The organism is Bacteroides sp. D20 (genome assembly GCF_003436255.1).
GTDB classification, from domain to species: domain Bacteria; phylum Bacteroidota; class Bacteroidia; order Bacteroidales; family Bacteroidaceae; genus Bacteroides; species Bacteroides uniformis.
In genome coordinates this window covers 1-42831 of sequence record NZ_QSOO01000026.1, presented here as the reverse complement: position 1 = coordinate 42831, position 42831 = coordinate 1, and the positions used below count along the sequence as shown (strand labels likewise).

The following is a 42831-nucleotide window of genomic DNA, read 5'->3' as shown; positions in this document are numbered from 1 at the left end:
TAAGGGGGGAGAAACGATGCGTGTCAAAGTTCGGTCGGTCTGAAAATATCTGATTGCTTTGGTTTTCAAAGCGTTAGAACGGGGTAGGAGTGAGCTGGGTGGAAAAACGAAGCGTTTACATCGCTTTACATCGAGCTTACATTTGAACCTTGTTTGAACGCCGTTCAAATGAATCTCTTTACATTAGGAGTGGAGTAGGGGAGAATTCAGGCAGTATGGTATTATTTCACTCCGATGCTTTGCCCAGGCCATACTTCCATATACAAAGATAACCAAATGGTGTAATTTATGCAAGTGGAGTAGGGGAGCGCTTCGCTTCTCTCCTATTTTTATTTATTAAAATTATTCCATATAGCTGATATTTGGTATATTTGCAGTGAAATAAATACTATATATCATGAGTAAAGTTATCCATGTACATTTGATTTTTGAGAAAAAGAACATCTACTTTGGTAGTATATCGGCCATTTTTGAAACTCTGACGGAGAAACAGGTCGGAATCACTAAGAGTAGTCTTTTACATGCTGGACTGGTTGATGACATTGCCAAATACACGAAACGTGCAATGATTATTCAGTCTCGCTTGATAACATGTACCAGAAAGGGATAAAATGCCTTAGAACGCAATTAAAAGCCGCAAAAGCGGCTTTTTTTGCCCTTATAAGTGTCAAACTATGATGGAAGGCTGTATTTATCCGTTTGAACGCTTTGAACGTCTTAAAAAGTGGAAAGGTTATTCACTTGCTTATTCATTTGGTTATTCATTTAAGCTATTACAAAAACGAAATGTTTTGATTGCTTATTCATTTGGTTATTCATTTTTGTGCCTATTTTGTTCTAATAAAACGGGGAAATATCTTTTTTTTATTTGGTATTCATCGGTTTTTATAATATTGTAGGGGGTAAATTGTATATAGATAATATTTATTTACTCCCCTGTATTTTTATATATTCTGCTGTAAAATAGTGATTTAACTGTTTTTACCTCCCTTTCCCCATAAAACACGTTTTAGATGGCATTGGCAACCGTAGAATCGCTTGCATCCGAAACACGCCCCGACTTGTCCTGTTTAAGTTGTGTAATTGTCTGTTTGAGCATCCCTATTTCCTCTGCCATTTCTCGAATGGTGGAGTCTTTTTCCCTTAAAACATCCAGAAGCTCCCTAAAATTATTGTTAGCTGTTTCTGGAGGAGCTGTTTCCGTTACTACTGGTGTAATTTTTTCGGCTTCTATATCTTTTAAAAGAAAGTCGTCGATTGATATTCTAAAAAACTTAGATATTTCACATAACAAACTCAATTTAGGTTCTGTATTACCCAGTTCATAGTTTGACATTGTACCTTTTTTGATGCCCAGAAACTCAAATTCATCTAATTTAAGTCCCCTACTCTCCCTTAGATATCTAAGATTCTTAGAAAAAACGCTCATAAATCTAAATTATTTGGATTAACACTTTGTTGTCTAAGAAACTTAGACTATATTTGCCACGTGATTAAAGTTTAAACACGCCCCAAAGCTACAAAAAAGGCTTGAGGTAACAATGAGAATTTAAAAAGAAGCAAAATGGAAGTAAAATTTAAAAAGGGACAAAGTGTGAGAATCACCAAGAGAAATGGTGAGATCATTGATGGTATAGTTCGTGACTGGGATTATAACATTTGTACGTTCGTGCGGGAATATAATATCGATTATATGAAAAATGGTCAGGTTTGGACTGTAATATGTGTTCCGGAGGATGCGATAAAGGAGCTTTAATAATTTTCTCGGGCAGTTAGTTCAGCTGGTAGAACAAACTAAACTCCTATAATGGAGAGGTTATGGTCCGCGGTTCGAATCCGCGACTGCCCACTACGATAATTTAAATATTAGATAGTATGAAAGAACGAATAGTTGTAGAATACGGTGAGGTGAATAAAATTGCCGAACTGATGGGCTGTACAAACGTGATGGTGAGTCATGCGCTTGCCTTCCGTAAGAACAGCAAACTGGCCCGTTCCATTCGTAAGCTCGCCATTGAGCGCGGTGGATCCAAAGTAGGTGGTAATCCTCAAAATACAAGTAGCCATGAAAAATGATTTGATGACATTGTTCAGCGACCAGCTGCACTGGTTTGCTCGTCTGAAACGAAAACAGCGCTTTTGCGTGCTTTACTTCTGTATGAGTTTCGGGATCCTGCTCTCTATTTTTTTTATTAATCCGCTGCTGGAACTTCTCGTAGTGTTGAATTTCGGGATCTCCGTGCGGCTGCTGAAGAAGCATGTCCCTTTGAATGATTTAGAGGATTGATAATCAAGCTGGGAGATGGAATACTTTGATAATATATTGTGTGTAACTTACAAAGAGTTGCTGGATATAATGCCCAAAGGCACTTTGAATAGCCAGCTGTCCCGAGAAAAACTGGATGTCGTTTCCCGTGGCGGTGGTGAAAATAATCCGGCTCTGTATGCCTATTCCTCCCTTCCCGAGAAATACAAGAAACGTTGGGTTGAGCGTCATGGCGAACCCGAGAAACAAATGAGACAGGAAATGATCCGTAACATAGTGAAGAAAGACGAGAAGGCCGAGAACTTTTTCGAGGATTACCGTTACGACAAGAACGGTGAGATGGTCGCTCTTCCCGAGGATGTGAAGAAGGAATACACCTGGAACGCTTCGGTGCTGAACGCGTTGATGGAAGAGTTCAAACGCTTGAGTTCATCCAATAACAAGCTGACCGGTTTCCGCCGTAACCTTTGGGAACTTCTGCTTGTCACGAGTGAGGAATGGCGTCCGGTGTACGGGCACAGTCTTCCGGGCAGTGTGGGGCGTTTGAAAGCCCTGATAAACAAGTTCCGTCCCGACAACTACGGTGTGCTTGTGAGCGGTAAATACGGCAACAGCAACACGCTGAAGATCGAGGAGGACGGCGGGCGTTACCTTGTAGCATTGAAACGCAGCCGCGTTCCGGTTTATACTGACATGGAGATCTTCGAGGAGTACAACCGTGTCGCTCCGGAACGTGGCTGGAAGCCCCTGAAGAGTCCCCGCAGCCTCCGCGAATGGTTCAACAGCCCGCGTGTCGAACCTCTGTGGTACGATGCCGTTTATGGGGAAATGAAGGCACACCAGCGTTATGACCGCAAGCACCGGACCATCCTTCCGGGCCGTCGTGACAGCCTCTGGTATGGCGACGGCACGAAGCTGAACCTCTACTATCGTGACGAGAACGGAAACAAGTGCACTACAAGCGTGTACGAGGTGGTGGATGCCTATAGTGAAGTCCTGCTCGGTTATTACATCAGCGACAACGAGGACTATATCGCCCAGTACCATGCTTTCCGCATGGCTATCCAGACGAGCCGGCACAAACCCTACGAGATCGTGTGCGACAACCAGGGCGGTCATAAGAAGAACGCGGCGCTGGGCCTTTTCTCGAAGATCAGCCGTATCCACCGCCCGACAGCTCCGTATAATGGCGAATCTAAGACGATTGAGAACATTTTCTACCGCTTCCAGAGCCAGGTATTGAAGAAACGTTTCGGTTTCACCGGGCAGAATATTACGGCAAAGAGAGATACAAGCCGTCCGAATTTGGAATTCATCAACGCGAACATCGACTCCCTCCCCACATTGGAGGAACTGAAGGAACAGTATGCCGCCGCCCGTGAGCAGTGGAATTCAATGAAACACCCTGCCACCGGCATCTCCCGGATTGAGATGTACAATACCAGCGTGAACGAGGCTACCGATGCGGTAAGTGTGTCGGATATGGTGGAGATGTTCTGGTACACGACCGAGAAACCGTCGCTGTTCACCGCCAACGGTATCGAGATCACGGTACAGGGAAAGAAATACCCTTACGAGGTTTTCTCCGCCCCCGGTGAGCCTGATCTGGAATGGCGCCGACGTAACACCTACAAGAAGTTCTATGTCCAGTACGATCCTTATGACATGAGCAGCGTACGTCTGCTGTACAAGGATAAGGGCGGAGCGATGCGCTTTGAGTGTGTGGCTTCGTTCCCGCTGATGATCCACCGTGCCCAGCAGGAGCAGACGGAAGCCGAGAAACGTTTCATCCGCGCCCAGCAGGAGGCCGTCATCAACGAGCGTATAAACCGCCAGGTCGTTGCCAAGGACATCGAGTACGAACATGGTGTCGCACCGGAACAGAACGGTCTGCGTACCCCTGACCTGAAAGGTCTCGGAAAGGAGGCGCAACGCCAGATTGACCGTCGCACAAGAAAATACAGCCAGCCGGCCCGTCCTTCCATCGGCCGAGACATGAAAGTCATCAGCAACGTGACATGGGACAGCTTTGAGAAGAAGGAAGTGAGCATCCGCAAGGTGGTCGGGAAATTATAAGGAACAGATTTATAACAAGATAAAAAATATTGATTATGGAAATTACAATGAAAGAAAAGGACGCCATCAGTGAAAGCCTCCGGGCTTACGTGGCGAAATACCCGAGCCAGACGAAGGCTGCTGGCAGCCTGAAGGGGGTTAGTGTAGGTACTGTTAGCAATATCCTGAATGGCCGTTATGAGAATATCAGCGACGAGATGTTCCGTAATGTCGCCTCGCAGGTCGGTGGTGTAAGCGCTACCGGCTGGCAGATCGTGGAGACCGGTGCTTACCAGGAGATCACGGCTGTACTCTCCGATGCGCAGCGCTGGCGCAATGTTACCTGGGTGACCGGCGAGGCCGGTTGTGGCAAGAGTACCACCGCCCGTGTTTACCTCCAGGAGCATAAGGAGGTTTTCTATATCCTCTGCTCTGAGGACATGAAGAAAGGTGACTTTGTCCGCGAGATCGCCCGTACGGTCGGAATCCGGACCGAAGGGTATAATATCCGTGAGGTGTGGGGGCTTATATTGGATGACATCATCCAGATGGACGCGCCCCTGCTGGTGTTCGACGAGGCGGACAAGCTGACCGAACCGGTGTTCCACTATTTCATCAGCCTGTACAACAAGCTGGAGGAGAAATGCGGTGTCGTGTTCTTGAGTACCGATTATATTGCCAAGCGCATCAGCAACGGCTTGCGGTACCAGAAGCCCGGCTACAAGGAGTTCTACAGCCGTATCGGACGGAAATTTTATGAGTTGGAGCCTACGGACGTGAACGACGTGTTTGCGATCTGTTCCGCCAACGGTGTGACTGACAGGAAAGACATCGATAAGGTGATAAAGGAGGCTTCGACATGTGACTTTGATTTGCGGCGTGTGAGGAAGTCCATTCACAAGGTGAAACGCATGACGGGGGAATGACCCCCGTTCAAATACCGTTCAAACGTAATTTTAAGGATATGGAAAACAAATTTGAATACTTAAAGATCGACGGTCGCGAGCAGCTTCCCGCTCCCTGGAGCGATTACCCAGTCTTGAGGGAATACGAGACGGTGACCGTTTACCGGAATGGTCGCGACTACCTGGACGCCCTTGTGGGACAGCAGGACGGCTGGTGGGTTGCCGGCGTTCACATGGAGGTGGGCGGTTCCGGCGGTGGTTTCAACCCGGGACGTAAATGGGGACAGTTTGCCACCCGTGAGAATGCCCTTTTGTGGGCACTCGGCAGGATGCTCTGCCACGAGAAACTGCGGGGTGCCGCACGGCAGGCCGTACTTGACCGAATTGACAATATCCGACAACTAACACTGTTCTGACCATGGAAGAAGAGAAAAAGGATAATAAAAAAGCGGGCATGAGACGTGCCTTGAATGTCAGGGACATCCTGAACAAGAAGTATGACGTATTCCCTTTCGAAGGGAAATGGAAGGATGCCTTCGACACTCCGGAAGTCCGGGGCTGCTGGTTCGTGTGGGGCAACAGCGGTAACGGTAAGACCTCTTTCGTGATGCAGCTCTGCAAGGAACTTTGCAAGTATGACCGTGTGGCGTTCAACTCCCTGGAGGAAGGAACTTCTCTGACAGTCCAGAATAACCTGCGGCGCTTTGGTATGGCCGAGGTAAGCCGCCATTTGGCGTTCATCAAGGAGGACATCCCCACCTTGAAGATCAGGCTCCGGCGTCATAAGAGTTTCAACATCGTGATCATTGACAGCTTCCAATACACACAGATGACGTATCGTGACTATATCCAGCTGAAGGAGGAGTTTCCGGACAAGCTGTTTGTTTTCATCAGCCATGCCCGTGGCAAGAATCCTAAAGGTGATGCGGCCACGAGCGTGATGTATGATGCCGACCTGAAGATATGGGTAGAGGGCTACGTCGCCTTCAGTAAGGGACGTTATCAGGGGGCCACTGGTGAATACACAATCTGGGAGAAGGGCGCCTATGACTATTGGAATGTGGCGGGACCGAAACAGAAAGGAGGCCAGGCATGAGCAGGATAAAGAAACAGCTGGAGATTTGTCCTCCCGCCTATATGTGTAAGGGGCCTAACCGTGAGAACTTCGTCAGTACCGGCCACAAGTGTGGTTACTGCAAGGGCAACGGCTGGTTCTGGGGAACGGAAGAGGGCAGCCGCGAGGACGTGCATGTATCCTGCCCGGTGTGTGGCGGCAGCGGTGAGCTGGATGCGATTATAACAGTGGACTGGAAACCTTCAAGCAAGTGAGCCATGAGAAAGGAGTATTACAACTACGTTGTGAAGCTGCCCGTTCTGCTTCATGAACTGTTCCGCGGGAAGGTTGCCGACTATCATTTTTCCGACATGACGGTAGTGATGAACCACCTGGTGAAGTCCTACATCCGCATGACGGATGGTGGCAGGGTCTCCACGGCCACCCGGCGCATCCTCCTCTGCATGGATCGTATTCCGGACATGTCGTTCTTCTTCCGCCGTCAGGAGAAGTCGGTGCTGTTCTTCGAGATGGATCCGGCCGTTGCCGGCAGCCTGCAGCGTGCCATCATCGCTGGCGGCTGGGGCAACCGCCAGCGTCTTGTCGTCCGCCTGGTGTGCGCCTTCTGCTGCGGTGCCGGTGTGACATTGAACAACCTTTCGATGGAGCTTGCCTCCGAAGAGGTGTTCCGCCGTCCTGAAGGCTACCTCATACATACCTACGTGAGCAATTACCAGTACGTGTTCCTGAAGGAGACGGCCGCTGCCCAGCGCATGAGCGTGGAGGGTATGCTGACGGCTGCTGCTGAACTGCTGGTGGGAACGGATGACGAAGGTTCCGGATACCATATTCCGGAGAGTCTCGGCCGTATCGCTGACCGCGTGTTCGAGGTGAGGGGCAGCACGCTGAAGGACTTCCGCCGGCAGTGTCTGGTGAGCATCCGCACGAACACTATCGGTCCGGACCGTATCGCCTCCTTCATGGAAAAGCACGGCATCGCCTCCGCCCGTGAGTTCCTGCGCCGCGTGGTCCTCTTCTTTCTGGAGGCACGGTATCTGATTTACCGTAAGGAGGTAGAACTTGATGAGGATGACCTTCCGGAGGAGGAAGAGACGGATTGGGAGGAAACTATGTACAGCCAGTATCAAAAAAGAGATTTCGCGATTTCAACATATAATTATTAACCATTAAAATTTAACAGAAATGATTACAGAAAAACAGAAAGAGGCAGTAAAGGAACTCTGCCAATACGTGGATAACTTTTGTAAGGAAAACGATCTTAGTGCCTTTATGAGCGTTGCGGCCAGTGAGGACCATCCAGACGGGCTTGAGCAGATAGCCGGCTCAATCATTACCGGCAAGACTGAACATATTGTCGGCTCTATTTCCGGGGTTGTCAAAGCGAATAAGAATGTCTATATGCTGCTTTCCGTGGGACTTATGCAGGCCTACACGAGAAAGGTTGACATTAATACTATTCCGTTCGGTGAAAATTTGAATATGAACTGATGAATGCAGCATAAACAGCTATGAGTGAAAATAACAACAAGCAGAAACGTAAACGTGTCTGTCCGCATTGCGGCCGAAAGTTGTGGATGCGTGAGTTCTATCCGTTGAAGAATGGGGGACGGAGTTCCTGGTGTCATGAATGTGTGCTGGTGTACAAGCGTGAACAGTACCGCAAGCACCGGAAGGTTGCTGACGGTACTTTCATGCACCGGACACTGGGACGGCTCGTCGAGCATAAGGGATATTCCACCCGTATCTTTTGGAACGGTAATATGCTTTCCATCATGCGTCGCCACTATCACAATACCCTCAACCGGGAGCTGGCTGAAATGCTCGGTGTTTCCGAACGCAGCGTCACCCGGAAGGCCCGAGAGATGGGACTGGAAAAGGACAAAGGTTTTGTAGCCTCCCTTAGCCGGGAACATTTGTTGCTGGCAAACGCGAGAAGCAAGGAACTGGGATATCCGGGCGGCTTCACCAAGGGGATGAAGTTTCGGGGAAACCAGTACACCGGGAGGATAAGAGTTGAATAACATACAGCACGGTCAATATTATGAGTAAAAAAATGGTAATTGTGGTCACCGCAGTTGGTGTCCGTAAAGTAGTGGAAAAATGGCTCTGTGAGAATATGACTTGCGAGCTGGTTGTGTCACGTAACGCACGCCATGAGTGTTGTGTGGAAGTCATCTATGATAGCGGAAACCCTTCGGTTTTGCGTACTCTTCTACGCTCTGCCGTGGGTGAAATCATAGAGTTGTGCTGATGTGGTATGAATAGTTTGAGTTAATGAAAATCTGAATAGAATGGGCATACTTGAATTTTTCGACCAGTATAAGTGTACAAAAAATGAAAAAGAGCATCTTCTTGATTATTTGTGTACTATCAGAGTAAAGAGAGTGATTAAGGAAATCAATGACCTTAAAATAAACAAAAAAACAGTATAGCCATGCAGATAGACATCAACAGCCGCAAGCAGTTAAATAAACCCGAGAATTATGCGGCGTTTTACAGCCTTTTGAACCGCCTTCCGACATCGGATCGTGACGCACTGAAGGAAAGCATCGTTTCCCAGTACACGGAGGGACGTACCACGAGTCTGCGTGACATGACACTGAAGGAATACAGTGCCGCCGTGTCCGCCATGCAGAAGCTGGTACCGCCCACTTATCAGGAACAGCTCCGGAAGATTCTCCGTCAGAAGCGTTCCGCGGTACTGCACCAGATGCAGCTGCTGGGTATCGATACGGCCGACTGGGACTGGGTGAACGCCTTCTGCCGGGACAGCCGTATCGCCGGCAAGGAGTTCCGTGAACTTGACTGTGAGGCGTTGGACACGTTGCAGGTGAAGCTGCGTGCCATCCGCCGTAAACGTGAGAATAAACAACAATAGCAACCATTTAATTTTTTAGCTATGGATTTGAAAGAACAATTAAAAAGCCTGTCCGCCCAGGACAGGAAGGAGCTTTTGAAACAGCTCCAGCAGGAAGAGAAGGAAAGCAAGCGTAACCGGCGCGATGCCTATGAGGGCCTCCGTGCGCAGTTCATGCTTGAAGTGAAGAACCGGCTGCTCCCGGTTGTGGATGACGTGAAGGCGTTCCGCGACTGGGTGGAGAAAGAGGCCGCCGCCTTCCGTGCGGTGATGCGTGAATACGGCCAGCTGCGTAAGGACGAGCAGGCGAGCTTCACCATCGTGGACGGTGACATGAAGCTGGAGGTGAGGAGCAACAAGGTGAAGAGTTTCGACGAGCGTGCCGACCTTGCCGCCGAACGCCTGGTGGATTACCTGAAGCGCTACGCCATGGGGCGCGAGCTGGGTACCGACGACCCGATGTACCAGCTCGGCATGACCATGATCGAGCGCAACCGCCAGGGCGATCTGGACTACAAGTCCGTGAGTAAGCTGTACGAGCTCGAGGACCGTTTCGACAGCGAGTACACGGAGATCATGGACCTCTTCCGTGAGAGCAACGTGGTGTACAAGACCGCGGTGAACTACTATTTCCACAAACGTGACGAAAACGGTGTCTGGCACCGTATCGAACCCTCATTCTGCCGGTTGTAGTCATGGAGAAGACGAAGAACATCGCGCCGCACGTCATGGCCTGCAAGCGTTGTGAAGGCAAGGGACGTATCTTTTACCTGGACCAGGGAGGAGCTCCTTTATCCGCAAAATGTCCGGTCTGTAATGGCAGCGGGCGGGTGAAGGTACAGAGCAAGGTGATCACCCGCATCGAGCCGTTTGTTCCGGGTGAGGATGACACCGAACTGATGACCATGTGATTTTGTTCACACTCTAAACAGAAAAACGCCGCATTCATACACGATGCGGCGTTTTTTTATTAACATCCCCGGTTAAATGCCTAATTTTGCAGCATATACCTGAACTTATGGCTAAAGGACGAGACAAAAAACTGATAGAACTCCGTGATGAAGCCCTGTGCCGCCGTTACTATTACTGGACGGAGGTGCAGCGCCTGCGTTTTGATGATGCCCTGAAAGTGTTGTCCCGCCAGGAGTTTTTCATTTCCGAGGAGCGGATCATGTCCATTATCCGGTGCAAGTGCCGGGAGCTGAAGGACTTGGAGGTGAAGCCCGTCCCAAAGGTTAAGAAACCCCGCCTGACAGCCGTCCAGCTTTCCCTGTTCACGGGGGAATGAACCTTCCCCTTACTGCATGGCCGACTCGTCATGCAGCGTGAAAGAATAAACCGTCTCGTACACCTTAATGTTTCCCGGCAGCGAATAGTCCCGGCTCTTTACCCTGACCAGCGGGCTGGTCTCTTCCGTGCACTGGAACTCCTGCAAGGCTTTGTACAGCTCTTTGGCCTTCAGCTGCCGTTCCCTTACCTTGTCATAGGTTCCGGAGGTGTAGTGGGTGTCATCGTAGCAGTCAATGGCCAGTCGTATGGTGATGAGTGACTCGCTTTTCTGTACCCCGTAACCGAGGTCATTCCAGTCCGATTCGGCGTTCCCGACAAGCACGCAGGGGAAGGTTACCGGATAGTGGTCCTCCTCCGCCCCGGCTTCAAGCTGTCCGTAGTCCTCGTCAATGTATGACAGTTCAGGCATCTTTTCGGCGATGCGTTCCATGATCGCGATAAAAATTTCTTCCATGTTGTTATAAGTTTAAAATATTTCTGATTTCATTCTCCATTTTACGGTCTATCTTTTCGGACAGTTCCCGGCTTTCCCCGATAAACTGGCGTTGCGGTATTTTTATCCGGAGCTTTTTCTTTTTGGTCAGCGCCAGCCTTTTCCATTTCAGCGCTTCCTGATTTTCCTGCGGTTCATTGTTTGCGGCAGAACCCTTCTTTTTGCCTTTTCTTTTGCCCGTGGCGGCTTTTTTAGCCTTGCCTGAAGCCTGGTAATACTTCGCCCATGCAAAACGCCGCATTTGGGGCGTAACAGTCGGATGAACTTCTCCTCCCCAGTTATTGACCGGCGCATAGACGAGTTCGTTTGCCACCCTCACTCGGTATTCTCCCGGCATGTATTTGACGGAGCTGAAGAGATGGTTCCTTCCGGAGAGCAGCGTCCCGTAGCTCCCTGCCGCATCGGTCCGTCCCGAGGACAGCCTTTTCGCTTTCGGCCACGGGTGTAATCCTCCGTTTACGAAACCTTCCCGGCGGAAGTTGTCCTGGAAATGGTCTTTTGCCATTCGTCCAGCGATAACCGGCATTTTCCGTTTCATTAGCCCATCCAGTTCTTTCCGTTTGGCTTTTATCAGTTTTGAATATTCTTTTATGTCCATGAATGACTGAATTAAAAAATAATTTTATACTTTTGCAGCAAGGCGTTTTTTATGTGCCTTTTTGCGTTATGGAAATACCTAAACAAGTGTCGGAATTAGCAAACAGTAGCGGTTACAACTCCGTTGTCTTATCAGCCAGTTCCCCTGAAGGAAGCATCTATTCCGTGGGCTGTGTTGACGGGGATGGTTTTGAGTTGCCTGTCGGTCTTCCCGCCTTTATTCTGTTCGACGGCCAGTCCTGCCGTCTGGTGGACGGTGAGGAGGGGCTGGCACTTTCTTCCCGTTTATTTGGTGATGAATAGTCCCATGATTTTGGGATTTACCAGTTTGTTGTCTATTCTTATCACTCCCACACGGCCCGCTTTCATGCTCTGTATGTAATTGCTTGCATCATCCTTTCCGGTTTGCGGGTCGAAGAACCTTGTCTTTCCTTCAGTCACCTCTGCGCAGAACACGTGTGCGGAGCCGCCTTTCCAGGCACAATATATCTCGTATATTCCATCCTCTCTGAATTTTTCCCTGAAGTATTCCTTCAGCCGGTTTGCATTCATTACTTGATATCCCTTTCTGACCTGCCATTTATAGGTATAGTCATAATCCGGCTTTGTTCCGTCCCGGTTCAGGAAACGTTCTTCCCATGTGATACCTTGTTTTGCCATTTCATTGTATGCGCTTTGTCTGATGTTGGGTTTTGCCTCGATGTCAAACCCCAACCTTCTGAGCATGTGTGTCACGGTGCAGGTCTGGCAATTCACGCGGTATCCTTCCTCTTTTCCGAATTTCGGGTTCTCCTTTCCCTTGTTCGCCTGTTCGTATGTCATCGGCTTGCCTTTGGTAACGCCGAGTGCCTTTTCTATCTTGAGATTGTTGCGGGCGATGTCGGTTTTTTCCTCCAGCGTCAGGTTGTCCGGCATTTCGGCTATCATTTCGTTGATGCGCCTGGTCAGTGCGTCCACGGCTTTTTTTGCTCCCGGATGCGCTTCAGTAATGTAGGGGTGTTTGTCTGAAAACAGTTTGCCGTCTTTTCCCGGATTGTTTTCCAGACCGTCATGTGCCTTGTTCTGCCCGTTTTCGTCCGGTACCGCTGTCGGCGCTTCATCCGTTGATGAGAGCGTGCACTTGCAGTTCCATCTGTCTCCGGGCCTGTGCTCGTTCCAGAACGGATCATCTATCGGACGTATGGTCCCCCAGAAAATCTGGTGGTCGGCTCCCGGCGTCACACTTGTGGACGGCATCCATTTGAGGTTCGGCAATACATCCTTTTCCCTTTCGAACTGTCTCCAGTCCGCGGCCTGGTGTGCCCGTATGACGGCCGTGTCGTATTCTGTACGCAGCCAATGGATCATCTGGTGGTCGGCTATGGGCATGGCTTCCTTCACCCACTGTTCAAACGGCTTTAAACTTCCGTTTTTGTCCAGCAGCAGCGCTGCCATGTCGTTCTGTGCCCTGTGTACCTTGAAAGCTGCGAACACGGCGTTGTTCATTCGGATTTCACGGTAGAAGTCATAATCCGGATCATCGGTTTTCCGTGTCCCAAACCCCTTGTCGGTGGCTTTGTTCATCGTTTTCCACGTGGCCTCGAACAGGTTCTCCTCGATGTCGGTCATGGGATGGAAATCTTTGCTGTATATGTTCTTCAGGGCTTTCTTCAGTACCTCTTCATCGAACGAGAATAAAGTTTCCACCTGTTTGTCCTCCATTCTGTAGAGGTCGTTTATCACCATTCTAAAGCTGCCCCGTCTCTCCCCGGGGCTTTCCCGAAAAAACGTTTCAGCCAGTTGTATGCGTTTTTAAGGGCATTTTTCTTTTCTTTGGGTGTTCCTTTACCGTGCTTTTCCAGTTCCGGTTCTTCTTCCGGATCCGGTTCATCCTCTTCCGCCTTTTCGGTCTCTCGGGCCTTCGCTGCCTCGATTTCCGCCGCTTTCTCCTCCTGGCGTTTCTTCAGCTCGTCATAGTTTGCCGGTTTCTCGATCCCGAATTCCTCGTAGAGGTAGTCGTCACCTACCGGCAGGTTGAAGTTCGTACGCAGCTGTGTGAGGATGGACATCTTTTTCTCCGGTTCGATAAGCTTCTTTTCCGGATAGCAGAACTCCCCGCCTGTGGTGTCTATTCCGAGCATTGCGAATATGTCGGCCATGTCATAGTTGAGCACGTCGAGGATGTCCTGCCTGTCGGAGAGCGTCACTTTCTCCTCCACGTCCTTGTGTACGGTTCCCAGTGCCTGTGTGCCCTTGTCGGAGGCTTCGGTGGTGAGCGTGTTTCCGAGGAACAGCTTTGAGATTTCGTTGTTGCAGCGCTCGCAGAGCTTGTCGTAGAGGTCCGCGCTCCCTGTCTTGTTCGCGGCTTCCACGAGCTTGAGCACCGTATCCTCCGCGTGCACGAAAACCGACAGGCTTCCGGTGCTGTCCGCGTCGTCCAGCGCCCTCTGCCGTGCCTCGTCGTCATCCGTGGGATACGTGTACTCCCTGATGGGCGCTCCGAACACTTCCGCGAACTGTGCCCAGTCCGCCACGTCGTTACGTTTGTATATCACCCAGATGGCTGCTTTCACCAGCAGTCCGGGATCGTCGGGTGAACCGATGAACAACAGGTCGGGGTACTCGTCCCAGGACGTCCCGGTGGTGTCCGTCTGGTGCCGCAGTATGAGCCTGCGCACGGGATCGACGTGTTTGCGCGGTATCAGGTCGTAGTTCACCCATTCCCCCTTGCGGTAGAACTGCACGAGTGAGAACCCCCAGAATTTGGCGTCCAGGATGTCCCCTATGAACTTCCGGAACCATGGGGACCTGATCTGCTTGTTCACCTTCTCGTCCGGCTTCCCGTTCCTGCGGAATTCTATGGAAGATGCCAGTGCGGCATTCTTCCGTTTCTCTATGACACTTGTCAGGTGCGTGTCCATGAGTATGTCGCTGAACAGGTCGTACAGCCTGAAGCGTCTGGAGTAGTCCACATTCTCGAAAGCCCTTACCGCGAGCATGTAGTCCGCTATGTCTATACCGAACCTTCTGGGCTGTGTCAGTATGATGGTTGCGGGTCCTTTCTGCCCGGGCCTCGGCAGGTTCCCGCTTTGGGTTATCTTTCCGGCCCCTTTCTTTCTTTTGTTCATATTACCAATGGTTTACACGTTTACGGTTGCTTTTGATAAGGAAATTTGATTTTGCCGCCCTCGTCTCTTCGGACAGCAGGGGCAGGCCGTCCACCGATATCTCCTCGGCCGCCACGGCTTTCAGCCATTCGACCGCCCTTTCGTGGCGTTCCTTCCGCAGCGGTGACAGGTTCCTCGGGTTATGTATGCAGAAGATGTGGTACACGGCTATGTCGATGGCCATCATCAGGACAAGCTGGTTGCGTTTGTCACCGGTTGCCGTGAATATTTTGTCACAGTCGTAACGTCTGGAAAGGTAGCAGCGCATCTCGGCGACGGCGCGGTCCTCGCATATCTCCACGACGGCGTCGTCCTCCCTTGTCAGTGCGTCCAGAATCTCGCGGTGTATGCTCGCGTCGTAGTCTGAAAGTTCGATAAATTTGCTCATAATGATAGGTATTGAAGTTTACACTCTGTACTTGTTTTGTGACCGCGTGCTTTTCCTTGTGACAATGACGGGCTTTTCCGACTGTCTGGCCTTGCGGTCTATAATTCTGTTTCCCCCCTCCACGCAGTCGGGTCCGTCTGCCGGATAGGTCAGTTGCAGGTTGAACAGCTTGAACTGTTCCGCCATCCGTTTCATGTGCGGGTTGTCCTTTTCGGCCTCGTTGAGTACCAGGTTCCCCTCCCGGTTGAGCGGTTCCAGGTTCGCCTCGATACGTGTGGCCTTGTCGGTCTTCTTCTCCTCGTCCCCGGTGATGTACAGTGATATTTTCCTTTCCCTGCGTATCCGCCGCACGATGGGCTGGAATACCTGCTGGAAAAAAGGATCCTGTAATTTGTTGTTTTCCATGTAACAGTATACGGTGGTTTTCCCGCCCACGAACTCCAGCAGCTTGATGTACCACTCTACAAATTCCGCGTTCAGCCCCCTGTCCAGGAACGTTTTTATCAGATAAAGCCTTCCCGCGAGTTTCCCGAGCAGGCACACCGTTTTGGTGGAACTTTTTTTCGTCTTGTTCTCTCCCGGTGCGGGGTCCCCGTATATCACCAGGAACTTGAACTTGGAAAGTGCCGGCACTTTCCCGTAGGTGATTTCCGCGAACACGCCGCCGTCCACCACCGGGTTGTTGAAGAACTCTTTCTGTGCCGCCGCCGCGCTGACCAGTGAGAGGAAGAGGTCTATATCCTCCTCGGAGTTCTTTTCGGGCCATACGGACAGCCCGTCCTTTCCCCGGATGTTGATGATATCCACGTGCCCGATTCCTTTCGCCTTCAGTTCGGTTGCCTTTTCGATGGCCCTTTTGATGCAGCAGTCCGGCGCGATGATGTTCCCGTTGAACAGGATGCGGTAGTTTCCCGATACGGACATGGTCGGTATCAGCGCCTCCTCCAGCCATTTCCATTTGGTTTTGATCCGTTCCGGATTCCGGCACTCCTCGTCGGTGTCTATATCGTCCACCAGAATGAAGTCCGGCCGGAAGTTCTTGTTACGCGTACCGCGCGGTGACTGCCCGGCTCCGATGGCGCGGAAGGAGCATCCGGACATGCAGGTGAACTCCCCGGTTTCCCACGCTCCCGGTTTTTTCTGCTGTCCGTAGTCCTGTATGATCCGCTGGTTCTCCTCGAAGTTCGCCATGAACGGCAGCAGTAGCCTTTCCGCATTGTCTGCCGAGTTGGAGATCAGCAGCACGTTGCGTATCTTTTTTGTCAGTGCCAGTTTGGATATCTCCATCATGGAGCGTGCGGATTTCGCCAGCTCGCGTGACCAGGCCCTTACCTCGTACCAGCGGTTGTTCCTCATCAGCCGCCCGGTGGCTTTTTTGTGGAAGGCGGCGGACTCGCAGGTGCAATACATGGCGAAGTAGTATTTGAACCACTCCTCGTCGTTCTTCTCCAGTCTTTCCCGCCTCTGCCTGATTTCCGTTTCCGTGTCCGTGGGGTTGATGTCCGAATGTTCGCGCACGGATGCCACCAGCTCGTTCCAGTTGTCCAGTGCGATCCTGTCCTGGGGTGTGAGTCTTTTCTTTGCCATGTCAGGATAATTTTGATTTGACAAACGCGTCCAGAAGCGGGGTGATCTCCTTCGCCTGCGTGGAATCGTAGGTCCGCACCCATTTGAGCAGGTCGGAGAACACGGAGATGATGTCCGCCAGCCCCACTTCTGTTTCCAGTTTCTTGATGGCGTTCGACAGTTTGGAAATGGTGTCCGCTTCCGCGGCGTTCGGGAACCGTTCCCCTTCCGGCTTTCCCATGATGGCGTTGTTGAGTTCCGCCAGCTGCCGGTACAGGTTCTTCAGCTGCTCCTCCCGTGTGATGGTTATGGAAGCCTTCAGCTGCTCCCAGTTTCCTTTGCCTATCCAGTTGTTCACAGTCACCCGTGAAACCCCCACACGCTCGGCTATTTCCGCCTGCGTGAGCGTTTCGCGGGTGTAGAGCGTTTTCGCCCATGCCTTTTTCTGCTCGTTTGTAAGTTCGACCATATTACCTCCTTTTTTACGTGCAAAATTGATAAGGAAAAGGAGCGAAAAAAAACGCGCTCCGCATGATGACATTTTAAAGCGTCATGGCAATCCTTTAAAGTCTCCATGATGAAAACGCGGTTTGAAAAAGGCTTTTAATCCCCCTAATTTCGCACCGTAAACTTTGCAGGGAAGGACCTGCCAAAACGATAGTGACATGAGTAGATTTTTCAATATGATACCCGGAACCGATGCCTGTTGCATCCTTCTTTACGGTGACATCGGTGAGTACGATGATAACGTGCGCAGCGGTGATATTGCCCGTGAACTTCTGGAAGCGGAAGCCCTGACCGGGAAGGTGGACGTGCGTATCAACAGCAACGGCGGCGAGGTTTATTCGGGCATCGCCATTTTCAATGCCTTGAAGAACAGCAAGGCCGACATTACCATCTACGTGGACGGCATCGCCGCCAGCATGGCCTCCGTCATCGCCCTTTGCGGCAAGCCCGTGCAGATGAGCCGTTATGCCCGTCTGATGCTTCACAGTGTCCAGGGCGGCTGTTACGGCAACAAGGATGAGATGAAGGACTGCATCCGTGAGATCGAGGCGCTTGAGGATACCCTTTGCGAGATGTATGCCACCCGTATGGGCAAGGACAAGGAGGAAATCCGCGCGATGTATTTTGACGGCAAGGATCACTGGCTGCGTGCCGACGAGGCGCTGGCGCTGGGGCTTATCGACGGTATTTATGACGCTGACCCGGTACCGGAGGACAGTACCCCCGAACAAGTATTTCAAATATTCAATAACCGGCTGCACAAGCCACAAAACGAGAATAGCATGAATTTAGACGAACTCAAGAGACGTCCGCGGTTCAAGAACTGTGCGACGGATGACGATTTCCTGCGTGAAATCGGACTGCTGGAAACGGAGGCTGGCAAAGTCCCGGCCCTTGATGCCGAGGTCACCCGCCTGAAGGGCGAACTGAAGGTGTTCCAGGACAAGGCGGATGCGGATGACGCTGCCGCGCGTAAGAAACTGCTTGATGATGCGGAACAGGACGGCCGTATCGATGCCGCCACCCGCCCCATCTATGAGAACCTTCTGGCAAAAGACCGGGAGAACGGGGAAAAGGCATTGGAGAAGCTTTCCCCCAAACGTAGTGTCATGACCGACCTTCGTGTGAATCCGACGGGTGAAAGCCCCTGGAACAAGCGCATGAGCGAGATTAAGGACAAGTTGAACCATAAATAAAAACATTTGCCATGGCAATAGTAGTAAGAAACACGAATTACAACGGCGAGGTACTGGAGAAAATACTGGTCCTGGCCACCACCGGGAATGACCTTGTAGAAAAAGGTCTGATCATGGTGATCCCCGGTGTGGAGAAAAAAATCAGCCTGCCGCGTATCAAGACGGGCAAGATGCTCCAGAAGCGTAAGGAGAACCCGACTTTGGAAGACTCGAAAGGCAATTTCAATTACTCGGAGAAATCACTGGATCCGGAGGACTTCATGGCGTTCACGACTTTCAATCCCCGTGCCTTCGAGCATGTTTGGCGCAAGTGGCAGCCGAAGGGCAACCTCGTGTTTGCCGAACTTCCCCCCGAAGCGCAGAACACGCTTCTGGATGAACTTAGCAAGAGTGTGAAGTTCGAGCTGGGCTGGCATTACCTGAACGGCGAGTTCGGTTCGGACGACGACCACCTTTTCAACGGTATCCTGACCCAGGCGGCTAAAGATCCGGATGTGATCGTGGTTCCGGCTCCTTCCGATACTTCCATGATCGGCAAGTTGAAGGCTGTCCGCAAGGCTATTCCAAAAGCCCTGCGTGAGAATCCGAACCTGCGTATCCTGATGAGTATTGACGACTTCGACAAGTACGATGACGAGCTGACCGAACGCGAGTACAAGAACACGAGCGAGACGGACATCAACAAGAAGCGTTACAAGGGTATCACCATCGAGACGCTGAATTCCTGGCCTGATGGCCTTATCGTAGCCACGCTCTGCTCGATGAGCGCTGACGGCAACCTTTTTGCCGGTGTGAACCTCCAGGACGATGAGGAGGTGATCCAGATTGACAAGTGGATGAACTCCAGCGAGCTGTACTTCTTCAAGCTGCTTATGAAGGCCGACACGGAAATCGCCTTCGGCGAGGAGTTCGTGGTGCTTGACACCCGTGAGACTCCGGTGTTCAAGGTAGTGGAACGCAGCATTTCTGCCGATCCGGCCGCTCTTTCTTTCAAGGCCGCCGGTGAGAGCAAGGAGGTGAAGGTCACTGCCTCCGGTGATTACAGCGTGGTTTCCATTCCTGCCGGTTTCACGGCAGTCGGTACCGATGGCTCTCTGACGGTCACCGCCGGTGTGAACAGTAGCGGCAAGGCGGTATCCGGCACACTTGTACTGGGCCTGGACGCCGATCCGGAGAAGAAGGTGGAGATAGCACTGTCCCAGGCGGCCGTTGATGAAGAGGAAGGCGGTGAGTGATGGGAAAGCTGAAGTATCTTGTCATCCATTGCACGGCCACTCCTGAAGGGCGTGAGGTAAGCGGTGCGGAGATTCGCGCCTGGCATACGAACCCCGTCTCAAAGGGCGGCCGCGGCTGGAAGCAGGTCGGATATACCGACCTGTTCCATCTGAACGGCGGAGTGGAACGCCTGGTGAACAATAACGAGGACGCGAATGTGGACCCGTGGGAAGTGACCAACGGCGTGGCCGGTTACAATTCCGTGAGCCGCCATATCGTCTATGCCGGCGGGTGTGCAAAGGATGGTAAAACGCCTGCGGACACCCGTACCTCCTGGCAGAAAAAGGCGCTTGAGAAGTACGTGAAGGATTTCCATCGTCGTTTTCCCGATGTGAGAATCGTCGGTCACAATGAACTGGCGGCCAAAGCCTGCCCCAGTTTTGATGTACAGAGATGGCTTAAACAAATAGGTATAACTCAATAAATCAACAACAACATGAAAAGATTTCTTTTATTCTTTGTGCTGATACTCGGATTCGTGTCAGCAACTTTTGCCCAGACCGGTACAGTACCGGAAGTCGATTATAGCGCGATGATCACCACCTTTGCCGGTTTTGTCGGTGGCGTGGTGTTGCTCACGGAAGGGATCAAGGCTCTGTTTCCAAAAATGCAGGGCTTGGCGACACAGATTGTCAGCTGGTGTGTGGGCATTGTGGCCGCCATGCTTTTATGGTGGCTGGATGCGGGCTTTGTCGCTGATGCCACGTGGTATATCGCGTTGTGTTACGGGTTCGGTGCGTCCCTTGTGTCCAATGGTGTTGCCGATACGGGATTTGTCCAGTGGCTCATCGGACTGTTTGCGGGTAAGGATGCCGGTAAATAGGCTTTGACCTGAAAGACCAGTGTGCGTATGGACTTCAGTGCTGTCATGAATCTGGTGCTGGGCGGTGGTCTGGTAGCCACGATAATAGCCATCATCACCCTGAAATCAACGGTCAGGGAAGCGAGGGCGAAAGCGGAGAAGGCTACCGCCGAAGCCGAGACGGTACGGATTGACAATACCGAACATGCCACCCGTATCCTGATCGAGAATATTGTAGAACCCTTAAAAGAGGAACTGAATGAAAACAGGAAAGCTTTGCAGGCGACCCGGCGTGAAATGGCACGCCTCCGGAAAGCCATTGATACTGCCAACAGTTGCAGGCATCATGATGATTGTCCTGTTCTTTACGGGATGCGCGAGTACTCGAAAGAGCAGGACGGAGGTGAACCGGAACAGCAGCCTGTCGTCAAGCGCCGACAACGTGTCAAACGTGAGGCGGGGGTTGTTGATGGCGGGGATTCCGAAATCGGCGGTGAGCCTGACGATCCCTCCGGACAGCCTCCGTAAACTTCCCTCCGGTTCGTCCTACCATTCCAGGAACGGGCAGGCGGGCCTGACGGTGAAGAGCGATGCGGCCGGCAATATCATAGCGGAGGCATCCTGCGACAGCCTCCAGCGGCTGGTACTGTGTTATGAGGAGGAACTGACCCGTATCCGTAATGAGACACATGAGGACTCATTCACAGTTGAAACGGAATTTGAACGTCGCTTTAGTCCCGTTAAAATAGCGCTGGCCGCTTTTATAACCGGATGTGTTGCCGGCATAGTATTAACTTTCAAAATCAAGAAACAATGAATAAGAATTTCATGTACGGCGTCGGTGCCGTGAAATACAAGGACTTTGTGGTGGGTTACATAGAGAAGAATTCGTTTGACATGGGCGGGCAGAAACCCGAATCCGCCAAAATCGAGGCGGAGCAGGTGCCGGGAACCCCGGTGCTTATCATTCCCCAGTCGAATGGCAGCATCGCCCCCACGTTCAACGTTATCCAGCTGAACTACGAAAACCTGCATAGCTTGCTGGGTGGTACCATGCACTACAAGGAAGAGGACTCGGAAAAGAAAACCCCGATTGGTTGGACGGCCCCGACGGCAGCCGTGTTGCTGACCGGTCCGTGGGAAATAGCCCTTGTTTCGGGGCAGAGCATCCTGATTCCCAATGGCACGCTACTTTCCAATCTCGGCGGCAAGCTGACCCTGACAGAAACGGCGAAAATCGAATGCACGCTGGAAGTGGCCATGCCGGAAGACGGCTCCCAGCCCCATGGCGTATTCAATACGGATTCTATCCCGGAAGAGTGGAAACAGTATAAACTGCCTCCTGCTGAATCTGCCGCTGCTGCTTCCACTAACCTGGCCGAGGAGTAGCGTATGGACGAAGCTGTCATCAAGCAGATCCAGCGTGAGGGTGCGGACGCGCTGCTGGATATCGGTGTGAGCGTCCCGCTGAAAGCGTTTCATATCCCTTTCAGGAAATCCCCGCTGGAGCTGCGCGTGACCATGAGGCGGCCTTATATGTCCGGTCAGATTCTTTTTGCCCGGACATATTTGTCGATGGGGATCACCAGTGAGGAGATGTGGGGGTTCAGCAAGGAGGAGGAAATGCAGTTTCTGGCCTCTCACGGCAAGGCGGTGAGCCGTATGGTGGCCTATACCCTTTGTCGTGGCCCTTTCAGCCGCCGCGTGCTTTTGCGCCCGGTGGCATGGCTCATAAGGAACTTCATGGAACAGCGTTATCTGGTGGGTGCGATCAAGCGTTTTGTCAGCCTGATGGGTACCGACCCTTTTATACCTATTATCAGATCAGCCGAGCGGACGAATCCGATGAGCTTGAGACTGAGCCAAAGAAAGAAGGGGAGTTAAAGAGCCGTTATGAAGGCTCCCATAGCCCTTTCGGTTTTGTGTGGCAGATTGCCAGTGCCACCGGCTGGAGCGTGGACTATATACTGAACAAGGTGAATTACCAGACCCTGATCATGATGCTTAGTGACGCTCCCCGGTATGTCCGTGACAAGTCCGGATCTTCCGGTCCTGCGGATGAGCGGAGCGCCGAGGATGAAGCGGATGGAATAGTAGGATTTTTTCAAAGCAAGCTAAAATAGATGAAACCGGTACAAATAGAATTCCTTATGGTGGACCATTTGAGCGCCCGTCTTGACAAGGCCGTGGGCAAGATCGAGCGGATGTCCCAGCAGGCATCGTCCGCCAACAGACAGATCCGGGAACTTGACAGGAGCGGTTCCCTGTTGAACAACACCGTCGGCAAGCTGGCGGCCGCCTTTACTATCAAGGAGCTGGTGTCGAACATCACCAAGGTACGCGGCGAGTTCCAGCAGCTGGAGGTGTCGTTTCAGACCATGCTCGGCAGTGCGGAGAAGGCCGACACCCTGATGCAGCAGTTGGTACATACGGCCGCGACCACTCCTTTCGGCCTGGAGGATGTCGCGCAGGGTGCCAAGCAGCTTCTTGCCTACGGGTTTGGAGCGGAGAAAGTGAACGAGACGCTGATCCGCTTGGGTGACATCGCTGCCGGACTTTCCATCCCTTTGAACGATCTGGTCTATCTTTACGGCACCACCATGTCCCAGGGACGGCTTTATACACAGGACCTGAACCAGTTCACCGGCCGGGGCATCCCTATGATCGCCGAACTGGCCAAGCAGTTCGGCGTGGCTGAAAGCAAGGTGAAGGAGCTTGTGGAGGAAGGCAAGGTCGGTTTTCCCGAAGTGCAGAAGGTCATAGAGAGCCTGACGGACGAGGGCGGAAAATTCAGTGGTCTGATGGAGGCACAATCCAAAACGATAACCGGACAGATCTCCAATATAGAGGATGCCGTTTCAATGATGTTCAATGAAATCGGGCAACAGTCGGAAGGTGTCATCAACACCACGCTTTCCGGTGTTTCCTACATGGTGGAGCATTACGAACGTTTCGGCCGTATCCTGCTCGGGCTTGTCGGTACGTATGGTGTGTACCGGACCGCCGTCATGACAGTCACGGCCGTGAAAGGCTGGGCGGTGGCTGCGGAGGCGTTGCATTACAACTGGCTCCTGCTGGTTGAGAAAGCGCAGAAAATGCTCAACCGGACCATGCTTTCCAATCCCTATGTGCTGGTTGCGACCCTGCTTGCCGGTGTTGCCGTGGCACTGATCTCCATGAAGACGGAAACCGAACGTTTGCAGGAATCCGAGGAAAGGTATCAGCAGCAGAAGCAGAAAACCATAGAGGCCGAGGAAGAGCACAGGCGCAAAATAGAGGAACTGTGTTCCATTGCCGGGGATGAAGCCGTGTCCACGGATGCCCGGCGTGAGGCGCTAAACAAGCTGGAACAGAAATATCCGGATATATTCTCCAAATACGACACCGAGTATGAGAAACTGAAGAATATCAAGAAAATCAAGGAAGAGATAGCCCGATTGGAAGCCGGTGAGTCCATATCCAATCCCGCCAATGAATTGAAACGTGTGGATGACAGGATAAAAGAACTTGAAGGCAAGACCCGGTTGGCAACCGAATATTACCAGGACAGCTACGGGCGGCAAAGAGCCCGATATGTCCGGAAATCCGCACGTTCAAGGGATGAGGAGGCAGAGCTTCAGAATCTGTACGGAAAACGCAAGAGCCTGAACGGACAAATCCGCAAGGACGAGGTAAATGCCTATTTCGAAAACCTGACCGGTGTGAGTAACGAGACCCTTGCACAGCAGATAAAGCAGCGTAGAACCCTGCTTGCCCGGATGTCTGTCCAGGAGAAGGAATACGGAAAGATTACGCAGGGTGACGAAAATCTTACCGGAACTTATTCCCGTGACGAACTGAAGTATCAGCTGAACAAACTGGTTTCGGAACAAAACCGGCGTAACCTGCCCACGGATTCAAGCACTGACTGGGTGGCTGCGGCAAAAGAGAAATACCAGGATGCGCTCAAGGCTTATAACGCCTTTCTTCAGGAAACGTCCAACAGCCTTTCCCGTGAGGAGTTTGAGAAGAAGGCGAAAGAACTGAAGGATGCCGTCGATACCGCCAAAAAGGAGTACGACAAGGTCAAGCCCGGTGAGGATAAGGATTCCGAGGCCGAACGGAAGAAGGCGGACAAGGCGGAGAAAGAAGCCCAACGCCGCAAACAGGTTTCTGAAAAGCTGGGCCAGGAACTCGCCGGGCTGCAAAGGAAGAATGACGAGGCGGAGATTGAGATGATGACCGAGGGGCTGGAGAAGAAGCTGCGCCAGATAGACAATGAATACCAGGCACGCAAGGATGAAATAGCCAGGCAGGAAGCCGGTTGGAAACGTGACAACGCGAAAGCGGGGCAGTCCGGTTCGCTGTCGGAAGATCAGCAGTCCGAAATAGACAAGGCCCGTGAGCTGAACGAGTCCGGCCGACAGAAGAAAATAGCGGAAGCTTATCGGGAAGAGTTCGGAGTGATGCAGGAATATTTGCAGGCCTACGGCACCTTCCAGCAGCAGAAACTCGCCATCGCGACCGAATATGCGGAAAAGATACAAAAGACGACGTCCGGCAGCGAGAAGCTCTCTCTCGGTGTTGAACGTGACAGCAAACTTGCCGGCATCGAAGTGCAGGAACTGAAAGCCCGTATTGACTGGGGTACTGTCTTCGGTGAATTCGGCGGGATGTTTTCCGATATGATAAAGCCTGTATTGGCGGATGCCAGAAAATACATGCTCACTGACGAGTTCCGAAATGCCGACCATGCCAGCCAGGACGCGCTTGTCTCTGCCGTCCAGCAGATGGAGAGGGCTTTGGGCGGTTCCGGCAAGGTCAGTTTCAAGAAACTGGGTGCCGAGGTTACTGCCTACCAGAAAGCCCTTTCAGACCTGAAGGAGGCACAGGCGGTGTATGCGGACACCTATACGGCACTCATTGCCGCCCAGAAATCATACATTGAGGCGCAACAGTCCGGAACCGAACAGGAGAAGGAGTCCGCCCGGCAAGCCCTGGAAACGGCGCAGGCTAATGCCGATGCCGCGAGTGAGAATATAAACGCCTTGCAGGAAACGGCTGACAGTGCCCGGCAGTCCCTCTCGAATACTGCCTCCGGTCTGAAGACCAGTATGGAGAATGTGAGGGACGGATTGCAGCAGATTGCCTCCGGCAGTATCAGCGGGGCGTATAATGGCCTGATCACACTCGGCAAAGGTGCCAAGGAAGTGGACGGCAAACTGGGCGAGGCTTTCGGAAAGGTTTCCGAAACACTTGAGGATGTGCCTGTTGTCGGCTGGATTGTAAGTATTATAGACCTTTTCAAAGATGGTTTGAGTGTGGTCATCGGTGGCCTGCTCGACGCGGTGTTCAATGCCGTGAGCGGTATTCTTGACGATGTGCTTTCCGGTGATCTTTTTGTGACTATCGGAAAATCGCTGCTTTCCGGTGTGGGCAAGATATTCGACGCATTGACCTGGGGCGGATTTTCCTCCTGGACGACTTCAAGCAATGCCAAAGAGGTCCAGGAAACCATCGACCGGCTGACCGAGCGCAACGAGACCTTGCAGACGGCTATCGAGGACCTGACGGAGGAGATCAAGGCGAGCAAGGGTACAAAGTCCGTGGCCGCCTACCGGGATGCCTACAGGCTCCAGCAGGAGACGAACTCGAACTATCTGGACATGGCCATGTCGCAGGCCGGCTATCACGGTTCGCATCACAGCTGGAATTATTACTGGGGCGGTTTCTCACAGGAACAGATTGACCGTTTGAGCGGTCAGATCGGGCGTAGCTGGAACGGTGACATCTGGAACCTAAGTCCGGAGGAGATGAAGAAGTTGCGCAGTAACGTGGACATGTGGACGCAGATCCAGGATACCGGCAAGGGCGGATATGGAGGTCGTCTGACCGAGAAGCTGGATGACTATATCGACCAGGCGGGCAAGCTGGAGGAACTTACCGACCAGCTGTATGAAGGTCTCACCGGTATTTCCTTCGACAGCATGTACAGCAGTTTCGTGGATAACCTGATGGATATGAAGTATGATGCCGCAGCCGCGGCGGAGGACATATCCGAGTATTTCATGCGTGCGATGCTGTCAAACAAGATCGGTGAGCTGTATTCCGACAAGCTGAAAGGCTGGTGGGAGAAATTCGGCAAGGCGATGGAAGACAATGACCTTACAGAAGCCGAGCGTAAGGCCCTCCAGGACGAGTACATGAAGTATGTCGAGGAAGCCATCGCTCTTCGTGACAATCTTGCCGCGGCCACCGGGTACGATAACTCGGGCGGTACGAGCCAGAGCGCCAAAACCGGCGGTTTTTCAGCCATGACACAGGACCAGGGTACAAAACTGGACGGCATGTTCACCAGCGGGTTGCAACACTGGTCGAGCATCGATGAGAAGATGGAGAGCGTCATCGACAAGATGAACACCGCCGAGGGGCATCTTGCCCGTATCGAGGAGAACACCGGCACGAGCGCGTCGCACCTTGGCAAAATAGAGGAAGAGATTCGTAAAATCAATCGTGACGGAGTAAAATGCAAATGATATGGAAAAGATATTAGGCGGTCTGGTACTTGTCAACGGTACCGACATCTGGAGTACATACGGGGTGTTCCTCGTTGAGGACAAGCGCGGCGGGATGGATAACCTGACCGCCATCCTGACCCCGAGCAAGACGAAAACGGACACGGCTGTGAATATCCGGGAGGAGGACGGGGAGAAATATTCCTCCGTGCTGACGCCCAGGAACGAGGCCCGTGACGTGACGCTTCATTTCGCCCTGTTTGGCAAAACGCAGGCCGGCTGGCTGAAGAAGTATTTCGAGTTCATCAATTTCCTGAAGAAAGGCCGTGACGGGTGGCTTGAGATTTCCTTTCCCCAACTTGCCCTGACTCTCCGTGTGAAATATACGGATTGCAGCAAGTTCCAGCCTCTGACCTATCTCTGGAAGGAAGGCGTGCACGCCGGCAAGTTCAAGGTGAAGTTCCGGGAACCTGTCCCGGTCATATAAATGTGATTCAAACCCTATTCAAACGACGTTTAAACAAGATACAGACATGCTGACCATCTATGACAGCAACGGCAACAGACGGACCGATATCGAGGCGGGCGACAGCTCCACCCAGGTGAAGGAGGTGCAGGGTGACAATGTCCTGACACTCTCTTTCACGCATTACGAATATATCGCCCTGGACGTGAATGACCGGGTGGACTTTGAGGGTGAGCGCTACTGGCTGACCGAACGGTACATCCCGAAGCAGAAGAGCGGCCAGGAGTGGGTATATGATTTGAAGTTTTACGGTATCGAGAGCCTGGTGAGACGTTTTCTTGTGCTGGAGACCACCGACGGGAACACCGAGCCTGTGTTCACGCTGACAGCGACTCCGCGTGAACACGTGGCCATGATCGTGAAGTGTATCAATGACGGAATGAACCACACCACCGACTGGAAAGTGGGGCGGGTGGACGGTACGGACCTTATCGTCATCGATTACGAGGGGAAGTACTGCAACGAAGCCCTGAAAGAGATAGCCGAAGCGGTCGGCGGGCAGGCTGAATGGTGGGTGGAAGGCCAGACCGTGAACGTGTGCCGGTGTGAGCATGGCGAGGAAATAACGCTGGGCTACGGGAAGGGACTGACCGGAATCGAACGCGACACGACGGGTACCGACAATTTTTATACCCGGTTGTTCCCGGTAGGCAGCACGCGGAACATAGATCCGTCAAAATACGGGCATAGCCGCCTGATGCTTCCGGGGGGCAGGCAATATGTCGAGATACATACGGAGGAGTACGGCATCTATGACCGTTACGAGCAAGACGCCTTCAGCGGCATTTATCCCCGCAGGATCGGGGCTGTCAGCAGTGTGCGCAGCGAAGATGTGAAAGATGACGACGGCAACCCTTTCACGGTCTATTATTTCAGGGACGACAGCCTGAATTTCGATCCGAACGATTACGAGCTGCCCGACGAGACCAAACGTGTATCGTTCCAGGACGGTGACCTTTCCGGACTGGGGCAGGGTGAGGACCACTATTTCGAGGTGAATTTCAACAGTGCCACCCGTGAGTTCGAGATTATTACGATATGGCCCTATGATGATGACACGCAACTCCCCGGCGGCAAACTTATTCCGAAATCCGGTGACCGTTATATTCTCTGGAATATCCGTATGCCGGACGAATATTACCCGCTTGCCGAGGAGGAGTTTCTTACGGCGGTGGAACAGTTCAATACCGAATGCTGGCAGGATCTTGCCGTTTACAAGGCCCCGACCGACCATGTGTGGATTGAGGAGAACGGTGTTTCCCTGTCCGTAGGCCGCCGTGTGAGACTTGAAAGCGAGGAGTATTTCCCCGAAACCGGTTATCGCAGCAGCCGCATCACGAAAATTACCCGGAAGGTGAACCAACCCGGGGAGATGGACATCGAGATCAGCGATGCCCTGCATAGTGGTGCGTTTGAACGGGTGAATGACAGTATCGGGGAACTGAAAAACTATACGAAGTCAAAGGCGGAGGGTGCCGCGCTTCCTGACATTATCCGTAGCTGGGACAAGACACTGCCTACGGACAACAATCTTTTTTCCGCGCGGAGAAGTCAGGCGGAACACATCAGCAAAAAAAAGAATGACCGTGCAAAGGGGAAGATCACCTTCGAAGCGGGAGCCTCTTTCGGACAGGAGGATAATGCGGGTATTGATGACAAGGGCAATGCCGAGTTGCTGACCCTTGTCGTGCGTGAGTTCCTTCGCAGCCCGAAATTCGTGGACGGTCTTTTCGGTGAGGGGTGGCGGCTGTGGATGGAGGACGCTTTGTCCCATCTTACCATCGACAAGCTGACGGTACGCCAGGTCATGGTAGTATTGGAGCTGCTTATCGAGAAGGTACGCAGCGTTGGCGGCCAGCTGTGCGTCAGCGCCGCCAACGGGAAAATAAAGACCGCCGTACTTGAGGACGGTTACTGGAGGATCACTTTCGAGCAGGACAACAGTTTCCAGGCCCATGACCTGATGCGCTGCGCCACGTTCAGCGGCGGGAACCTGAAAGGGTACTGGGTGGAGGTGGCCGGCGTGGAGGGTGACTCCATTCTCGTAAGTGAGGATGAATTTTCAGGTTCCCTTCCGGAGGCCGGTGACGAGTGCGTGCTGATGGGCAACACGGAGAACCCGCTGCGTCAGAACCTGATCCTGATCTCCGCCACCGAGGACGGTCAGCCCCGCGTGGACGTGATGGACGGGGTGAAGGCGAAGAACTTCACCGGCTGCCTTCGTGCGCGCCTGGGCAACCTGGACGGCATCAGCGATGACTGGTTCCCGGCTGACAACCAGCCGCACGGCAACGGCCTTTACAGCGACAACGCCTACCTGCGCGGGACTTTCCTTCTGGTGACCGGTGAGGACATCAAGACCAAGTTCGAGATCGTGGAGGGGCGCATCACCAGCGCGGTGACCGCCCTAAGGAACGACTTCGCCACGGAGAAGGGCTACCTGAACAACCCCGCCTTCGATGACGGGCTGGAGAAATGGAACACGGAGAACGAGACGGTGTTCTTCCTGGCAGGTAACAAATGGATCTGGGCGAACAACAACGTACTGACCAGAAAGGGCGACGGGGCGAGCGTGACGGTGGATGACGGGCGGACGGTGGTGCACATCCGTAACAAGTACATCCTCCAGAAACGGGCGAATTTGAAAAGCATCCCCTCCATGCCTGTGAACGGTGACGGGGAGAAGGAGGCCGTGCCGGTGTACCTTTCCTTCTTCTACCGCTGCGCAACCAAAGGGACTCTAAGAGTCCAGTTCCTGGACGTTGACAAGACGGGTTTCGCGAACTTCAACAGCCTGGAGGTGGAGGAGGAACTGTCTGCAACTGATGGTTACGTGCAGTACACCTGTAGCGGCCTCTGGAACGGTACCGGTGATTTCAAACTGTCCTTTACCGGTGACATCTACCTGTATATGCTCGTGCTGTCCACTGACAAGGTGGAGAGCCTTGCACACCGCTACCGGACGCTTTTCGAGCAGTCGGAGCGTCTGGTGAAGATAACGGCCGCCGTCTTTGACCGTGACGAGAATATGCTGGAAGAGACGGGGCTTGTGGTGAAGCCTGAAGGCGCGGGCATCTACGCCCAGGACGCGGACGGGAAACTGGCGCTTATCGGCGTGAGTGTGGACGGGACGGACGCTGACGGCAACAAGATCAGCGTGGTGAAGCTGACCGGTGACCGCGTCAAGCTGGAGGGCCTCGTGACGGCCAACGATAATTTCAAGATCCTGGAGGACGGGAGCATCGAGGCGAACGCGGGCACGTTCTCCGGGCATATCCGCACGAACTTCCACCTTGTGGAGTCGAGCGACGCCGTCCTGACCTCCTGCTCGGGCCGCGGCGAGGCCGGCTACCTGATCGGCCGCGAGCTGAGCCTGAAGGTGGACATGGCCGGTTCGTCGAACGGTGCGGACATCATCCTTCCGAACGACGTGCGTTATATCGGCTCGCGCGTAACCCTTTACAACGGCTGCCACCCTCCCTATACGCGTACGGTGGGCTCTATCCGCTACAGCTCCGTCCGTGTGGACGACGGCACGCTGCTCCGCGGTTCCAACGTGAACCTTAGCAGTGATTCGCTGCTTTCCTATTCCGACCCCTACAGGATCGACTGGATCAGCGGGATCATCGAGCTGGTCGGTACCCCCGAGCTGAACGGGAGAATCCTTGCGGACCTGGTTTCGTGGCGGGGAGCGTCGGCCGGTCCCCCCGCTTCCCCCTCGAGCGGATGGCTTTACTACGACACGAAAAGGAACCGCAACTACCTTTACTGGTACGGCGCGTGGGTGGAGTTCCCCGTTTACGGCGGCGCTTCCGATGATCTCCGCATCACGTGGAAGGGAGAGCTTTCTTCCGCTCCGGAGAACCCGGAGAGGAACTGGCTGTACGTCACCTCCGTGAACCGCTTCCTCCTGCTCTACACGGGCGAGGATTGGGAGGAGCCCGCCATCATTAACAGCCTGAACAAGTGCGGCTGGTGCATCCTTGGCTTCAGCGCGCTTTCATACCATTATTACAATGACTGACAACAATAAAAAAGGAGGAATAACTTATGGCACTTACAGAATCGGAGAAAACGGAACTTAAGAACGACATCCTGAACGCTATCAAGGCCGAGAGCCAGAGCGTTGATGAACTTGTGGAGGTCAGCTCCCTTGACAATATCAAAAGTCTCCCCGCCCTTCGCGGCAGTGAGCTGGTGAGTGCTCCGCTCACCCTTTTGCGTAAACCGGCCGATGATGCCGCTGCCACGGCGAATGCGTCTGCCACGAAAGCGGATAATGCTGCGGCTTTGGCGAATAAAGCTGCGGGTATGGCGTCTGATGCGGCCGGTACCGCCAATCAGGCTGCTGAAACTGCAAATTCCGCCGCGGCAGCGGCATCCGCGGCTGCGAAACAGGCGGAGGATGCCGCCGCCGGTGTGAACGACGGTTTGGTCGGTGGCATGACGGCCGTCCCTGATGAGGAGAACGACACGGTGAAACTCACCCTGCTGGGGAAGACCGGGACGGAGATTGCCTCCGTTGATATTCCCGGTGGTACGGGCGGTGGCGGTAACACGTATAATGTGACGGCGGAAGTCCCTTTAGAGAGCGGTTATTATGTCCTTTCCTCCGCGATCGGTGCCGTGGATGAGAAATACCGTTACAAGGGCCGTTGCATCACCTATGAAGTCTCGCAGGGCAAATGGGAGACCAAACAGTTCGTGGGGACAAGTCTGTCGAGCTGGGAGCAGGAGGCGAGCTGGGAGGACTTCGGCGGTGCCGGAACGATGAAGAGCCTGACGGTGAACGGCGAGAAGAAAGTTCCCGACAGCGAGGGCAACGTGGATCTGACCATCGACAAGCTGGAAGTGGACGAGAGCCTGGATGCCGACAGTACCAATCCCGTCCAGAACAAGACCGTCGCCGCCAAATTCCAGGAGGTGGAAGCCGGTACCGTGTTCGGCATGAGCGCGGAAGTGAGCGACGACGAGAGCAGTGTCCGCCTTGCGCTGACCAACAAGAGCGGGGCGGAGATCGCGAGCGTTGACATCCCGGCCGGCAGCGGTGGCGGCGGTGAGTCCTCCACCACCAAGATCGTGCTGCTTGCCGAGACCGACAAGAAAACCGTGAAGGAAGGCGGAGCGGTGAAACTTACCTATACCTATGACCACCAGGTTGCCGGCGGTGATGACAAGGGTAGCAGTACCGGACAGAAAGCGACCGTCACCATCCAGGTGAAGCGCGGGACGACCACCACTTATTCCTCCTCGCTGAAGGAAGTGAGCAAGGGTACCTATACCCTTGACCTGACCAAATACCTGCTGGTGGGCACGAGCGATATCTACGTCATTGCCGAGACTACCGATCCCACCACGGGCAAGGCGCAGAAGAAGCAGGCGTACGTGAGCGTGAAGAGCGTCACCCTGTCCCTTTCCTGCGGTTACAACCTGGCGGCCACCATCCAGAACGGTGGTTACGGTACCTATGATTCCGCGAGTATACCCTACGCCGTGAGCGGTACCGGCACGAAAACCGTCAGCCTGTACGTGGACGGTGTACAGCAGAACGCGCATACGGTCACCCGCAGCGGCACGACGAACGGCAGTTTCGAGGTTTCCATGACCGGCCTGTCCGTGGGGCGGCATACCGCCCAGCTGGTGGCCGAGATGGAAACTGACGACCTCACGCTGAAAAGCGAGAGCATCCATATCGACCTGCTGAAGGCCGGAACCGGCGCGCCCTTCATCGGTTTGAAGCTCATTCATGCCGACGGGCATGTCCTCGGACGGGACGAGCATCTGGAGCCGGTCCTTGAAGCCGGCCGCTACGAGAAGCTCACTTTCGACTGGGTGGCCTATGATCCCGACCGTGTGCCCGCTGAAGTGGAGTTCTGGAAAAACGGCGTCAAGAGCAGTACCGTGAGCGCTCCCCGCAGCATGATGACCTACAGTAACCGGTTTACCGAGGAAGGCACGCAGACGCTTGTCCTGAAAGCCGGTCCGACCGGGTACACTTTGCGCATCGACGTGGGTGAGAGCGGTATCGATATCAGCGAGGCCACCTACGGCCTGGCGGTCAAGCTTGACGCGGCGGGCCGCAGCAACGGGGAGAGTAACCCCGGAACATGGGAGTCGAACGGCGTGGAGACCACGTTCGAGGGTTTTGACTGGAGCAGCAACGGCTGGACGGGTGAGGCGCTGAAGCTGACCAACGGTGCGAAAGCCGTCATCGGCTACCGGCCCTTTGCCACCGATGTGAAAAGTACGGGGCTGACCATTGAACTGACCCTCCGGGTAAGCAATCCCACTGACAGCGATACCGCAGTTGTGGACTGTCTCGACAGTGGCAAGGGGCTTTATATCACCCCTTCGGAAGCGAGTTTCAAGACCGGTGAGAAAGTGTCCTATACCAACGAGGACGACGAGCTGGTGGAGCGTGAGATCAAGCTGGGCACGAATTATGTGGAAGACCGGTGGATCAAGGTGGCCCTCATGGTGGGTACCCGCAATGAGAGCCGTCTGATGGAGCTTTATGTGGACGGCAACCGTACCGGTGCCGACATCTACGACAACGCCTTCAGCTTCCGCCAGGACAATCCGAAATATATCACCATTGACAGCGCCGGGGCGGACGTGGAGGTAAAGAGCGTGCGTATCTATACCCGCCGGTTGAGTGACGACGAGGAACTGGAGAACCGGATGGTGGACAGTGCGGACGGTGAGGAGATGATCGCGCTGTATGAGGAGAACGATATCCTGGGTGATACCGACACTGTGGATATGGACAAGCTGCGTGCCAAGGGCAAGGGGGTGCTGCGTATCGTGCGCCAGAACAAGCTCGATGACGTGTATGCCGAGAACAACAAGAAGACGGACTTTTCGGCGGATATCTTCTATTACTCCCCTTTCGGATCCGAATACGACTTCGTGCTTCGTGACTGTTATATCCGTATTCAGGGTACCAGTTCCACGAAATATCCGAGCAAGAACATCCGTATCTATATCAGCAAGGGCGGCACGAACCTTAGCTTCACCGTTGGCGGCAAGGAGCAGGCGGAAAAGAAATATCCCGTCCGTCCCGGTGGCATCGCCATGAACCTGATCTGTCTGAAGAGTGATTATTCCGACTCGTCCATGTCGCTGAACACAGGCGGTGCCAAACTGTTCAACGACGTGCTGAAGGAGATGGGGCTTCTCACCCCTCCGCAGCGTTACCAGTACGAGACGGGCGGCAGCGATTTGAACGCGGTCACCGTGCGTACCGCTATCGACGGTGTGCCTATCGACATGTTTGTGGCGGCTGCGGAGGACGGCGAGAACAACTATGTGGGGCAATACAACTTCAACAACGAGAAAAGCAAGAGCGGCGACCTGTTCGGCCTTAGTGGCGTGGAGGGTTACGATCCTGCCTGTCCCCTCACTCTGGAAATGCTGAACAATACCGAGGCCATGTGCCTTTTCAAGACCACAAGTGACGCTCATCTGGAGGAGGTGTTTGATGCCGGTGCCGAGACCAACGTTCCGGATGATGTGAAATGGGCGGGCCTTGACGAGTCGCAGCGTACGGCCGTGAAACGGCTGTACGCATGGATACGCTCGTGTGTTCCGGACGGTGCGACGAGCGCCGACCTCTCCACTTTTAAGAGCGAGAAGTTCAGGGACGAGATAAGTGACTATTTCGACAAGGCTTTCCTGCTGACGTATTACCTCTGGACGGACTATTTCCTTGCCGTTGACCAGCGTGCGAAGAACATGATGCTGCGCACGTGGGACGGCCTGATATGGTACATCACCTACTACGACGGTGATACCCAGATGGGAAAACGTAACGACTGTTTCCTGGTGTATGACTACACCACCGACCGCGACACTTATGACGCCGAGGCCGGGAAATATGCCTTTGAAGGCCGTGACAGCTGGCTTTGGAACCTCGTTCTGGCCAACCTGGACGCTGACCTGAAGACACAGGCGCAGGCTCTTCGCGGTGTACTTACCACCAGCCGTGTCCTGGACATGCTGAACGTGGAGCAGGCGGGCAACTGGTGCGACCGTGCCTATAACAAGAGCGGCGAGCTGAAGTACATCCTGCCCGCCACGCAGGAGATGTACGGCAAGGTGTGGCCGTTCATCTACGCCCTTCAGGGCAGTAACCGTGCGCACCGTGAATATTTCGTGCGTAATCGTTTCGCCCTTCTGGATGCTAAGTACGGCACGAGCAATTTCACCAGTGACAACATCGACCTCTATCTGGCACGTACGGCTGCTGACACCCCCGACGTGCTGAAGATTACGGCCAACGAGGTTTATGCTTTCGGCTACGGTACGAACAACAGCCCGAATATAGGGAATACCGGCATCATCAAGAAAGATGCGGCTGCGAGCCTTTCCATCACCGGTGCCTATACGGTGAACGATCCCTTGAGGGTTTATGGCGCGAGCCGTATGAAGGTGCTGGATATGAGCGGGGCCGCCGACCACCTGAAAAACGCTTTCGACCTGGGCAAATGTACCGTGCTGCGCGAACTGAACCTTCAAAGTTCCGGCAACGGCAGTACCGGCTGGTGGTTGAACATCGGCAACTGCAAGCAGCTACGTAAACTCAACCTTCGTAACCAGGCACAGGCGAAAACCGGGGGAAGTACCAGTACCGAGCTGGATTTGAGTGCGCAGACCAAGCTGGAAGAACTTGAGGCCCGCGGTACGCAGGTGCAGAGCGTGGTGCTAGCCAAGGGTTCTCCCGTGACGCTGCTCCACCTTCCCGGTACACTGACCAGCCTCCGTCTGGAATATCTGGGCAGACTGACCACCGGCGGGCTGACATTGGAAAGCTACAGCAAGGTGAAGACCTTCATCTTTGACAGTTGTCCAGGTATTGACTGGGAAACCCTGCTGGGCCGTTGCACGGGTGTGGAACGTATCAGAGTAACCGGTATTGACCGCGAGGATGACGGTACGTGGCTGGATAAGTTTGTCGGGATGGGCGGTGTGGATTCCGATGGCAACACTACGGACACGTGCGCCTTGGTGGGTACGGTACAGCTCACGCGCTACATTGATGACGATACGTACAGCGCTCTGAAGGCGCACTTCCCGGAACTGAATATCCGGCAGCCGGAATACACGATGATCGAGTTCGACGACGAGGTATCGGATGACGCGAACGTGAGCAACCTTGACAACGGTACCGGCTACAAGTATGACAACGCGTATGAGGTGAGCGGTCATATTTCCGCCATCCTGAAGCAGCGTCACCGTGTACTTGCTAAAGTGACTAAAAAAGCGACGACGCGGGGTGTGAACATGGCGAACGTTGATACCACGGTGAACAACCTGGACGGTGAGATGACCTACTACCCGCTGGACGACACGGACAGCAACAAGTACGCCGACGGCACGGCTGCCAGACTGGACGGCACTGAAGGTGACTGGATGATGTACGAGCCCTTCTTCTGGAGCAAGGGTATCAATGATTACCTGAACGGCAAGCATTACTCCTGTTACAGCAGTAACGGTTCGGATAACATGCCTTCCGTTCCGGATGCTGACGTCCTTACGCTTGACGACATTAAGGGCACGAGTGGCGGTTATCTTTCCGGTCGTAAGATCATGAGCGGAAAGGATACGCTTTCGAACAGCTACAGTACTGACAGTACGTATTCGGTATGCAAGGTGAACGTGGACGGTTACAAGCGTGTGCGTTTCCCGAGCGTTCCCGGTACAAGCCTTGTCGGAAGCATTTTCACAGACGATTCCGGCACGGTCATCAGTTCAATCGTCGTCCCTACCTTGAGCAACAAGTTCGAGGCCGGTATGTACCTGATTGCCGATGTTCCGGAGGGTGCCACTGCTCTTCACTTCTCCATTCTGAACACGGCAGAGTTCGATAAGGTTGTCCTTTCTAACAGTGACAGGATCGAGGATATGGAACCCGAATGGGTGCCTAATGACGAGCACTTGTGTGCCGTTGTGGGCAGCAGTGTTGTCGGTTCCAAACTTCGCGCCTGCATTACCGGCGGGAGCACTACGGCGAGCATGACCTGGGCTGATTTCCACTATTACAGTGTCCAGCGCGGTATGCAGCAGATTGATGCCCTTATGCACTCGCGCATCGCGAATCTTTTCTACGCGAAGTACGGTCGTCGTGACAGCCAGGAACAATGCGGCGCGGGCTCTCACACGAACAACCGTACTACGGGTGGTACTGCCAGCCGCGGTATGACGGACACGATCGGCTACGAGGAAGCCTCCTCAATCAACCCTAATGTGACGAACAGCCTGATAGAAAACTCCGTCCACCAGTATGCGTGGTACCGTGAGAAGGATGACTACGGCGGGGCCACGGTTACGCAGGTGAATAATATTTGCTGCCTTGGCTACGAGGACATCTATGGTCATAAATATGACATGATGGACGGCGTGGATCTTCCTAATGACACGGGCAATTCCGGGAAGTGGCGCATCTGGATGCCTGACGGCAGTACCCGCCTGGTTAAGGGTTCCGTGAGCTCCGGTATCTGGATTACCGCCGTGGCGCATGGCAAATATATGGACGTGATTCCGGTGGGTTCCGTTTCGGGTTCCTCCTCGACAAATTACTGCGACATCTACTACATATCCACTGCCTCCAGCCGTGTGGTCCATCGTGGCGGCAGCAGCGCGAGCCCGTATGGCGGTGTTTCGATGTCGTATGCGAACAACGATTCCTCGCATACGAGCACGAACATCGGTTCTCGTCTGGCCTTCCGCGGCCGGCTCGTTAAGGCGTCGAGCGCCGTGGCGTTTAAAGCGATAAGCGAGGTTGCATGATCGGCCGCGTAAAGCGTCAAAGCGGGAGCGAAGCGACAAAACATCCGGTGTTCCCCGAGCAGGGGAACGCCGTTCATTACGGGCGTCAGCCCGTCGAAAAATATTTTTTTGACGTCAGGTTTTGTATCTGTTTGTTAAATAATAATTTGAAAATAGTACTTTTGCATTTGAAAGGTGGCGCCTCCCCATAGGCCGTGTGGTCTATCGTGGCAACAACAACGCGAACCCGAATGGCGGTGTTTCGATGTCGAATGCGAACAACGATTCCTCGAATACGAACACGAACATCGGTTCTCGTCTGAACAACAATCGAAAGGAAATTTTAATCGGCGTACAACACCGGGGACTTGTCCCCACCGTGGTGCCGAGGGGGGCAAGCCGCAGTAACAGCGGTCCGTAAGGGCCGGAAAACTGAAAAATAAAGTGTCGGGTAGGGTTTGGTAGGCCGGAAACGGTTCGAAGAAGCCGGGCCCGGGGGATTGAAGGCCCCGTATTAAAAGCAATAAACAGTAATTTATGCGCAGGGTTGGGTATATCATCGAGGAGATCGTGGAGCCTTCCAACATGGAGGCTTCCTTCCGGCAGGTCCTTCGCGGCAGCAAGCGTAAACGCAGCCGCCAGGGGTGCTATCTGCTCGCGCATAAGCCCGAGGTGTTGGAGGAGCTGGTCGCGCAGATCGCATCCGGTACTTTCCGCGTGAAGGACTACCGTGAACGCGAGATCATCGAGGGCGGCAAGCTACGCCGCATTCAGGTGATCCCGATGAAGGACCGCATCGCCGTGCATGCCATCATGGCGGTGGTGGACCGCCATCTGCGGAAACGTTTCATCCGTACCACCTCCGCCAGTATCAAGAGACGGGGGATGCACGACCTCCTGGCGTATGTCCGCCGTGACATGGCCGAAGACCCTGATGGTACACGTTACTGTTACAAGTTTGACATCACCAAATTCTACGAGAGCGTGAAGCAGGATTTTGTGATGTATTGCGTCAGCCGGGTGTTCAAGGACGCAAAGCTCGTGACCATGCTGGAGAGCTTTATCCGCCTGATGCCTGAAGGTCTGAGTATCGGCCTGCGCAGCTCGCAGGGGCTGGGCAATTTGCTTTTGTCTGTGTATCTGGACCATTATCTGAAGGACAGGTATGCCGTGCGTCATTTCTACCGCTATTGTGATGACGGCGTCGTACTGGGTAAAACGAAAGCGGAACTGTGGAAGATTCGTGATGCCGTCCACGGGCGCATGGAGTGTGCCGGTCTCCTGGTGAAGGGGAACGAGCGCGTGTTCCCGCCGGGCGAGGGCATCGACTTTCTGGGGTATGTGACTTTCGGTGCGGACCATGTCCGCCTTCGCAAGCGCATCAAGCAGAAGTTCGCCCGAAAAATGCACGAGGTAAAATCGAGAAGGAGGAGGCGTGAGCTGATAGCGTCGTTCTACGGGATGGCCAAGCACGCCGACTGTCATACGTTGTTTAAAAAATTAACAGGCAAAGACATGAGATCATTTAAAGACTTGAACGTTTCCTACAAGCCGGAGGACGGCAAGAAACGTTTTCCCGGGGTGGTGGTAAGCATCCGGGAGCTGGTGAACTTACCGATTGTGGTGAAGGACTTCGAGACGGGCATCAAGACCGAACAGGGCGAGGACCGCTGTATCGTGGCCATTGAGATGAACGGTGAACCGAAAAAGTTCTTTACCAACAGCGAGGAGATGAAGAACATCCTCTTGCAAGTGAAGGATATGCCCGACGGCTTCCCGTTCGAGACCACCATCAAGACGGAAACCTTCGGCAAGGGTCGAACTAAATACATATTTACATGAAACGGGTAGAAGGAACATCCGGGATAAAACTGATCGAGTGCGTGAGCCCGGCACGCAACAGATGGCGCATCCGCTGGGATGTACAGGAACGTGAGGACGGATCCGCCTCCTACATGGAGGAAGGCTTTGTCGGCAGACCTCACATGGATACTATAAAGTCCGTCATTACAGACTGGTGTAATGAGCAAATTGACCGTGAGATACTTTCCGGTTTTCTCTATGAAGGTATGCCGGTATGGCTGTCAAGTGAAAACCAGTTCAATTATAAGGCAGCGTATGATCTGGCCGTACAGACTGGTGGTGCTACGCTTCCCGTGACATTCAAGTTCGGTACGGATGAGGTTCCCCAATATCGGGAGTTCGTCACACTGGAGGAACTGACCGATTTCTACACGAAAGCCATGAAGCATGTTCAGGACACGCTGTCTGACGGCTGGAGGAAGAAAGACGCTTTTGATCCGGAGAAGTACCGGGTGGAATAAATCCTTCGGGGGAGGATAAGAAAAAAGCCCCCGGCCTGTTAAAAAGTAACGCCAATCACTTTTATAAACATGAAACGCCAAACCGCGCGACCGGGGGCAAATACCCTCTGTCACGGTTTGACGTTTTTTTTGTTGTCTAAAAAATGATTGGCGATGCAAAGATATAATTTTTTTGTTGTATGAAAGTGATTGAGATATTAAACTTTAACCGGGAGCTGTTGAAAAGGCTTCAGGCGGCCGGCATCCGTCTGGAAGATGCCCGGTATATCGACCTGTACGCGGACTATACCCGCCTACTCGATCAAGGTGAAAAAGTCTCGTATGCTGTGGCCGTATTGTCCGAAAAGTATTCGGTGAGCGAACGTAAGGTTTATGCCTTGGTGAAACGATTCCAGAGCGACTGCAAGACGCTTGCAGTGTGAACGGGTTGTTTTATGTCGTAGGGAGTGCCGTTTCCCCTTATCTTTAGGGTGTTTCAAATTTAGAAGGAGGAAATGGCTATGAACAAGTATTACCGTATCCTGGACAAGATTCTTGCCACGGGAAAAACACAGACCAACAAGAAGGGAAATATACAATACCTTCTGAACGAGCAGCTGTCACTGACACCGGCGGACCTGCTTGACATATTCGAGGGGCATAATATCGCCCGCAAGAAGCTCCGCAGCGAGTTGCAGTTATTTATGCAGGGTGAGCGCAACGTGGAGAAGTACCGGGAGGCCGGCATCAACTGGTGGGACTATTGCGGCTCCATCCTGGTGAACAGTTACCCGACCTATTTCGAGAAGCTGCCTCCGTTGATAGCGAAAATTAACCGGGAGAGGCGCAACAGCAAGAACTACGTGCTTTTTCTGGGCGAAACCGGTGCCGAGAGCAACCAGGCACCCTGTTTGAGTCTGGTACAGTTCCAGTTAGATGGCGGTGAACTGGTTCTGTCCGCCTACCAGCGCAGCAGTGACGCAAACCTCGGGCTACCTTCCGATATTTACCACCTGTACCTGATGGCGCGGCAGATAGAACTTCCCTTGAAGTCGATCACTCTCTATCTGGGCAATGTACATATCTACGAGAATAATATCCCGGGCACCCGTGCGCTGATCGCCGGTGACGAGACGGTCCGCTTCGGGTTGAACGTGTAGTTTGCTGTATATGTCTTGCAGCGGGAACAGTTCATGTTTCCCGCTGTTTTTCGTTTATTCTGTGGACCTTTGCGGCCGTTTTAAAGCAGAATGAAATGAGAAAGATGTATTTGTCCGCCCCGCTTCCTTTCGTGGGGCAGAAACGCATGTTTGCGAGGGAATTTATCAAGGTGCTGGGACAGTTCCCGGACAGCACCGTGTTTGTGGACTTGTTTGGCGGCTCGGGCCTGCTGTCACATATTACCAAATGTGTCAGGCCTGATGCCACCGTTGTGTATAATGACTTCGACAACTACCGCTGCCGACTTGTAAATATCCCGGCCACCAATGTGCTGTTATCCGATTTGCGTCGGATAGCTGAAGGGGAACCCAGAAACAAACGTATAACCGGGGAGGTTCGCGATAAAATGTTTGCTCGTATTGAGAGGGAAGAAAAAGAGCACGGTTACGTGGATTATATCACGGTTTCCGCATCCTTGTTGTTCGCCATGAAATATGTGACCAGTTTGGAAGGAATGAAGAAAGAAGCCATCTACAATAGGATTCGGCAGACAGACTATCCCGAAGCAAAGGATTATCTGGAAGGACTGACTATAACCAGCGAAGACTACAAGGAAGTATTCAAACGTTACAAAGATGTTCCGGGTGTGGTGTTCCTGGTTGATCCGCCGTACCTCTCCACCGAGGTGGGTACTTACAAGATGTTCTGGCGTCTGGCTGACTATCTGGATGTACTAACCGTTCTGAAAGGGCATTCGTTCGTGTACTTCACCTCGAACAAGTCCTCCATTTTAGAACTGTGCGACTGGATGGACCGAAACCCATTTGTCGGCAGCCCATTCAAGGAATGCAGGAAAGTGGAGTTTAGTGCAAGCGTAAACTATCAAGCTAAATATACAGACATGATGCTGTACACGAAGCCGGATGAGGTGTCAGGTATAGCAGCCTAACAATTGCATAAAGATAGGAAATTATTTTGAATCTGCAATGGCTTTTAAATGATATTTTAAAGCCATTTAAAGAGGGTTCAAGTGAAAGAAAAACGGTGGGCTTTGATCATGCTGAATAGGACCGCGCTCACCGTTTTTCTTGTACGCGTCGTTTTTGTACTTTTTGAAACGCATCGTTTTTGTTAAGCGGCACGTCTGGTTTTTCCGGATTTA

45 protein-coding genes and 1 tRNA gene are annotated in these 42831 nt (G+C 53.1%); 38 read left to right on the top strand and 8 right to left on the bottom strand.

Translation table 11 applies throughout. The features are described 5' to 3' along the window. Positions 1-397: 397 nt before the first annotated feature. Positions 398-610 carry a hypothetical protein gene (locus tag DXD78_RS21415; protein ID WP_004327294.1) on the top strand — a complete coding sequence of 71 codons (213 nt, stop codon included), beginning with the start codon at positions 398-400 and terminating at the stop codon, positions 608-610. A gap of 399 nt (positions 611-1009) precedes the next feature. Here the strand turns inward: DXD78_RS21415 and DXD78_RS19620 are convergent, their stop codons facing one another. Next, positions 1010-1429 carry a helix-turn-helix domain-containing protein gene (locus DXD78_RS19620; protein ID WP_004327295.1) on the bottom strand — a complete coding sequence of 140 codons (420 nt, stop codon included), beginning with the start codon at positions 1427-1429 and terminating at the stop codon, positions 1010-1012. A 135-nt stretch (positions 1430-1564) separates the two neighbouring features. Here DXD78_RS19620 and DXD78_RS19615 point away from each other — a divergent pair, with 135 nt between their 5' ends. The 17 genes from DXD78_RS19615 (at position 1565) to DXD78_RS19535 (ending at position 10446) form a co-directional block, all read left to right on the top strand. Next, positions 1565-1756, top strand: a complete 192-nt coding sequence (locus tag DXD78_RS19615; protein WP_004327296.1) for a hypothetical protein — start codon at positions 1565-1567, stop codon at positions 1754-1756. 10 nt (positions 1757-1766) lie between these two features. Next, a tRNA-OTHER gene (locus tag DXD78_RS19610) sits at positions 1767-1849 on the top strand. Between the two features lie 26 nt (positions 1850-1875). Next, positions 1876-2076 (top strand): hypothetical protein, encoded by a 201-nt coding sequence (locus DXD78_RS19605; protein WP_004327297.1) that lies wholly within the window; start codon positions 1876-1878, stop codon positions 2074-2076. Continuing rightward, positions 2066-2287 carry a hypothetical protein gene (locus DXD78_RS19600; protein WP_005932418.1) on the top strand — a complete coding sequence of 74 codons (222 nt, stop codon included), beginning with the start codon at positions 2066-2068 and terminating at the stop codon, positions 2285-2287. The genes DXD78_RS19605 and DXD78_RS19600 overlap by 11 nt, the downstream gene beginning before the upstream one ends. Before the next feature lie 15 nt (positions 2288-2302). Further along, positions 2303-4342: a hypothetical protein gene (locus tag DXD78_RS19595; RefSeq protein WP_004327299.1), complete on the top strand. Its 2040-nt coding sequence runs from the start codon at positions 2303-2305 to the stop codon at positions 4340-4342. 35 nt (positions 4343-4377) lie between these two features. After that, the gene (locus DXD78_RS19590) at positions 4378-5247 is read left to right on the top strand and encodes an ATP-binding protein (protein WP_004326989.1); all 870 of its coding nucleotides are present in this window, start codon (positions 4378-4380) and stop codon (positions 5245-5247) included. Then, complete coding sequence (locus DXD78_RS19585) at positions 5244-5642, top strand: hypothetical protein (RefSeq protein ID WP_005932412.1); 399 nt, start codon at positions 5244-5246, stop codon at positions 5640-5642. The genes DXD78_RS19590 and DXD78_RS19585 overlap by 4 nt, the downstream gene beginning before the upstream one ends. Positions 5643-5644: 2 nt before the next feature. Further along, positions 5645-6322 carry a hypothetical protein gene (locus DXD78_RS19580; RefSeq protein ID WP_004325648.1) on the top strand — a complete coding sequence of 226 codons (678 nt, stop codon included), beginning with the start codon at positions 5645-5647 and terminating at the stop codon, positions 6320-6322. After that, entirely contained in the window at positions 6319-6555 is a 237-nt protein-coding gene (locus DXD78_RS19575; RefSeq protein WP_004326987.1) for a hypothetical protein, read from the top strand. Before DXD78_RS19580 ends, DXD78_RS19575 begins: the two co-directional genes overlap by 4 nt. Before the next feature lie 3 nt (positions 6556-6558). Beyond that, a complete protein-coding gene (locus DXD78_RS19570) occupies positions 6559-7464 on the top strand; it encodes a hypothetical protein (protein WP_004326986.1) in 906 nt (301 codons plus the stop codon). 19 nt (positions 7465-7483) lie between these two features. After that, positions 7484-7789, top strand: coding sequence for a hypothetical protein (locus DXD78_RS19565; protein ID WP_117615222.1), 306 nt, complete (start codon positions 7484-7486; stop codon positions 7787-7789). 20 nt (positions 7790-7809) lie between these two features. Further along, positions 7810-8322 (top strand): hypothetical protein, encoded by a 513-nt coding sequence (locus DXD78_RS19560; protein WP_004327414.1) that lies wholly within the window; start codon positions 7810-7812, stop codon positions 8320-8322. A 20-nt stretch (positions 8323-8342) separates the two neighbouring features. Further along, positions 8343-8552, top strand: coding sequence for a hypothetical protein (locus DXD78_RS19555; protein WP_008652657.1), 210 nt, complete (start codon positions 8343-8345; stop codon positions 8550-8552). Between the two features lie 183 nt (positions 8553-8735). Continuing rightward, the gene (locus tag DXD78_RS19550; protein WP_005932407.1) at positions 8736-9179 is read left to right on the top strand and encodes a hypothetical protein; all 444 of its coding nucleotides are present in this window, start codon (positions 8736-8738) and stop codon (positions 9177-9179) included. Between the two features lie 21 nt (positions 9180-9200). Next, complete coding sequence (locus DXD78_RS19545; RefSeq protein WP_004327411.1) at positions 9201-9851, top strand: DUF3164 family protein; 651 nt, start codon at positions 9201-9203, stop codon at positions 9849-9851. Between the two features lie 35 nt (positions 9852-9886). Beyond that, positions 9887-10069: a hypothetical protein gene (locus DXD78_RS21225; protein WP_005846328.1), complete on the top strand. Its 183-nt coding sequence runs from the start codon at positions 9887-9889 to the stop codon at positions 10067-10069. 107 nt (positions 10070-10176) lie between these two features. Then, the gene (locus tag DXD78_RS19535; RefSeq protein WP_008652653.1) at positions 10177-10446 is read left to right on the top strand and encodes a hypothetical protein; all 270 of its coding nucleotides are present in this window, start codon (positions 10177-10179) and stop codon (positions 10444-10446) included. 9 nt (positions 10447-10455) lie between these two features. Here the strand turns inward: DXD78_RS19535 and DXD78_RS19530 are convergent, their stop codons facing one another. Both DXD78_RS19530 and DXD78_RS19525 read right to left on the bottom strand, forming a co-directional pair. Continuing rightward, entirely contained in the window at positions 10456-10902 is a 447-nt protein-coding gene (locus DXD78_RS19530) for a hypothetical protein (RefSeq protein WP_004327410.1), read from the bottom strand. Between the two features lie 4 nt (positions 10903-10906). After that, positions 10907-11539 carry a hypothetical protein gene (locus DXD78_RS19525; RefSeq protein ID WP_004327409.1) on the bottom strand — a complete coding sequence of 211 codons (633 nt, stop codon included), beginning with the start codon at positions 11537-11539 and terminating at the stop codon, positions 10907-10909. An 86-nt stretch (positions 11540-11625) separates the two neighbouring features. Here DXD78_RS19525 and DXD78_RS19520 point away from each other — a divergent pair, with 86 nt between their 5' ends. Then, entirely contained in the window at positions 11626-11841 is a 216-nt protein-coding gene (locus tag DXD78_RS19520; protein WP_225683884.1) for a hypothetical protein, read from the top strand. On the opposite strand, the gene DXD78_RS19515 is transcribed toward DXD78_RS19520, so the two are convergent. From DXD78_RS19515 to DXD78_RS19495, 5 genes are read right to left on the bottom strand one after another with little or no spacing between them, the layout of a single operon-like run. Beyond that, a complete protein-coding gene (locus tag DXD78_RS19515; protein WP_004327407.1) occupies positions 11824-13239 on the bottom strand; it encodes a toxin glutamine deamidase domain-containing protein in 1416 nt (471 codons plus the stop codon). The genes DXD78_RS19520 and DXD78_RS19515 overlap by 18 nt on opposite strands. A gap of 17 nt (positions 13240-13256) precedes the next feature. Continuing rightward, positions 13257-14645, bottom strand: a complete 1389-nt coding sequence (locus DXD78_RS19510) for a DUF935 family protein (RefSeq protein ID WP_004327406.1) — start codon at positions 14643-14645, stop codon at positions 13257-13259. Position 14646: 1 nt separating this feature from the next. After that, positions 14647-15072 carry a phage protein Gp36 family protein gene (locus DXD78_RS19505; protein ID WP_004327405.1) on the bottom strand — a complete coding sequence of 142 codons (426 nt, stop codon included), beginning with the start codon at positions 15070-15072 and terminating at the stop codon, positions 14647-14649. An 18-nt stretch (positions 15073-15090) separates the two neighbouring features. Next, positions 15091-16659: a hypothetical protein gene (locus tag DXD78_RS19500; protein WP_005932391.1), complete on the bottom strand. Its 1569-nt coding sequence runs from the start codon at positions 16657-16659 to the stop codon at positions 15091-15093. A 1-nt stretch (position 16660) separates the two neighbouring features. After that, positions 16661-17107 (bottom strand): DDE transposase family protein, encoded by a 447-nt coding sequence (locus tag DXD78_RS19495; protein WP_117652916.1) that lies wholly within the window; start codon positions 17105-17107, stop codon positions 16661-16663. Positions 17108-17303: 196 nt separating this feature from the next. Here DXD78_RS19495 and DXD78_RS19490 point away from each other — a divergent pair, with 196 nt between their 5' ends. The 19 genes from DXD78_RS19490 (at position 17304) to DXD78_RS19395 (ending at position 42618) form a co-directional block, all read left to right on the top strand. After that, positions 17304-18341 carry a head maturation protease, ClpP-related gene (locus DXD78_RS19490; RefSeq protein WP_005846345.1) on the top strand — a complete coding sequence of 346 codons (1038 nt, stop codon included), beginning with the start codon at positions 17304-17306 and terminating at the stop codon, positions 18339-18341. Between the two features lie 11 nt (positions 18342-18352). Continuing rightward, positions 18353-19576 carry a BACON domain-containing protein gene (locus tag DXD78_RS19485; RefSeq protein ID WP_004327420.1) on the top strand — a complete coding sequence of 408 codons (1224 nt, stop codon included), beginning with the start codon at positions 18353-18355 and terminating at the stop codon, positions 19574-19576. Further along, complete coding sequence (locus DXD78_RS19480; protein ID WP_004327421.1) at positions 19576-20040, top strand: N-acetylmuramoyl-L-alanine amidase; 465 nt, start codon at positions 19576-19578, stop codon at positions 20038-20040. The genes DXD78_RS19485 and DXD78_RS19480 overlap by 1 nt, the downstream gene beginning before the upstream one ends. A gap of 12 nt (positions 20041-20052) precedes the next feature. Next, complete coding sequence (locus DXD78_RS19475; RefSeq protein WP_004327422.1) at positions 20053-20439, top strand: hypothetical protein; 387 nt, start codon at positions 20053-20055, stop codon at positions 20437-20439. Positions 20440-20466: 27 nt separating this feature from the next. Continuing rightward, positions 20467-20946 (top strand): hypothetical protein, encoded by a 480-nt coding sequence (locus tag DXD78_RS19470; protein ID WP_004327423.1) that lies wholly within the window; start codon positions 20467-20469, stop codon positions 20944-20946. After that, the gene (locus DXD78_RS19465) at positions 20912-21235 is read left to right on the top strand and encodes a hypothetical protein (protein WP_025066778.1); all 324 of its coding nucleotides are present in this window, start codon (positions 20912-20914) and stop codon (positions 21233-21235) included. Before DXD78_RS19470 ends, DXD78_RS19465 begins: the two co-directional genes overlap by 35 nt. Positions 21236-21246: 11 nt before the next feature. Further along, positions 21247-21807 (top strand): hypothetical protein, encoded by a 561-nt coding sequence (locus DXD78_RS19460; RefSeq protein ID WP_004327424.1) that lies wholly within the window; start codon positions 21247-21249, stop codon positions 21805-21807. Between the two features lie 3 nt (positions 21808-21810). Beyond that, a complete protein-coding gene (locus DXD78_RS19455) occupies positions 21811-22302 on the top strand; it encodes a hypothetical protein (RefSeq protein WP_004327425.1) in 492 nt (163 codons plus the stop codon). 38 nt (positions 22303-22340) lie between these two features. Then, entirely contained in the window at positions 22341-22541 is a 201-nt protein-coding gene (locus tag DXD78_RS19450) for a hypothetical protein (protein ID WP_005846360.1), read from the top strand. Continuing rightward, positions 22542-26933, top strand: a complete 4392-nt coding sequence (locus DXD78_RS19445; RefSeq protein ID WP_004327431.1) for a tape measure protein — start codon at positions 22542-22544, stop codon at positions 26931-26933. It abuts the gene before it with no gap. Position 26934: 1 nt separating this feature from the next. Then, positions 26935-27399: a hypothetical protein gene (locus DXD78_RS19440; protein WP_004326780.1), complete on the top strand. Its 465-nt coding sequence runs from the start codon at positions 26935-26937 to the stop codon at positions 27397-27399. A gap of 46 nt (positions 27400-27445) precedes the next feature. Continuing rightward, positions 27446-31462 (top strand): hypothetical protein, encoded by a 4017-nt coding sequence (locus DXD78_RS19435; protein WP_005932379.1) that lies wholly within the window; start codon positions 27446-27448, stop codon positions 31460-31462. Positions 31463-31488: 26 nt separating this feature from the next. Next, a complete protein-coding gene (locus tag DXD78_RS19430) occupies positions 31489-38226 on the top strand; it encodes a hypothetical protein (RefSeq protein WP_117652915.1) in 6738 nt (2245 codons plus the stop codon). Positions 38227-38470: 244 nt separating this feature from the next. Further along, positions 38471-38626: a hypothetical protein gene (locus DXD78_RS19420; RefSeq protein ID WP_227239128.1), complete on the top strand. Its 156-nt coding sequence runs from the start codon at positions 38471-38473 to the stop codon at positions 38624-38626. Positions 38627-38742: 116 nt separating this feature from the next. Continuing rightward, positions 38743-40047 carry a reverse transcriptase domain-containing protein gene (locus DXD78_RS19415; RefSeq protein ID WP_004326023.1) on the top strand — a complete coding sequence of 435 codons (1305 nt, stop codon included), beginning with the start codon at positions 38743-38745 and terminating at the stop codon, positions 40045-40047. Beyond that, entirely contained in the window at positions 40044-40529 is a 486-nt protein-coding gene (locus DXD78_RS19410) for a hypothetical protein (RefSeq protein WP_004326022.1), read from the top strand. The genes DXD78_RS19415 and DXD78_RS19410 overlap by 4 nt, the downstream gene beginning before the upstream one ends. A gap of 179 nt (positions 40530-40708) precedes the next feature. Beyond that, positions 40709-40951, top strand: coding sequence for a hypothetical protein (locus DXD78_RS19405; protein WP_004326021.1), 243 nt, complete (start codon positions 40709-40711; stop codon positions 40949-40951). A gap of 72 nt (positions 40952-41023) precedes the next feature. Further along, complete coding sequence (locus tag DXD78_RS19400) at positions 41024-41668, top strand: thymidylate synthase (RefSeq protein WP_004326020.1); 645 nt, start codon at positions 41024-41026, stop codon at positions 41666-41668. A gap of 95 nt (positions 41669-41763) precedes the next feature. Continuing rightward, positions 41764-42618 (top strand): DNA adenine methylase, encoded by an 855-nt coding sequence (locus tag DXD78_RS19395; protein ID WP_004326018.1) that lies wholly within the window; start codon positions 41764-41766, stop codon positions 42616-42618. The last annotated feature ends 213 nt before the right edge of the window (positions 42619-42831 follow it).

Excerpts from the sequence above, each read along its gene's own strand:
- DXD78_RS21415 (WP_004327294.1), top strand. The coding sequence starts at position 398 with ATGAGTAAAGTTATCCATGTACATTTGATTTTTGAGAAAAAGAACATC.
- DXD78_RS19620 (WP_004327295.1), bottom strand. The coding sequence starts at position 1,429 with ATGAGCGTTTTTTCTAAGAATCTTAGATATCTAAGGGAGAGTAGGGGA.
- DXD78_RS19615 (WP_004327296.1), top strand. The coding sequence starts at position 1,565 with ATGGAAGTAAAATTTAAAAAGGGACAAAGTGTGAGAATCACCAAGAGA.
- DXD78_RS19605 (WP_004327297.1), top strand. The coding sequence starts at position 1,876 with ATGAAAGAACGAATAGTTGTAGAATACGGTGAGGTGAATAAAATTGCC.
- DXD78_RS19600 (WP_005932418.1), top strand. The coding sequence starts at position 2,066 with ATGAAAAATGATTTGATGACATTGTTCAGCGACCAGCTGCACTGGTTT.
- DXD78_RS19595 (WP_004327299.1), top strand. The coding sequence starts at position 2,303 with ATGGAATACTTTGATAATATATTGTGTGTAACTTACAAAGAGTTGCTG.
- DXD78_RS19590 (WP_004326989.1), top strand. The coding sequence starts at position 4,378 with ATGGAAATTACAATGAAAGAAAAGGACGCCATCAGTGAAAGCCTCCGG.
- DXD78_RS19585 (WP_005932412.1), top strand. The coding sequence starts at position 5,244 with ATGACCCCCGTTCAAATACCGTTCAAACGTAATTTTAAGGATATGGAA.
- DXD78_RS19580 (WP_004325648.1), top strand. The coding sequence starts at position 5,645 with ATGGAAGAAGAGAAAAAGGATAATAAAAAAGCGGGCATGAGACGTGCC.
- DXD78_RS19575 (WP_004326987.1), top strand. The coding sequence starts at position 6,319 with ATGAGCAGGATAAAGAAACAGCTGGAGATTTGTCCTCCCGCCTATATG.
- DXD78_RS19570 (WP_004326986.1), top strand. The coding sequence starts at position 6,559 with ATGAGAAAGGAGTATTACAACTACGTTGTGAAGCTGCCCGTTCTGCTT.
- DXD78_RS19565 (WP_117615222.1), top strand. The coding sequence starts at position 7,484 with ATGATTACAGAAAAACAGAAAGAGGCAGTAAAGGAACTCTGCCAATAC.
- DXD78_RS19560 (WP_004327414.1), top strand. The coding sequence starts at position 7,810 with ATGAGTGAAAATAACAACAAGCAGAAACGTAAACGTGTCTGTCCGCAT.
- DXD78_RS19555 (WP_008652657.1), top strand. The coding sequence starts at position 8,343 with ATGAGTAAAAAAATGGTAATTGTGGTCACCGCAGTTGGTGTCCGTAAA.
- DXD78_RS19550 (WP_005932407.1), top strand. The coding sequence starts at position 8,736 with ATGCAGATAGACATCAACAGCCGCAAGCAGTTAAATAAACCCGAGAAT.
- DXD78_RS19545 (WP_004327411.1), top strand. The coding sequence starts at position 9,201 with ATGGATTTGAAAGAACAATTAAAAAGCCTGTCCGCCCAGGACAGGAAG.
- DXD78_RS21225 (WP_005846328.1), top strand. The coding sequence starts at position 9,887 with ATGGCCTGCAAGCGTTGTGAAGGCAAGGGACGTATCTTTTACCTGGAC.
- DXD78_RS19535 (WP_008652653.1), top strand. The coding sequence starts at position 10,177 with ATGGCTAAAGGACGAGACAAAAAACTGATAGAACTCCGTGATGAAGCC.
- DXD78_RS19530 (WP_004327410.1), bottom strand. The coding sequence starts at position 10,902 with ATGGAAGAAATTTTTATCGCGATCATGGAACGCATCGCCGAAAAGATG.
- DXD78_RS19525 (WP_004327409.1), bottom strand. The coding sequence starts at position 11,539 with ATGGACATAAAAGAATATTCAAAACTGATAAAAGCCAAACGGAAAGAA.
- DXD78_RS19515 (WP_004327407.1), bottom strand. The coding sequence starts at position 13,239 with ATGGAGGACAAACAGGTGGAAACTTTATTCTCGTTCGATGAAGAGGTA.
- DXD78_RS19510 (WP_004327406.1), bottom strand. The coding sequence starts at position 14,645 with ATGAACAAAAGAAAGAAAGGGGCCGGAAAGATAACCCAAAGCGGGAAC.
- DXD78_RS19505 (WP_004327405.1), bottom strand. The coding sequence starts at position 15,072 with ATGAGCAAATTTATCGAACTTTCAGACTACGACGCGAGCATACACCGC.
- DXD78_RS19500 (WP_005932391.1), bottom strand. The coding sequence starts at position 16,659 with ATGGCAAAGAAAAGACTCACACCCCAGGACAGGATCGCACTGGACAAC.
- DXD78_RS19495 (WP_117652916.1), bottom strand. The coding sequence starts at position 17,107 with ATGGTCGAACTTACAAACGAGCAGAAAAAGGCATGGGCGAAAACGCTC.
- DXD78_RS19490 (WP_005846345.1), top strand. The coding sequence starts at position 17,304 with ATGAGTAGATTTTTCAATATGATACCCGGAACCGATGCCTGTTGCATC.
- DXD78_RS19485 (WP_004327420.1), top strand. The coding sequence starts at position 18,353 with ATGGCAATAGTAGTAAGAAACACGAATTACAACGGCGAGGTACTGGAG.
- DXD78_RS19480 (WP_004327421.1), top strand. The coding sequence starts at position 19,576 with ATGGGAAAGCTGAAGTATCTTGTCATCCATTGCACGGCCACTCCTGAA.
- DXD78_RS19475 (WP_004327422.1), top strand. The coding sequence starts at position 20,053 with ATGAAAAGATTTCTTTTATTCTTTGTGCTGATACTCGGATTCGTGTCA.
- DXD78_RS19470 (WP_004327423.1), top strand. The coding sequence starts at position 20,467 with ATGGACTTCAGTGCTGTCATGAATCTGGTGCTGGGCGGTGGTCTGGTA.
- DXD78_RS19460 (WP_004327424.1), top strand. The coding sequence starts at position 21,247 with ATGTACGGCGTCGGTGCCGTGAAATACAAGGACTTTGTGGTGGGTTAC.
- DXD78_RS19455 (WP_004327425.1), top strand. The coding sequence starts at position 21,811 with ATGGACGAAGCTGTCATCAAGCAGATCCAGCGTGAGGGTGCGGACGCG.
- DXD78_RS19445 (WP_004327431.1), top strand. The coding sequence starts at position 22,542 with ATGAAACCGGTACAAATAGAATTCCTTATGGTGGACCATTTGAGCGCC.
- DXD78_RS19440 (WP_004326780.1), top strand. The coding sequence starts at position 26,935 with ATGGAAAAGATATTAGGCGGTCTGGTACTTGTCAACGGTACCGACATC.
- DXD78_RS19435 (WP_005932379.1), top strand. The coding sequence starts at position 27,446 with ATGCTGACCATCTATGACAGCAACGGCAACAGACGGACCGATATCGAG.
- DXD78_RS19430 (WP_117652915.1), top strand. The coding sequence starts at position 31,489 with ATGGCACTTACAGAATCGGAGAAAACGGAACTTAAGAACGACATCCTG.
- DXD78_RS19420 (WP_227239128.1), top strand. The coding sequence starts at position 38,471 with ATGTCGAATGCGAACAACGATTCCTCGAATACGAACACGAACATCGGT.
- DXD78_RS19415 (WP_004326023.1), top strand. The coding sequence starts at position 38,743 with ATGCGCAGGGTTGGGTATATCATCGAGGAGATCGTGGAGCCTTCCAAC.
- DXD78_RS19410 (WP_004326022.1), top strand. The coding sequence starts at position 40,044 with ATGAAACGGGTAGAAGGAACATCCGGGATAAAACTGATCGAGTGCGTG.
- DXD78_RS19405 (WP_004326021.1), top strand. The coding sequence starts at position 40,709 with ATGAAAGTGATTGAGATATTAAACTTTAACCGGGAGCTGTTGAAAAGG.
- DXD78_RS19400 (WP_004326020.1), top strand. The coding sequence starts at position 41,024 with ATGGCTATGAACAAGTATTACCGTATCCTGGACAAGATTCTTGCCACG.
- DXD78_RS19395 (WP_004326018.1), top strand. The coding sequence starts at position 41,764 with ATGAGAAAGATGTATTTGTCCGCCCCGCTTCCTTTCGTGGGGCAGAAA.